At 58.2% G+C, this 48,494-nt stretch carries 41 protein-coding genes, 1 tRNA gene and 1 pseudogene; 28 read left to right on the top strand and 15 right to left on the bottom strand.

Annotated features, from left to right (window positions below; genetic code table 11):
• Positions 1-529: carcinine hydrolase/isopenicillin-N N-acyltransferase family protein (locus tag BQ5353_RS03640; RefSeq protein WP_233424495.1), on the top strand; the 529-nt coding region annotated here is incomplete at its 5' end.
• Between the two features lie 60 nt (positions 530-589).
• On the opposite strand, the gene BQ5353_RS03635 is transcribed toward BQ5353_RS03640, so the two are convergent.
• The 3 genes from BQ5353_RS03635 to BQ5353_RS03625 all read right to left on the bottom strand — a co-directional run bounded on the left by BQ5353_RS03635 (position 590) and on the right by BQ5353_RS03625 (position 3,547).
• Positions 590-1,135 carry a sugar O-acetyltransferase gene (locus tag BQ5353_RS03635; protein ID WP_054330721.1) on the bottom strand — a complete coding sequence of 182 codons (546 nt, stop codon included), beginning with the start codon at positions 1,133-1,135 and terminating at the stop codon, positions 590-592.
• 91 nt (positions 1,136-1,226) lie between these two features.
• Complete coding sequence (locus tag BQ5353_RS03630) at positions 1,227-2,528, bottom strand: nucleotide sugar dehydrogenase (RefSeq protein ID WP_071427330.1); 1,302 nt, start codon at positions 2,526-2,528, stop codon at positions 1,227-1,229.
• A gap of 104 nt (positions 2,529-2,632) precedes the next feature.
• Positions 2,633-3,547, bottom strand: coding sequence for an NAD(P)/FAD-dependent oxidoreductase (locus tag BQ5353_RS03625; RefSeq protein WP_054330722.1), 915 nt, complete (start codon positions 3,545-3,547; stop codon positions 2,633-2,635).
• Between the two features lie 419 nt (positions 3,548-3,966).
• Here BQ5353_RS03625 and aroA point away from each other — a divergent pair, with 419 nt between their 5' ends.
• From aroA to BQ5353_RS03600, 5 genes are all read left to right on the top strand, one after another.
• Positions 3,967-5,196 (top strand): 3-phosphoshikimate 1-carboxyvinyltransferase, encoded by a 1,230-nt coding sequence (gene aroA, locus BQ5353_RS03620; protein WP_054330723.1) that lies wholly within the window; start codon positions 3,967-3,969, stop codon positions 5,194-5,196.
• On the top strand, positions 5,177-6,250 hold the full coding sequence (gene aroC / locus BQ5353_RS03615; RefSeq protein ID WP_071427329.1) for a chorismate synthase: 1,074 nt from the start codon (positions 5,177-5,179) through the stop codon (positions 6,248-6,250). The genes aroA and aroC overlap by 20 nt, the downstream gene beginning before the upstream one ends.
• A gap of 38 nt (positions 6,251-6,288) precedes the next feature.
• Positions 6,289-6,573 carry a chorismate mutase gene (locus BQ5353_RS03610; RefSeq protein ID WP_054330724.1) on the top strand — a complete coding sequence of 95 codons (285 nt, stop codon included), beginning with the start codon at positions 6,289-6,291 and terminating at the stop codon, positions 6,571-6,573.
• A 52-nt stretch (positions 6,574-6,625) separates the two neighbouring features.
• Positions 6,626-7,189 carry a GrpB family protein gene (locus BQ5353_RS03605; RefSeq protein WP_071427328.1) on the top strand — a complete coding sequence of 188 codons (564 nt, stop codon included), beginning with the start codon at positions 6,626-6,628 and terminating at the stop codon, positions 7,187-7,189.
• Positions 7,190-7,325: 136 nt separating this feature from the next.
• Entirely contained in the window at positions 7,326-8,381 is a 1,056-nt protein-coding gene (locus BQ5353_RS03600; RefSeq protein WP_143117149.1) for a hypothetical protein, read from the top strand.
• Positions 8,382-8,451: 70 nt separating this feature from the next.
• Here the strand turns inward: BQ5353_RS03600 and BQ5353_RS03595 are convergent, their stop codons facing one another.
• The 3 genes from BQ5353_RS03595 to iadA form a co-directional block, all read right to left on the bottom strand.
• Positions 8,452-9,087 carry an immunity protein Imm33 domain-containing protein gene (locus BQ5353_RS03595; RefSeq protein ID WP_054330726.1) on the bottom strand — a complete coding sequence of 212 codons (636 nt, stop codon included), beginning with the start codon at positions 9,085-9,087 and terminating at the stop codon, positions 8,452-8,454.
• Positions 9,088-9,220: 133 nt separating this feature from the next.
• Entirely contained in the window at positions 9,221-9,985 is a 765-nt protein-coding gene (locus BQ5353_RS03590) for a creatininase family protein (protein ID WP_054330727.1), read from the bottom strand.
• A gap of 34 nt (positions 9,986-10,019) precedes the next feature.
• The gene (iadA, locus tag BQ5353_RS03585) at positions 10,020-11,153 is read right to left on the bottom strand and encodes a beta-aspartyl-peptidase (protein ID WP_071427327.1); all 1,134 of its coding nucleotides are present in this window, start codon (positions 11,151-11,153) and stop codon (positions 10,020-10,022) included.
• A 268-nt stretch (positions 11,154-11,421) separates the two neighbouring features.
• Between iadA and BQ5353_RS03580 the strand changes: the two genes are divergently transcribed.
• The 4 genes from BQ5353_RS03580 to BQ5353_RS03565 all read left to right on the top strand — a co-directional run bounded on the left by BQ5353_RS03580 (position 11,422) and on the right by BQ5353_RS03565 (position 15,662).
• A complete protein-coding gene (locus BQ5353_RS03580) occupies positions 11,422-12,363 on the top strand; it encodes a DUF1177 domain-containing protein (RefSeq protein ID WP_071427326.1) in 942 nt (313 codons plus the stop codon).
• 93 nt (positions 12,364-12,456) lie between these two features.
• Positions 12,457-13,134: an AroM family protein gene (locus tag BQ5353_RS03575; protein ID WP_071427325.1), complete on the top strand. Its 678-nt coding sequence runs from the start codon at positions 12,457-12,459 to the stop codon at positions 13,132-13,134.
• 18 nt (positions 13,135-13,152) lie between these two features.
• Positions 13,153-14,100 (top strand): aminopeptidase, encoded by a 948-nt coding sequence (locus BQ5353_RS03570; RefSeq protein WP_054330730.1) that lies wholly within the window; start codon positions 13,153-13,155, stop codon positions 14,098-14,100.
• Between the two features lie 182 nt (positions 14,101-14,282).
• Entirely contained in the window at positions 14,283-15,662 is a 1,380-nt protein-coding gene (locus tag BQ5353_RS03565; protein WP_071427324.1) for an amidohydrolase, read from the top strand.
• Positions 15,663-15,842: 180 nt separating this feature from the next.
• On the opposite strand, the gene BQ5353_RS03560 is transcribed toward BQ5353_RS03565, so the two are convergent.
• The 4 genes from BQ5353_RS03560 to BQ5353_RS03540 all read right to left on the bottom strand — a co-directional run bounded on the left by BQ5353_RS03560 (position 15,843) and on the right by BQ5353_RS03540 (position 19,562).
• A complete protein-coding gene (locus BQ5353_RS03560) occupies positions 15,843-16,400 on the bottom strand; it encodes a tetratricopeptide repeat protein (RefSeq protein WP_054330731.1) in 558 nt (185 codons plus the stop codon).
• Between the two features lie 75 nt (positions 16,401-16,475).
• A complete protein-coding gene (proC, locus tag BQ5353_RS03555) occupies positions 16,476-17,261 on the bottom strand; it encodes a pyrroline-5-carboxylate reductase (protein ID WP_054330732.1) in 786 nt (261 codons plus the stop codon).
• An 831-nt stretch (positions 17,262-18,092) separates the two neighbouring features.
• Positions 18,093-18,797, bottom strand: coding sequence for a DUF305 domain-containing protein (locus tag BQ5353_RS03545; protein WP_083386371.1), 705 nt, complete (start codon positions 18,795-18,797; stop codon positions 18,093-18,095).
• A gap of 678 nt (positions 18,798-19,475) precedes the next feature.
• Positions 19,476-19,562: transfer RNA gene (locus tag BQ5353_RS03540), tRNA-Leu, on the bottom strand.
• A gap of 606 nt (positions 19,563-20,168) precedes the next feature.
• On the opposite strand from BQ5353_RS03540, the gene BQ5353_RS03535 reads away from it, so the two are divergent.
• From BQ5353_RS03535 to BQ5353_RS13380, 4 genes are all read left to right on the top strand, one after another.
• Complete coding sequence (locus tag BQ5353_RS03535) at positions 20,169-21,044, top strand: GDSL-type esterase/lipase family protein (protein ID WP_082398542.1); 876 nt, start codon at positions 20,169-20,171, stop codon at positions 21,042-21,044.
• 5 nt (positions 21,045-21,049) lie between these two features.
• Complete coding sequence (locus BQ5353_RS03530) at positions 21,050-21,523, top strand: DUF4358 domain-containing protein (protein WP_054330736.1); 474 nt, start codon at positions 21,050-21,052, stop codon at positions 21,521-21,523.
• 114 nt (positions 21,524-21,637) lie between these two features.
• Entirely contained in the window at positions 21,638-21,988 is a 351-nt protein-coding gene (locus BQ5353_RS03525; RefSeq protein ID WP_071427322.1) for a hypothetical protein, read from the top strand.
• A 248-nt stretch (positions 21,989-22,236) separates the two neighbouring features.
• Positions 22,237-22,368, top strand: a complete 132-nt coding sequence (locus BQ5353_RS13380; protein ID WP_267888274.1) for a hypothetical protein — start codon at positions 22,237-22,239, stop codon at positions 22,366-22,368.
• 90 nt (positions 22,369-22,458) lie between these two features.
• Here the strand turns inward: BQ5353_RS13380 and nifU are convergent, their stop codons facing one another.
• The 3 genes from nifU to rnhA (BQ5353_RS03510) form a co-directional block, all read right to left on the bottom strand.
• Positions 22,459-22,884 carry a Fe-S cluster assembly scaffold protein NifU gene (gene nifU, locus BQ5353_RS03520; RefSeq protein WP_054330738.1) on the bottom strand — a complete coding sequence of 142 codons (426 nt, stop codon included), beginning with the start codon at positions 22,882-22,884 and terminating at the stop codon, positions 22,459-22,461.
• Between the two features lie 41 nt (positions 22,885-22,925).
• On the bottom strand, positions 22,926-24,119 hold the full coding sequence (gene nifS / locus BQ5353_RS03515; RefSeq protein WP_054330739.1) for a cysteine desulfurase NifS: 1,194 nt from the start codon (positions 24,117-24,119) through the stop codon (positions 22,926-22,928).
• 299 nt (positions 24,120-24,418) lie between these two features.
• Entirely contained in the window at positions 24,419-24,871 is a 453-nt protein-coding gene (rnhA, locus tag BQ5353_RS03510; RefSeq protein WP_071427320.1) for a ribonuclease HI, read from the bottom strand.
• A 301-nt stretch (positions 24,872-25,172) separates the two neighbouring features.
• On the opposite strand from rnhA (BQ5353_RS03510), the gene BQ5353_RS03505 reads away from it, so the two are divergent.
• Entirely contained in the window at positions 25,173-26,105 is a 933-nt protein-coding gene (locus tag BQ5353_RS03505) for a nucleotidyltransferase family protein (protein ID WP_071427321.1), read from the top strand.
• Here the strand turns inward: BQ5353_RS03505 and BQ5353_RS03500 are convergent.
• Together BQ5353_RS03500 and rnhA (BQ5353_RS03495) are read right to left on the bottom strand one after the other, a co-directional pair.
• Positions 26,092-26,862, bottom strand: a pseudogene (locus BQ5353_RS03500) (cysteine desulfurase family protein); the annotation flags it as partial. The gene BQ5353_RS03505 and the pseudogene BQ5353_RS03500 sit on opposite strands and share 14 nt — an antisense overlap.
• 299 nt (positions 26,863-27,161) lie before the next feature.
• A complete protein-coding gene (gene rnhA, locus BQ5353_RS03495) occupies positions 27,162-27,614 on the bottom strand; it encodes a ribonuclease HI (protein ID WP_071427320.1) in 453 nt (150 codons plus the stop codon).
• Positions 27,615-27,915: 301 nt separating this feature from the next.
• Between rnhA (BQ5353_RS03495) and BQ5353_RS03490 the strand changes: the two genes are divergently transcribed.
• The 13 genes from BQ5353_RS03490 to BQ5353_RS13015 form a co-directional block, all read left to right on the top strand.
• Positions 27,916-30,219, top strand: coding sequence for a sugar phosphate nucleotidyltransferase (locus BQ5353_RS03490; RefSeq protein ID WP_071427319.1), 2,304 nt, complete (start codon positions 27,916-27,918; stop codon positions 30,217-30,219).
• A gap of 358 nt (positions 30,220-30,577) precedes the next feature.
• Positions 30,578-32,455, top strand: coding sequence for a ribonuclease J (locus BQ5353_RS03485; RefSeq protein ID WP_082398464.1), 1,878 nt, complete (start codon positions 30,578-30,580; stop codon positions 32,453-32,455).
• Between the two features lie 157 nt (positions 32,456-32,612).
• Positions 32,613-34,577, top strand: a complete 1,965-nt coding sequence (locus BQ5353_RS03480) for a DHH family phosphoesterase (RefSeq protein WP_054330743.1) — start codon at positions 32,613-32,615, stop codon at positions 34,575-34,577.
• Positions 34,578-34,676: 99 nt separating this feature from the next.
• Complete coding sequence (gene rplI / locus BQ5353_RS03475; RefSeq protein WP_071427318.1) at positions 34,677-35,126, top strand: 50S ribosomal protein L9; 450 nt, start codon at positions 34,677-34,679, stop codon at positions 35,124-35,126.
• A 36-nt stretch (positions 35,127-35,162) separates the two neighbouring features.
• Positions 35,163-36,518 (top strand): replicative DNA helicase, encoded by a 1,356-nt coding sequence (dnaB, locus tag BQ5353_RS03470; protein ID WP_054330744.1) that lies wholly within the window; start codon positions 35,163-35,165, stop codon positions 36,516-36,518.
• Complete coding sequence (tilS, locus tag BQ5353_RS03465; protein ID WP_071427317.1) at positions 36,508-37,881, top strand: tRNA lysidine(34) synthetase TilS; 1,374 nt, start codon at positions 36,508-36,510, stop codon at positions 37,879-37,881. Before dnaB ends, tilS begins: the two co-directional genes overlap by 11 nt.
• An 8-nt stretch (positions 37,882-37,889) precedes the next feature.
• Positions 37,890-38,429: a hypoxanthine phosphoribosyltransferase gene (hpt, locus tag BQ5353_RS03460; RefSeq protein WP_054331228.1), complete on the top strand. Its 540-nt coding sequence runs from the start codon at positions 37,890-37,892 to the stop codon at positions 38,427-38,429.
• A gap of 96 nt (positions 38,430-38,525) precedes the next feature.
• Entirely contained in the window at positions 38,526-40,454 is a 1,929-nt protein-coding gene (gene ftsH, locus BQ5353_RS03455; RefSeq protein WP_143117256.1) for an ATP-dependent zinc metalloprotease FtsH, read from the top strand.
• 235 nt (positions 40,455-40,689) lie between these two features.
• Complete coding sequence (locus BQ5353_RS03450; RefSeq protein WP_071427315.1) at positions 40,690-42,678, top strand: DNA gyrase/topoisomerase IV subunit B; 1,989 nt, start codon at positions 40,690-40,692, stop codon at positions 42,676-42,678.
• 75 nt (positions 42,679-42,753) lie between these two features.
• Complete coding sequence (locus BQ5353_RS03445) at positions 42,754-44,997, top strand: DNA gyrase/topoisomerase IV subunit A (RefSeq protein WP_071427314.1); 2,244 nt, start codon at positions 42,754-42,756, stop codon at positions 44,995-44,997.
• A gap of 242 nt (positions 44,998-45,239) precedes the next feature.
• On the top strand, positions 45,240-45,494 hold the full coding sequence (gene secG / locus BQ5353_RS03440) for a preprotein translocase subunit SecG (protein WP_054330747.1): 255 nt from the start codon (positions 45,240-45,242) through the stop codon (positions 45,492-45,494).
• 98 nt (positions 45,495-45,592) lie between these two features.
• Positions 45,593-47,950 (top strand): ribonuclease R, encoded by a 2,358-nt coding sequence (gene rnr / locus BQ5353_RS03435; RefSeq protein ID WP_083386366.1) that lies wholly within the window; start codon positions 45,593-45,595, stop codon positions 47,948-47,950.
• A gap of 82 nt (positions 47,951-48,032) precedes the next feature.
• A partial coding sequence (locus BQ5353_RS13015; RefSeq protein WP_267888273.1) for an NAD(P)-dependent oxidoreductase occupies positions 48,033-48,494 on the top strand: 462 nt, incomplete at its 3' end.

Raw genomic sequence — 48,494 nt, 5'->3', positions numbered from 1 at the left:
CCCCACGGTGAAGCGGCCGGGGCTGGGGGCGGGCATCCTCACCCGCTATCTGCTGGAGAGGTGTTCCACCGTCCCCGAGGCGGTGGAGGAATTGGGCCGGCTGACCATTTCCTCCAATCAGACCCTCACCTTGGCGGACCGGGCCGGTCGGATGGCGGTGGTGGAGTGCAACTGCCAGGGGATGGAGGTTCTGGAACCGGAACCTGGAACGGATTTTGTAGTTGCCACCAACAGCTTCCACGGGGTGGGGATGAAGCGGTACAACCCCGCCTTGGAGGACACTGTCTTTTCCGGACTGCGGTACCAGGTTGCCAAGAAGGCCCTAGACGATCGGTGGGGGGAGCCGGTGGCCTTTGCCCAAGAGCTGCTGGCGGGGAAGTTCGGCTTTCTCTGCCAATACGACCGCTCCAAGGGGATGGACACCGTCTGGTCGTCCATTTATTGCCTGTCCTCCCCGGGGGAAATCTACCGGTGCGAGGGGAACCCCTCCCGCCAATCCTTTGAACGGGATTGCCGGCTGAAATTTTAAACGCGCAAGAGAGTCCCACGGCCCTGGCTCTCTACGCTTGAATTAGCCCCTCTGCCGGGGTTACAGCCGCCGGATCACCTTGGCGGGCACCCCGGCGACGATGCAGCCCGCCGGGACGTCTTTGGTAACCACCGCGCCGGAGGCGATCACCGCATTGCTGCCGACGGTGACCCCGGGGTTGAGGATGGCCCCGGCCCCCACCCAGACGTTGTCCCCGATAAAGACCGGCTTGCCAAACTCCAGCCCCGCCCTGCGCTGAGCCGGGTCCAGGGGGTGGGCGGCGGTCAGAACCATGGCCCCGGGGCCGAAGAGGCAATCGTCCCCGATTTCAATGGGGCAGACATCCAGAAACACACAGTTGTGGTTGGCGTAAAACCGGTGGCCCACCCGGATGTTGCAGCCGTAATCGCAATGGAAGTCCGGCTCCACCCAGGGGTCGTCTCCACAGCGGCCCAAAAGCTCCTGGAGGAGGGATTGGCGCTCCCCACCATCCAGGGTGTGGTTGAGCTGGTGGCACAGCTCTTTGGCCCGGCGGCGCAGTTCCGCCAGTTCCGGGTCTGCGGCATCATACATCTCCCCAGCCATCATCTTTTCCCATTGAGTCATAGAACAACCTTCCCTTCTGCCGGTTGCTCCCGGCACAGATCAAACAGTTTTATGCTTCATCCTACCAGGCGGGAGACATAAGTGCAAGGGGTTACAGCCGCAGGATGTTGCCCTCCTGCGCCCCTTGGGTCAGGTTGCGGGTATCCAGCACCAGCCGGGCTTTTCGGGCGATCTGCTCGGGGTCGAAGGCGCTGTGGGCGGTGAGGATGACCGCGGCGTCCGTCTCCTCCAGCAGCTGGTCGGTGAGGGGGACACAGGGCAGGCGACGGCCATCCAAGGGGATGGAATCGAAAAAGGGATCACAGACGGTGACGTCTGCCCCCAACTGGATTAGGCAGCGGATCACCGAGAGGGCAGGGGATTCCCGCAGATCCCCAATATCTGCTTTGTAAGCCGCCCCTAGCGCTAGGATTTTAGAGCCGTTGACCGGTTTTCGATAGAGGTTGAGGGCACAGGTCAACCGATCGACCACATAGGCGGGCATGGAGCGGTTGACCTCGCCGGCGGCCTCAATTAAGCTGGCGGAGCAGCCGTACTGTTTGGCCTTCCAAGAGAGATAAAAGGGGTCGATGGGGATGCAGTGCCCCCCCAGCCCTGGGCCGGGATAAAAGGGCATAAACCCGTAGGGTTTGGTGGCTGCGGCGTCGATGACCTCCCACACGGGGATGCCCATTTTGTGGCAGATAACCGCCATCTCATTGGCCAGAGCGATGTTGACGCAGCGGAAGGTGTTCTCCAAAATCTTCTCCATCTCTGCCACCTTGGGGGAGGAGACGGGGATTACCGGCGCATCCAGCGCTTTTTGGTAGAGGGCACAGGCCAAACGGGTGCAGTGGGGGGTGCAGCCCCCCACGATTTTCGGGGTGTTCCCAGTGCGGTAAACCTGGTTTCCTGGGTCCACCCGCTCGGGGGAGAAGGCGAGAAAGAAATCCGCCCCCACCACAAATCCCCGGTCGGTGAAGAGGGGCGCCACCACCTCCTGGGTGGTGCCAGGGTAGGTGGTGCTCTCCAAAATGACCAGCATGCCGGGGTGGGCGTACTGGGCGATGGTCCCGGCCGAGTTCTTGACATAGGAAATATCCGGCTGGCGGTAGGCGTCCAATGGGGTAGGGACGCAGATGATGGCGCAGTCGCAGCCCCCCAGCCTGGAAAAATCACAGGTGGCGGTCAGCTTGTCCCGCACCTCTCGCAGGGCACAGGAGGGCACGTCGCCGATATAACTGTCGCAGGCGTTGACCCGGTCAGCCCGCTCCTGCTGCAAGTCAAACCCCAGCACCTGGTACCCAGCCTTGGCCAGATTTACTGCCAGGGGAAGGCCCACGTACCCCAAGCCCACAACGGCGCAGACCGCTCTGCCCCCGGTGATTTTTTCCATCAGCTGTTCTGTCATCATAGGATAACCCCTCCACGCAAAAAAATGCCACGGGCGAAAAACCCATGGCATTAGTGTGAGCATTTTTTAGCCGCCTATTCCAGTTTTTGCCGGCAGATGGGGAATTATTCCGCCGCCAAACTGGAGAGATAGGTGGAGGCGTTGACCGCGGCCACCGCGCCGTCGCTGGCTGCGGTGACGATCTGACGGACCGCTTTGGTGCGGGTGTCCCCAGCCACAAAGACCCCGGGCAGGTTGGTGGCACAGTCCTCACCGGCCTTGACGTAGCCATTTTCCAGTTCCAGCTGGCCTTCCACCAGATGGTTGTCCGGGGCGAGGCCAACCGCCACAAACACCCCGCTGACGGGGATGGTCTCGGCGGCGCCGGTTTTCACGTTGGAGATGGAAAGCCCTTCCACTGTGCTCTCCCCGACGATCTCGGTGGGGATGGAATCGTAGTGGATGACGATGTTCTTGCGGGCGATGACCGCATCGGAGAGGATTTTGCTCCCCCGGAAGGAATCCCGCCGGTGGATCAGGTGGACCGTCTCGCAGTTGTTGGCTAAGAAGAGGGCGTCCTCCAAGGCCGTGTTGCCCCCGCCGACGATGGCGGTAACCTTGCCCCGGTAAAAAGCACCGTCGCAGGTGGCGCAGTAGGAGACGCCTTTTCCAGACAGGCGTTCCTCCCCAGGGACATCCAGCTTGCGGCGTTTGGCGCCGTTGGCTAAAATCACCGCTTTGGCCTCATAGAGGGTCTCTCCTGCCCAAACCTGTTTCACCGGCCCAGTCAGATCCACCTTGGTAGCCCCGGCAAACTCCACCTTGGCCCCTAGTTCCGTGGCCTGATTGTAAAGGTTCATCGAGAATTCCACCCCGTCGATCTTGCGGATTGCAGGGTAATTTTCCACTTCCGGGGTGGTGGCAACCTGGCCGCCGAAAACCAGTTCCTCCAGCACCGTGACAGTGTGCCCAGCCCGGGCGGCATAGATGGCGGCAGAAAGGCCGGCCGGCCCAGCGCCAATGACAATGAGATCCACCATAATGTCCATCCTCCTTTTTCTACTATTTTACTCCATATTAACCCCTTTGCATACGAATGTCAAGCAAATCCCCTAATGTGCCTAAAATCTCTTGTTAGTTTTCGGTGATAGCTCCAAAATATTCGGCCTTTAGGCAGTTTCGGTTTGACAGGAGCCCGGGATGGGAGTATAGTAAAAACAACTTAATTCAAAGGAAACGCGGTTTTCGCGCAGGGAGTTTACCACGATGATACAGCTTAGCTACACAACTGTACATTTTGTAGTATTTTTTGCTTGGGCCTACTTTTATGGCGCAGGCTATTTTTGCTGTCATCAAAAGCTCCCGGTTCCAGTGGCCCAATAGGGCAGTCGAAACGGAATCCAAGGGTCGGTGCTTGATGAACAGCACCGGCCCTTTTCTTTTTGCTTGGAGGATGTGTATGGAAGTCACCATTTCCCCCGGACGGTTGGCTGGCAAGGTCGCCGTACCCGGTTCCAAATCCATGGCCCACCGAGGGCTGATTGCCGCCGCATTGGCGGACGGTCCCAGCCGGATTCAAAACGCCACCCCTTCGGGGGATATCGAGGCCACTGTCCGCTGCCTAACCGCTTTGGGGGCAGAGATCCGGCGGGAGGGCGAGGACTTGGAAGTCACCCCGCTCCATAGGCGATGGCGGGAGCGGATCGTCCTCCCCTGTGGGGAGAGCGGCTCCACCCTCCGGTTCCTGCTGCCAGTGGCGGCGGCACTGGGCGCCCCGGCCCGGTTCACTGGGGAAGGGAGGCTCCCAGAGCGGCCCCTGGGCCCATTGGGGGAGACCCTCATCCGGGGCGGGGCGGAACTCTCCGGTTTCCAGCTGCCCCTGGAGCTTGCAGGGCGGCTTCGGCCGGGGGAATACCGGCTGCCGGGGGATGTCTCCTCCCAGTATGTCACCGGCCTGCTGCTGGCGCTCCCTCTATTGGAGGGGGATAGCTCCATCCGGTTGACCACGCCGCTGGAATCGGCCGGGTATGTCAGGATGACCCTACAGGTTCTCGCCCAATTTGGGATCCAGGTCTCCCCGGAGGAGGGGGGATGGCGCATCCTGGGAAACCAAATCTACCGCGCCGCTGATTTTGAGGTGGAGGGGGATTACTCGGCGGCGGCCCTCTTCCTCACAGCCAACGCCATCGGCTCCCAGGTGGAATGCCTGGGCCTCCGGGAGGATTCCACCCAGGGGGACCGTGCCATCCTCCGCCATTTGGAGACCATTCAATCCCTGGGAGGGGGTCGGGTGGAGATTGACCTCTCCCAGTGCCCGGATCTGGCCCCTGCCTTGGCGGTGGCTGCCGCCTACGCGGACGGGGAAACCGCCCTCACCCACGCCGGACGCCTCCGACTCAAGGAGAGCGACCGGCTGGCCGCCCTTTCGACCGTCCTCACCCAGATGGGGGCGGAAGTAGAGGAAGGCCCCGAAACGTTGACCATTCAAGGAAAGCCCGCCCTCGATGGCGGGGTCACCATAGAACCCTTCGGCGATCACCGCATCGCCATGGCGGCTTCCATTGCCGCTTTGGGGGCCAAAGCCCCCGTCACCATCCAGAACGCCCAATGCGTGGGCAAAAGCTACCCCCAATTCTTCCACCATATGAAGTTGTTAGGAGGCGTATGTCATGTCGTCAACCATCGGTAATTCCATCAAAGTCACCTTGTTCGGAGAATCCCACGGCGAGGCCGTCGGGGTTGTCATCGATTCCCTGCCAGCTGGTGAACCCATCGACCTGGGGGAACTGGAAGCCTTCCTCGCCCGCCGCGCCCCGGGGGGACGGTATGCCTCCCAGCGCAAGGAGAGGGACATCCCCCACATCCTGTCCGGCTTGGTAGATGGGATCACCTGCGGCTCCCCCCTCTGCGCTGTCTTTGAAAACGGCGACACCCAGTCGGAGGAGTATCTGAAAAACCGCTTCCTCCCCCGGCCCGGCCACGGGGACTACCCCAATTTCATCCGCCATGAGGGCTACAGCGACGTCCGGGGCGGCGGACATTCCTCCGCCCGGCTCACAGCCCCCCTAGCCTTGGCGGGAGGCATTGCCAAGCAGCTGCTGGAACGCCGGGGCATCCAGGTCCAGGCCCGGCTGCTGTCGGTGGGCGGGGTGAAGGACATCCCCCTAGACCCAGTGCGGCCCGACTGCCAAGCGCTCCAAGCCGCTTCGGAGAGGGAGATCCCCGCCCTGACCCAGGAGGCCGCCGGCCGGATGGCCGCCCTTATCGAAGAGGTCCGGGGGGAAGGGGATTCCATCGGCGGCGTGGTGGAGTGCTGTGTCACCGGCCTGCCCGCCGGCCTGGGTGCTCCCATCTTCGACGGGGTGGAAAATGAGATCAGCCGGATGGTGTTCGGCATCCCGGCGGTGCGGGGCATCCAGTTTGGGGCGGGGTTTGACGCCGCAGGGATGCGGGGCAGCCAGCACAACGACCCCTTCTGCATCGACGAGACCGGGGAAGTCCGCACCGAGACCAACCGCCACGGCGGAGTCCTGGGCGGCATGACCTCCGGCATGCCTCTCCTGTTCCAGGCGGCCTTTAAGCCCACCCCCTCCATCGCCATGGAACAGAAGACGGTGGACCTCCTCACCCGCACCGAGACCACCATCCAGATCAAAGGCCGCCACGACCCCTGCGTGGCCCTGCGGGCGGTCCCCTGCGTGGAAGCGGCCGCAGCCCTTGCAATTCTCTCCTTAATCGGGTAGGATAGAAGTATTCCCATATCAATAAGGAGAGACCTGCCATGGATTTGAATGAGCTACGCCTTCAGATTGACGACATTGATTCCCAGATCCTCGCCCTGTTCCTCCGCCGGATGGAAGTGGTGGAGCAGGTGGTGGATTACAAACAGAAAAACAACCTCCCGGTGTTCCACCCAGAGCGGGAGGCGGCGATTTTAGAAAAGATGGCCTCCCGGGCCCCCGCCCACCTGAAAGAGGGCACACGGGAGCTGTACGCCACCCTGATGAAGGTGAGCAAAGACCGGCAGTACCAGCTGCTGGGGATGGAGCCTCCGAAAGAAGGATAGCGGGAGGCTGTCCTTTGTGGAGAATGGCTTATCGGCAGAATAAGGAGCTTTTATGCTGGGCTTAAAAAGGGGAAAGGTGGAATTGCTCCCCCACCAAGAGGAGTGGGCAACAAAAGCCGGGGATACCGCGGCGGAGCTGTGGCAGATTCTAGGGGATGCGGCCGTTGATATTCAGCACGTTGGCAGCACGTCTATCCCCGCTATCTGTGCAAAGCCTATACTGGATCTTGTAGTGGGCGTCCGGGATTTAAAAGATGTGCTCCCCTACCGGGGCGCTTTGGAACAGTGCGGCGTGGTGTTCCGGGGGGAGGATGCCCCTGGGCAGCTGTTGTTTGTCATGGGGGATTTTGAGAAGGACCTGCGCACCCACCACATCCACGTTGTACAATGGGGCGGAGAGGCGTGGGAGAATTATGTCAATTTCCGGGATTATCTCACCTGCTTTCCTCAAAAAGCATGGCAATATGACCGCTGCAAGAAGGAATTGGCTGCGGAGTTTTCGGATAATCGAAACGGCTATACGGCGGGGAAGCAGGAGCTGATCCGCCTGTTGCTGCAAGAGGCCCACACTTGGCGAGCGGGGCAAAGGGATCAAGGGAAAAATGAACCCTGTTGAGGCCCATTTGGAAAAAGAAAAGGGGATACCCTTGCCAAATTCGCCAAAAAGCGTGTATACTATTTTGTATGAAATGGGATACGCGCTTTTTTGCGCCCAAAATTCGGGAAACCATGTAAAAAGGGAGAATTGCGCTTTGAATCGAAATTGGATGGCGGCGTTTTTGGCCGCGCTGCTGCTGACAACCTTTGTGGGCTGCAACAAACGGGAGGGCGGGGAAGCCTCGGGCAGCGTGCCTGGCTTCCAGGATGGAGAGTACACCGCAAGCTGGGAGGACCCTGCCGGGAATTCCGGCTCCATCAAACTGACGGTGGAGAAGGGCAACCCCACCGTGGCGGAATACGTCCCGCCCCAGGGGGCGCCTGCCTCTTTCCAGGAGACAATGAAGCAGGAACTGCTGGAGGCCCGGGCCCGTTCCGGCGACACCAGCCACTACCGCCTGCCGCTATACAGCCCCGGCACCTATACCGTCCGGGCTGAGAAGCCGGAGGAGGACTACGCTGAATACCTTATCCTCACCGCCACCGAGGACACCCTCACAGTGGTGGAGTTTGACGGCAAAAATAAGGCGGGAGAGCTGAAATCCGCCGACCAAGCCCTCAGTGAGGAGATGCGGACTGCTAAACTGTATGGGCCCAATGTCTTCCTGCCGGCTATTGTCAAAAATTTTGAGGAGGCCGGGAGCCTGGAGAAAATGGACGGGGTGACTGGGGCCACCAAGTCCCTGGAGAATTTTAAAACCCTGTATGCCACGGCGGAGAAAAATGCAAAATTCCGCTTGGCCCAGGAGGAGACCATCGGCCAGTATGTAGACGGCACCTACCGGGCGGAGATGCGGGACTTTGACCACGGCTGGAAGGATTATGTGATCCTCTCCATCCAGGACAACGTGGTCACCATCGAGGAGTTTGACGCAGTGGACGAAAAGGGCCAAAAGAAGAGCGAGGATAAAAACTTTCAGGATACGATGATCCGCGCCAACAAGCGGGCGGGCCTACCGGAGACCTATCCCCAAAAGTACAACCCGGAAATCCTCGCCTTGTTCGAAGACGCGGGGAAGAACGTGGTGGCTATGGACAATGTGGCTGGGGCAACGGTGAGCACCAACCATTTTAAGCTGCTGGCCGGGGGGATTTTATCCTATAGTGCCCGGGTGGGGGATACAGAGACCTTGGTGGTTGACCCCTTGTAAACAGGAAATACAACAGCAAAAAAGCCGCCGGACAGTTCCGGCGGCTTTTTGAGTCAGCTTATAAGGGGGGTTATTCCCCATCCTCCAGGTCAGCGAGGCCCAGGGCTTCATAGGTTTGGGCGTCGATGAAGTCGTTCACCTCCGGGTAGAAGGCAAAGGCAGGGGAAGGGGAAGCGAACACCTTGTCCAGCAGCGGTTCCATCCGCAGCATCTCCCGCAAGGGGAAGAGGGCGGCGTTGTTGGGGTCGTTAAGGTACTCCTCGTCCTCATCGCCGTAGAAGAGCTGCCAGCCGCTGTCCACCTCGTTGACCGGCTCGCCCCGTGTCACCCAGTTGATCTCCCCCTGTTCCAGGGCCTTGCGGGTGATGATGCACATCAGCTCCCGGTCATAGGAGGGGTTCCCCCGGAAGATGTCGGCCACATTTGCCACTTCAAAGGCGATGGGGTCGCCCAGCTTGATCTCCTCAATGAAGTGGGGTTCGTTGGCGAGAATGCCGCCCAGGCGGTCTTCCTCCCGCGCGGTGACCTTCACCCACATCCGCTCGGCGCGGCAGCCCTCAGCGGTCTCCTGAGGCAGGACAAATACCAGCTGCACCAGGCTCTCCGGGCCGATGGCATCCAGATCCGCCTGGCAGGGTACGGGGAAGTGGCGGGGGTCGGCTTGGTGGCGCTCTTGGGCGTTTTCTAAGATAAATGTTTCGTACATAGTGCGGCACCTCAATTTCTTATGTTGGCTATCCAGTAGTATAGCATTTTCGGAGATGGGCTGCAACCGGGGGCGGCCGGAACCCAGGGGGAAAGGGAAAAAGGAGCGGTTTTGCCCGCTCCTTTTTGGCTTTTTACAGCTTTGGAAGCTCCACCTTTTCAAACTCGGCGATGAACTCGCACAGGTATTTGCCGGTGGCATCCAGCATCTCATTTCCCCAGGCGGCGGTGGCATCCCGGGGATCATCGGGGCCATACCAGCCGCTTTCGGTGACGCTCTGGAAATGGCGGGGGATGATCACATCCACCCCTTTGAACCGGACGGTCTTGACGCTGGAAACCGGCAGGTTCTCGCTCAAGTCGTTGGGGACAAGGGGCATGTAGTCCTCCATATGGACATACTTTTCATCAATGGCCAGCATGGCTGCGGTCTCCTCGCCGCCGCCATGGCCGCCTTTCCAGGCAGGGTTCAGTTCCCCGGCGATCTGCCACCAATTGAAGAGGGCAGAAATGCCGCCGTTGTCCTCAATTTCCAGCCCCAGCTTGTTGAGCACCACATCGTTGCCGCCGTGGCCGTTTAAAAAGACAAATTTGCGGATGCCATACTCATATAGGGCCCAGACGATTTTGCTCATCACCAGGTAAAGCCCTTCCTCCCCCAGGCTGATGGTGCCGGGGAAACCCTGGTGGTGGTTGGCCACGCCGTAGGGCACGCCGGGCAGGATGAGGACATCCAATTCCCGCTCCACCCATTCGGTGAGCTTTTTGGGGATGAGGTAATCGGTGCCCAAAGCCAGTTGGGAGCCGTGGTTTTCAATGCTGCCCACAGGGATGACGGCGATGTCCTTCCGCTCAAAGTACCGCTCTGCCTGTTTCCAGCTGATTTCTTCCAAGCGCATGATGGAAAACCTCCTAACATTTCTCGTTGACGGCTTACAGCCCGAAATAGCTCTTTGCCTTGATCTCTTTGTCCAGCATCATCACCTTGCCCTGGGCGAAGAGAGAGTCGATGTCCAGCTTGTTGTCCAAGAGGAGGACATCGGCGTCGCTGCCCTCTAAAAGGGCACCCTTGCGGGGATAGATCTCCAAACCTTTGGCCACATTCTCGGTGACCAGCTTGAGGGCGGTGGTCATGTCCACCCCCTGCTCGGTGATCAGCGCCTTGATGGAGCCGTAGAGGGTGTCCATCTTGCCCACACCCATGCCGATCAGTTCGTTTTTCTCATTCCAGATGGGCATGCTGCCGTTGGAGTCGGAGCTGAGGGTGATTTTATCCAGGGGGGCCAGCTCCAGGGCCTTGGCCAGGGTTTTGGCCACTTCCGAAGTCTCCACCCCGGAGGTGAAGTCTATGTTGCCGCCCATCTTTGCAAAGGCGATGGCGTCGTCAAAACAGTTAGCCACGTGGGTGGGGCGGAAGTGCTTGATGGGCACGTTGCTCTCCTCCACTACGGCCATCACGTCCTGGAGGCCGCCTTTGCCCTTGCCGGTGTGCATGTGAAGCACGCCGGGTTTGCCGCCAATGAGGCTGCCCAAGCGGACCTGGGTGGCCAGGCGGAGCAGCTCCTGCCGGGTGACGTGGGAGGAGCGGTGGTCGCTGATGGCCAGTTTGCAGCCGATGACCTCGTTGATATAGGCGATGTCCTTATCCACCCGGCCGGTGAGGGTGGGGGAGGGGTACTCGTAGGCGCCGGTGAGGCAGTAGGTGGTGATGCCCTCCTCGTTGAGGCCCTTGGCCTTGGCAACCAGGTTCTCCACCGAGCGGGTGAAGGAATCAGTGCCCAAGAGGCCCACGATGGTGGTGACACCGCTTTGGATGATGTCGCCCAGGCACAGTTCGGTGACCCGGCTCTTCATGCCGCTTTCCCCGCCGCCGCCGGTGATGTGGACATGCTGGTCCATCAGGCCGGGGACCGCTTTTTTACCTGCGGCGTTGATGATCTCCATCCCTTCATAGGTGAAGTCGATGTGGGGGGCGATTTTTAAAATTTTGTCTCCGGCGATCAAAATATCGTTGATGCCGATGTGTTCCGGGGTGTAGACATCTGCGCCGCGAATGAGTTTAAACATGGTATTACTCCTTCTTTCCCTCTGTTTTTAATGCTCAGGACGCCAAATTCCTGTTGATTTCACAACACCATTTTAGTACAATTGATGAGGGATGTAAAGCACACTCAAGAATTTTTTCCTCCAAAAATGGGCCGAATTGCAAATTTATTCTGAAAAAACGCAGGAAATATTGCAAAAAAGTATGCGGTGTGCTACCATGAAGCTACCAACCAAAGATCTTGCGCCATCCAGCGCAAACTTGACAACAAAAAGAAAGGGAGTAACCATTATGCTGCTGAAACAATTGATGGAAGTCTACGACATTCTGGACGACAGCAAGGCCAGCGCCGAAGGAGTCGCCGCCTACCTGCGGGGTATCCGCGCCGACGCCAACATCGAGATCAAAGAGCTCTCCACCGAAAAGGGGAGCACCAAGATGATTAAAATCCGCATCCCCGGTACAAACGGCAAGTCGGTGGGCGGAACCGCCCCCACCATCGGCCTGTTGGGCCGCCTGGGCGGACTGGGCGCACGGCCTGAGATGACCGGCTTTGTCTCTGACGGCGACGGCGCCTTGGTGGCCCTCACCCTGGCAGCTAAAATTTTGGATATGCAGAACAAGGGCGACACCTTGGAAGGGGATGTCTTCATCTCCACCCACGTCTGCCCCGACGCCCCCACCCAGCCCCATATCCCCGTCCCCTTTATGGGCTCCCCGGTCAACATGGCCATGGTGAACAAAGAAGAAGTCACCGAGGAGCTGGACGCCATCTTGGTCGTGGACACCACCAAGGGCAACCGGATCATCAACAAGCGTGGCTTCGCCATTTCCCCCACCGTCAAGGAGGGCTACATCCTGCGCACCAGTGAGGCCCTGTTGGATATCATGCAGATCACCACCGGCGAGCTACCTGCCGTTTTTGCCATCACCACCCAGGACATCACCCCCTACGGAAATGACCTGTACCACCTGAACAGCATCCTGCAGCCCTCCACTGCCACTAAGGCGCCGGTTGTAGGTGTGGCCATCACCGCCGAGACCGCCGTCCCCGGCTGTGCTACCGGCGCTTGCCACTTCACCGACTGCGAGGAGGCCGCCCGCTTTATGCTGGAGGTCGCCAAATCCTTCGGCAAGGGCCAGTGCGCCTTCTATGACGAGAAGGAGTACGCCCTCATCCAGAAATTGTATGGCTCCATGAGCCACATCCAGACCCTGGGCAACCGGGACTAAACCATATTGCCCTCCCCGGGGTGCGCCCTGGGGAGGGCTTCTTCCGTTTCCCCTGGGGGGAAGCATTTACTGGAAAAAAGGAGGATACACCCCATGGAAAAGGTTAAAATCGGGGCCATCACGGTGGGCCAGTCCCCCCGGGTGGATGTGACCCCTGACCTGTGGCCAATTTTCGGCCCCAATGTGGAACTGATCGAAGCCGGAGGCCTGGACGGACTGAGCCGGGAGGAAATTGAAACCTTTGTCCCCGAGGAAGGGGACTATGTGCTGGTTTCCCGCCTTAAGGATGGAAGCAGCGTCACCTTTGCGGAGCGGTATGTGCTGCCCCGCTTGCAGCAGTGCATCGACAGGCTGGAGGAGGAAGGGGTCCGGCTCATCCTCTTCTTCTGCACCGGGGATTTCCCCGACAACTTCCGCCACAAGGTTCCGCTGATCTTCCCCAACCAGATCCTCTTCGGGCTGGTGCCGGTCCTCTGCGCCGGCAAGCTGGCTGCTGTGACCCCTTCCGAAAAGCAGCTGGAGCAGTCCCAGAAGAAGTGGGGCGGTTACGGCTTGGAGGTCAAGTCTTACGCCGCTTCCCCCTATGGGGAGATGGAGGCGGTGGAGGCAGCGGCCCGGGAGATTGCCAAAACTGATGCCGACCTGGTTCTTTTGGACTGCATTGGCTACACCGCTGAAATGAAGCGGATGGTGGCAAAAATCACCGGCAAAAACGTCATCCTCTCCCGGACCATCCTGGCCCGGGCGGTGATGGAGCTTTTGGATTATTAACAACGGAGGGACAACCCCATGAATTTGATTGAAAACGCAAAATCCATCCTTCTCTCCTCCATGGCGGCCAAGCCAGGGGAGAATGTACTGGTCGTCACCGACGACAGCAAGTTGGAAATCGGCAACGCCATCTACCTGGCGGCCAAGGAACTGGGCTGCGAGGCCATGCTCATGGTGATGGGGGAGCGATCGGTCTCCGGTGAGGAGCCCCCGGCGGCGGTAGCTGCCGCCATGGCCGCGGCGGACATCGTCCTCTGTCCCACCGCCAAATCCCTGACCCACACCAACGCCCGCATCAATGCGGTGAAACAGGGCGCCCGCATCGCCACCATGCCAAACATCACCAAGGAGATGTTTGAGAAAGGGGCTATGACCGCCGACTACACCCGGGTGGAGGCGCTGACTGCCGCTGTCACAGAGCTGCTGACCAAGGCATCCACCGCCCGCATCGTCAAAGAGGGGTGCGAACTGACCCTGGACCTGCGGGGCCGCGACGGCGTGCCCAGCCCCGGCGTCTACAAAGAGCCGGGCAAGAGCGGCAACCTCCCCTCCGGCGAAGGGTATATCGCCCCGGTGGAGAACGGCTCCAACGGCGAGATGATTATCGACGGCTCCATGGTGGGTATGGGCACCCTGAAAAAGCCCCTCAAGGTCACCGTCAAAGACGGCAAGCTGACCAAGATCGAAGGGGATGAGGAGGGCAAGCTGGATATCCTCCTGAAGAATGAACGCAACGCCACTTTGGGGGAGCTGGGCATCGGCACCAACGAGAAAGCCATCCTCTGCGGCATCATCCTGGAGGATGAAAAGGTCTACGGCACCGTCCACATCGCCTTTGGCACCAACACCTCTTTTGGGGGCACCAACAAGGCGGACTGCCACATGGACGGCATTATCCTCAAGCCGGACCTCTACCTGGACGACCAGCAGATCATCAAAAACGGGGAGTTTTTGCTTCAATATTAAAAAGGAATACCCCAGCCCCGGAGAAGCTACTCCGGGGCTTTTTCCATAATAGAGAAAATAGATCTATAATTGTGGAATAGTTCTATGGAATGTGTCTATATATTCTGTTATACTGATGTTACCAGAAAACAGAATATGCCGAGGGAAGCACCTTCGGCGACATAGAAAGGAGAGCATCTCAAATGAACGGGACAATTGCGTACCAGGCCATTGAAAAGAACCGGGCCATGCTGGAGGGCATCGCCAAAAAGATGTGGGAAAAACCGGAGGGGCCATACCGGGAGTTCAATGCCTGCCAATGGATTTCCACCGCCCTCAAAGAGGCGGGCTTTGACGTGGAGATCGGCGCAGGCGGCGTCCCCACTGCCATCAAGGCCACCTGGGGCAGCGGCCATCCAGTCATCGGCATCTTGGGTGAATTGGACGCCCTGCCCGGCATGAGCCAGAAGCTGGTCACCCACAAGGAAGCGGCGGTCCCCGGCGACTATGGCCAGGGCTGCGGCCACAACCTGCTGGGTGTGGGCGCATTGGGCGGCGCTCTGGGCCTGAAAGCGGAGATGGAGGAGCGCAAACTTCCTGGTACAGTGGTTTATTACGGCTGCCCAGCTGAGGAAGTTCTAACCGGAAAATCCTTTATGGCCCGGGGCCATGCCTTTGACGGTCTGGACCTGTGCGTGGACTTCCACCCCGGCACCACCAACGCGGTGCGCACCGGTAAAAACACCGCCCTCAATTCGGCGATCTTCCACTTTAAAGGCAGAACCGCCCACGCCGGCGGCGACCCCCACAACGGTCGCTCCGCTTTGGACGCGGTGGAACTGATGAACGTGGGAGCCAACTACTTGCGGGAACACGTCACCAGTGATGTTCGGATTCACTACATCATCCTGGAGGGAGGCACTGCCCCCAACATCGTCCCCGACAAGGCCAGTTCCAAATACTTTGTACGCGCCCTGACCCGGGATGCGGTGGTGGATGTGTACGACCGGTTGGTCAAGGTGGCCAAAGGCGCTGCCATGATGACCGAGACTGAACTGGAAATCGAGTTCCTGGGCGGCTGCTACAACCGGCTGTGCAACATGGAGCTCTCCAAAGTCCTGTACGACTGCCTGGCTGAGGCCCCCAAAGAGGCGTTTACCCAAGAGGAAAAGGATTTTGCCCACGCCCTCAACCAGACGATGCCCGAGCTGTATGAGCAGCTGCGCACCAAGGCTTACGCCCCCGAGGGGACCGACCTTCATGAGGGGCTGCTCCCCATCGAGCCTGTCGACGGCTACGGCTCCAGCGATGTGGGCGATGTGCAGCACATTGTGCCTGGAGGCTCCTTCTCCACCGCCTGCTTTGCCATCGGCGCCCCCGGCCACAGCTGGCAGAATTCTGCCTGCTCCGGCCACTCCTTGGGCCTCCGCGGCATGATCTATGCCTCCCGGGTCATTGCCCTGTTCGGCCTCAAGGTCATAGAGAACCCCGACATCGTTGAGAAGGCCAAAGCGGAATTTGTCAAGGAGACCGGCGGCAAGCCGTATATCTGCCCCATCCCCGAAGAACTGCCGATCCCGTAAACCGGTTACAGATCACATAGCGAAGACCCCGCCTGAGCATCTCAGGCGGGGTCTTTTTCATGGGACAAGGCTGTAGATATAGCAACCACGGCCCTTTCCCTGGATGGCCGTGGATAAAGATACACGACGGGGACCCACCCCAAAGAAAAACCGCCCGGGGAATCCCCTCGGGCGGTGGGTTTACCAATCTTCCAGGTGGTCTTCTGGCCCCAGGCCGGGGCGGGGGAGGGGCTCGTAGCGGCTGTTCTCCGGCCCATTGGGATATTGCCTGTGGGTTTTGTTCCCACCAGGGGCGGAAATGGGCTTCATGTTGTCAAAGCTGCGGTAGAACTCCCGGGGATCTACCCGTTTGAGCTGTTCCAGAGCAGCGGCCAGGGCCTCCGGCTTGTGGATGGAATCCCGATAGATCCGGCAGAGGAAATACCAGCAGTCCCCCTCCTCTGGGTTGAGGGCGACTGCCCTTTGAAAGGCTTCCTCCGCCTCTGCAAACCGGGAGAGGCGGAAATAGGAGTACCCCATCCGGTACCACCAGACCCAGTCCTCCCGTCCCTCATCTGCAATGCTCTCTAACAGGGCAAGGCCCTCTTCATAGCGGGCCAGGTTGTTGTAAGCCCGGGCCAGGTACCCGGTGATCTGGTAGGTGCGCTCCTCCTGGGGGAGCTGCAGGATGGCGTCTACAATCTTCTGGTGCTGGTCGGCCTCGTGCCACTGGGAAATTTGTTCCAGCAAGGGTTCCATGGCGGGTCGTCTCCTCCTTTCCAAAATGGGAAAACTGCCTGGGGGAATCATCCCCCGAACGGGATGGAGCAAAGGCTATTTCATCATGACGGCGCGGTCGATGGCGTCGATGAGAGTGGCGCGGATATTGCCATCCTCCAGGGCGCGGACGCCGCGGATGGTGCTGCCGGCCGGCGAGCAGACATTGTCCTTCAGCTTGCCGGGGTGTAGGCCGCTCTCCGCCAGCATCTTGCCGGAGCCCAGCACCATCTGGCTGACCAGGGTGTAAGCCATATCCCGGGGCAGGCCGTGGAAGACGGCGCCGTCGGCCAGAGCTTCCATAATCACATAGAGGAAGGCGGGGCCGCAGCCGCTCAAGGTGCCGCCCACATTCATCAGGCTGGTTTTCACTGGAAGAAGTTTACCAATGCTTTCAAAAAGGCCCTTGGTGAATTCCAGTTCTTCGGGGGCGAGGTTGTTGGTTTCCTCCAAAAGGGCCATCCCCTCGCCCACCATGCAGGGGGTATTGGGCATGACAAAGGCCACCCGGGTCTCTTGGGGGAGGATTTCCCGGTATTTTTCATAGGTCCAGCCCAGGGCGATGGAGATGATGGCTTTGCCTTTGAAAGCGTCGTAATGCTCCTTGACAACTTCTTCGATGTTGTAGGGCTTGACTGCCATCAGCACAATATCCGATTGGGCCACCAGCTCTTCCGCAGTGGAAGCGGGGTGGATGCCGGTCTCTCGACCCATGGCCTCCACTTTTTTCTGATCAATGTCGTAGGCGTAGACCTGCTCCGCATGCAGGTAGCCCGCTTTGAGGGCGCCCAGCAGGATAGCGGAAGCCATGTTGCCCATGCCGATAAATCCAAGTCTTTTCATAGGGTGTTCTCCTCCCAATTTTGTGTTGCCGCAGGGCCGTCCGTAGGGGGCAGAACGCCCCAGGAATCTGCATTCCTCAAAAGGCCGGCCCAATGGATTGTACCTGCAATTATAGCATGGGGAAGAGGAAAGTACAATCCAAGCCCCACAGAAATCCCCTAAGCGGTTTGTTGAGAGGCGAACAATAGTTTCTGAAAATAATGACGAATCTTTGTTCACATCGTCCATTGAAAACCGAACGCACGTTCTGATATACTGAGAACACAGGGAACGAACATATGATCGAACGCGCGGTGGCCCGCTGGCGGGAGGAGGAATTGGAATGAGAAAAACCTGGATACACTTTTGGAAAGATACCCTTTTTTTGGTGTGCCTCCTGCTGGCGCTGGGATCCGCAGGCGGGTTTGAGACCGGCGCTTTCTCCCTGGGGAGATGGATTGCCTACACGGTGGGATTTGTCCTCCTTGCAGGCTGCTGCCTCCTCAGTAATCCGGGACAAAAACAGCCCCGCAGGGCCCGGAATGTGGTCCCTCTTTCTGGAAAGCACACCCCTCACCGGCCTACTGCCGCGTAGGAGGGCACCTATCTTTCCTACAGCAGTCCACCGGAATTCCGGTTGCTATATTTGAGGATGAAAGTGGGAACCCTCTTTTGGCGCAGTGTTTTGAGCAGACCCAGTTCACACTTGGTGAGCTGTTGGAGAGGCGGGGAGGAGTTTCTTCCTGTGAATGATCCAAATCCGCTGGATGCTAAAGCCGCCAATGGGAAAGGGAAACAGCAGGAGGACAGCAAAATGGCCGCCCTTGTTGGGCGGCCACAGGATATTGGGAATTATGGTTTGGGAAGATCATCGAGGATGGACTGCATCTGGGTGATCTCTTCTTGTTGGGCGTCTACAATGTTTTGGGCCAGCTTTTTGACTGCTTCATCTTCGGTGTGAACCAGGATGGCATTGGACATGTCCACCGCCATCTGGTGGTGGAGCATCATCCCCCGGGCAAAAGCTTCGTCTAAGCTGTCGCCGTCTGTGTGCACCGCATGAGAGGACAGCATCAGTTTGTTGTATGCATCCAGATAAGCGGATTCCTGCTCTTCATCTTTGACCGCGGTGGTCTCACGCTCCTGAATCATGGCCTTCATCTCATCGATCTCCGCTTTTTGAGCGGTGATGATCGACTCGGCTAGAGGTTTTAATTCCGGATGGGAACCGCCGTTGTTCAGATAGCTTTCGGCCATGGAAATGGCAGATGCGTGGTGAGGGATCATACCCGCGAGGAAGTCGACAGCAGCACTCCCCGAATGTTGAATGTTCCCCATGTCATCCATCATGGTGGACATGATAGTGTTTTGCTCGTCCAAGTAGGCTTGGAGGCTGGGGTCCGAATGGGAGCTCCCATGATCCATCTGGCTGTGATCCATCTGCCCGGCGCTGCCGCTGGCGTTAGGGGAGGCTGGGGAACACGCCCTCCAAATCAAAACCACAAGGATAAGGGCCGCCAAACCGGCAATGGCCCAATACCAATTTTTTTGCTTCATAATATCTCTCCTGTTCCAGCATTTCAGCTAGTTGTATCCCCATTAGAATCTGTATATCTCAACTTTTTATACCTAAAAAAGCAGACAGCTTTATGAAAGGAAGATAGAGGGATCCACTAGCTTTTACCAGAGCCCATGCCGCGGCGGTGCTGGAATACCCAGGAATTTTCTTCCAGAAACGAAAGTCCAACTCCGACACCAAGACCATCTCTCTCCAAGAGCTTGGGGAGATGCTGCGGCAGTACGGGGTTTATCACATCATCCTGAAATAAAAAAAGCCCCTGGTTCTCCTAAGAAGGAGGATCAGGGGCTGTACTTTTTAGCCTGTGATTAAGCCATACGGGCTACTGCCCAGTAGCCAATTGCTGGGTCGGCCAGTAACATCAACATTTTTTCAAATACAGGTTAGGTAAAAGACGACTTTTAGAGACGAAAAACCCGCTTAAACAAACTGTTTAAGCGGGTTTTCTTTGGCGGAACGGTTAAAATCGATATTTTCGGCTTTGAGACTATTCGAAGAAATGCAACCCAACGGCCCTTCTGGGCCAGCGGCGCGTTTGCGCCGTGGAAGCGTTTTGCCGTAGGCAAAACCTTGGCGCAGGGGCAATTCATTTGCCCCGAGTATTTAAATCACCGGAACCCAAAAAGAAAGACACGCTTTTAGCGTGTCTTTCTTTTTGGTGCGAGAGAAGGGACTTGAACCCTCACGGTAGTTACTCCGCCAGCACCTCAAGCTGGTGCGTCTGCCGATTCCGCCACCCTCGCATATTCACAGATACTACCTGCAAATGCAAGGATTATTATAGCATCGCAGAGAATACTTGTCAAGGGATAGCGCATAAAATTTTAAGGCATCACCAGTCATTTCCCAAGCGCCTTCTTCGGCCCCCGCCCCATAATATAAAGTGGTGGGGAAACGCTGGGCGTTCCCACAAAATTCCGCTGGGAGAGGATAACTGAGCAATCACTATTGGTATAATAAAAGAGAACATATCTTCTGTGGAAAACGATTTTCCTTATAAAAATCGGGGAAATTGGATTTTATGTGGAAAACTCTGTGGAAAGTGTTTATAACTTTTTGTATAATGGAGGGATTCACTCCAGATTTCCAAAGAATTGTAAAATATTTGTGTTTATAGTTTGGCCCCTTTGAAAAATTCCGGAAATATGGTAAAATAGCCAAAGAGCCACCCCCTTCATCGGGAAGGGAGATCGTGCCCTTTTTTCATTGGCACGCCGGGCCTGGTTTCAGGCGGCAGTCCAGTGGAACATCCAAATACAGGAATCCCTGGGGAATCTTTTTTAAACGGCGCCGATTTGGCGGGCGGGTCTGGAATAGAAACCACAGGGGGACGGATAAAAGGAGCAGGTATGACAAAACGAGATACGGATAAAATTTATCGGAGGCGCAGGGGAAGCCCGGCGCTTCTCGCATTGATTGTGCTGTTGGTTTTGACTGCGGCTTCGGCGCTCATCGCCTTGGCTTGGCAGGGGATTCAGGGGACCGACCCGCCCCAAAATTTAGTGGTCCGCTTGGAGGACCGCTCTTCTTCTCAGGAGGAAAGTTCCTCCTCTGAGCAGCCGCCCTCCTCTCAGGAATCTCCGTCTGAGCCAGAGGAACCCCAGGGCCTTATGGGAGCGGTGCCGGAGAGCCCCCGGGTGCGCAGCGATTACTTTGACGATGCCATGTTTGTGGGGGATTCCATCACCACCGGCATCGAGCTATACGAGGTGATGTCCAATGCCACTGTAGTGGCAGCCACTGGTATCAATCTGGACAATATCATGACTAAAAAGGTCATTGAGCTAGAGGGGCAGGAGCTGACAATCCCCGAGGCCATGACCCATTACCATCCTAAGAAGATCTACATTATGCTGGGGGCCAACGGCGTGGGAGGTTTGACGGCGGAGCAGACAGCGTCCTACTATGCCAACTTTGTCGACTTGGTTAAGAGCCAGCACCCGGGCGCCATCATCTATGTCCAGTCGATCCTGCCCATCAACGAGGCAAAGTTCGCCCAGAAGTACAATGGGGCGATGACCAACGCCAAAATCGACGAGACCAATGCAGCTATTTTACAGATGGCCCAGGAAAAACAGGTGTATTACCTCAACGTGGCCGAAGCCTTTAAGGATGAAACCGGCGGCTTGCCCGCCAGCGCCACCCCCGATGGGCTTCATTTTGGGACAGAGAGCTATACCAAATGGTTCGATTATCTGAAAACACATACAGTAACGGAGGAATAACGGCTATGAAAAAACTGTTGACCATCACCATGGCGGCCCTGCTGGCGGCGGCATTGTTGCTTACCGGCTGCGGCAAGAGCGAAAAGACCGATATTGACATGGAGGCCACCATGAAAGCCATGATGGATGCCACCGAAGTGGAGGACGAGATGAAGAAGATGGAGGGGGAAGTAGTCGGCAACTTCTACAACATCGACGACAGCGCTGTGGACAGCTATCTCATCTACTCCAGCGCATCCGGCGCCACCGCAGAGGAATTCGCCATCTTTAAGGCAAAGGATGCCAAAGGGGTGGAGACCATTAAAACCATGCTGGATAAACGGGTGGAAGACCTAGGCAAGCGGTTTGAACAGTATATCCCCGCGGAGATGGCCAAAGTTCAGAACGCGGTGATCACTGAAAACGGCAACTATGTGCTCTTTGTCTGTGCGGGAGATCCCTCCCAAGCGGAGGCGGCCTTCGACAAAGCCTTCCAGTAAAATAGAGTGGAGAGGCTCCTTCCCTTGCGGCAATGGGAAGGAGTTTGCCCAGCGGATACATATTCCAATGGGGGTGGCAGCCCCCAGGCGGAGACCGTAGAGGAGGGATCGGTTGTGATAGCAGAGTGCTGGACGGTGATTTTGGTGATCTTGCTGGTGGTGGGGGTGTACCTTCACCGGGGCAAAAACCGGCTTGCCATGGCGGTCCTCCCCCTGGTACTGGTGCCTTTGGCCCATGTGATCGGGGCGCCGGTGTCGGTGTGGGTAGAGGATGTCTTCCCCGGCGATTCCGCTTTTTTGCAGATTGCCATTGATGTGGCGGCACTGGTGGTGGCCAACATGATTTTCGGCGCATTCTCCCGGGGATACCAAGGCAAGGGGAGCCGGCGGGCCTACATGGTTCTGTGCGCCGGGTTCACCGTCTTGTTCTCCTGGGTGCTGATCTTCAACACCTGGCCGCGCTGATGGAGAAATGATAGGAACCGGGATGGCAAGTCTGCCGTCCCGGTTTTGTTTTTCCTTCAGTTCTGATAAATCTGATAAACAGGATGCCCGCACTTCATGGATTGGTGAAACCTATGAAGAGAGGGATATGGATTTGGGGAAATTGCCAAAATCTGTCGAAGTATAAGAAAAAATTTAAGGTTTATCCATAAAAAGCCCTTGCAGAATCTACTTTTTTTTCATATGATAAAGAAAAAGGAGGAGTCAACATGTTAAAATCAATCCTGTCCGTATTGGGGAAAACGCTCTTTGCCATTGCTGCTCCTGTCCTGGTGGTTTGGATGCTGGTGGCGCGGCAAAAAGAAAAAACCATGGGGGCCCAGCGGCCCATTTATCGGTAAAAGGATAGCCAACCTGACAAAAACCAAAAGCCCAGCCGGGACTTCCCGGCTGGGCTTTTTTGCGGGTCCCCTCCAGGGGGGAAACACCTTTTAGTGGGTGTGGCAGGCTTCGCACTCCCCGATTTCCCCAACAATGGGGGTGGGGTCGATGCCCTGGCGCTGGTAGTAGTCGGCAATGGCTGCTTTAATGGCCTGTTCCGCCAAAACGGAACAGTGGATCTTTGCCGGCGGCAGACCATCCAAAGCTTCTACTACCGCCTTATTGCTCAGTTTAAGGGCGTCGTCAATGGACTGGCCCTTGACCATCTCGGTGGCCATAGAGCTGGTGGCAATAGCCGCGCCGCAGCCAAAGGTTTTAAACTTCACATCCTCGATGACGCCGCCGTTTACCTTAATGTACATTTTCATAATATCGCCGCATTTGGCGTTGCCCACCTGGCCGATGCCGTTGGCGTCGGCCAGCTCCCCCACGTTGCGGGGGTTGGAAAAATGGTCCAAAACTTTCTCGGAATACATATGGTCACAATCCTTTCTGAAACAAAGGTGGCACTTTCAGTTTATGCGCGGGCATCAGCCGCGGCAATTTCCTCCCAAACTGGAGACATGGCCCGCAGTTTTTCCACGATGGGGGGCAACGTGGCGAGGATGTAGTCCACATCCTCCTGGGTGCTGGTATCCCCCAAGGTGAGCCGCAGGGAGCCATGAGCGATCTCATGGGGCAGGCCGATGGAGAGGAGCACATGGCTGGGGTCCAAAGAGCCGGAGGTACAGGCCGAACCGGAGGAAGCGCAGATGCCGGACATGTCCAGCCACAGGAGGAGGGCTTCCCCCTCCACCCCTTCGAAGGAGAGGTTGGCGTTGCCGGGCAGCCGCTGGGTGGGATGGCCGTTGAGACGGCTGTGGGGGATGGCGGAGAGGATGCCGTGAATCAGCTGGTCCCGCAAATCCCGTTCCCGGGCGGTGCGCTCTTCCAGATTGCCCACCGCGTCGGTGATGGCAACCCCCAGCCCGACGATGCCGGCCACATTTTCGGTGCCGGCCCGATGGCCCCGCTCCTGGGCGCCGCCGTCCATAAAGTTGGGCAGCACCACCCCTTTGCGGACGTACAAGGCTCCCACCCCTTTGGGGCCATGGAGCTTGTGGGCAGAGAGGGAAAGCATATCGATGTTCTGGGCCTTGACGTCAATCTTCACATTGCCCACTGCCTGCACCGCGTCGGTGTGGAAGAGGATCCCCTTCTTCCGGCACAGGGCGCCGATCTCCGGGATGGGTAAGATAGTGCCGATCTCGTTGTTGGCGTACATGATAGAGACCAGGCCGGTGTCCTCCCGCAGGGCGTTCTCCACGTCCTTAGCGGTGAGCAGGCCATATTCATCCACCGGGAGATAAGTCACCTCGAACCCCTGTTTCTCCAGAGCCTGGGCGGTGTGGAGGATGGCGTGGTGCTCAAACACCGTGGTGATGATGTGGTTTTTGCCCTTTTTCTTCATCTGAGCGGCGGCACCTTTCAGCGCCCAGTTGTCCGATTCGGAACCGCAGCCGGTAAAGTAGATTTCGCCCGGCTGGGCGCCCAGGGCATCGGCTACCTGCTTGCGGGCCTTGTCCAGGGCTTCTTTCGCTTGGCGTCCAATGGAATAGACGCTGGAGGGGTTTCCATACTCCTCTTTATAGAAAGGAAGCATTGCCTCCAGTACACGCGGGGAAACTTGAGTGGTTGCGGCGTTGTCCGCATAAACAAACCGTTTTTCCATAGGGGGAACACTCCTTGTAGGCGCGGGAGATTGATTCCGGGGGAAGCCGCGCCGCCGCCCGCCGGGAAATGGGCATATGCCCTTTTCAACTACGCTCTTATTGTATACCTAAAAAGTATAATTTTCAAGAGGGAAATGAAAAAAATCACAACTTTTTTCCGGTTTTGTAGGGAATTGGGGGAGAATGGCAAAAAACGGCTTTGCAGATCTGGAAGTCCCCGCATCTCCATTTCTAACGCGGCCTATCCCCAGGAGGGCCCCCGGCTGGGGGCTGCCCAATTTGCCAAGGTGCTGCGGCATCATCCCTTGTGTTTTTCCGACTGGGCCACCGCCATCTGGTCGCAGCGCTCGTTCTCCGGATGCCCGGCGTGGCCTTTGACCCAGACAAACTCCACCTGGTGGTAGGCCAGGAGCGGGAGCAGCTGTTCCCACAAGTCCACATTGAGGGCTGGCTTTTTGTCGCTTTTGACCCAGCCTTTTTTCTTCCAGCCGTAGACCCATCCCTTCTGGATGGCGTCGATGACATACTTGGAATCGCTGGTCAAGGTGACGTCACAGGGCTCCTTCAGGGCGGACAGGGCCTCTATGACCGCGGTCAGCTCCATGCGGTTGTTGGTGGTCTCCCGCTCCCCGCCAGAGAGCTCCCGGGTGTTTCCTTTGTAACGCAGCACCGCACCCCACCCGCCAGGGCCAGGGTTGCCGGAACAAGCCCCGTCGGTGAAAATCTCCACATGTTTTCGTTGTTGTGTCATCTTGTCACTCCTATAGCATTCCCAACCTCCGGCTATTTTTCCGGGCGGGAAGCAAATATTGGGCCGGATGAGGGGAAGCAGCGATTGCAGGCCATATGGAGGCAAAATCCCCCGCCCGCTGGGACCAAGCAGATTACTTTCTTATTATATCGGCTGCCCGGCCAGGTGACAAGGGCAAAAATTCTCCCCTGAAGGACTGAACCTCCAGTTTTGCAGCCATACTAATGGAAAAAGAGCCCCGTCTGCGGGGCTGCTGGGATTGGCCTTCTGCGGCCAAACCATACAAAGGAGATGCAAAACCATGTTTCAAACCGTAATACTAGCGGGTGGGGAGGGGACCCGTCTGCGCCCCTTGACCTGCGATCTGCCAAAACCCATGGCCCCGTTGTGCGGCCGCCCAGCCATGGATTATATTTTGGATCTGCTGGAGCGCCACGGCGCAAAAGAGGTCTTTGTCACTTTGGGGTACCGTCCCCAAGCCATCACCGGGTATTACACCGACCGGCCCCGAACCGGGATGGACCTTCGCTTTGTGGAGGAGGATCACCCCTTGGGTACGGCGGGGAGCGTGAAAAACGCCTGCCCCAACATAGAGGATCCGCTGCTTGTGATCAGTGGCGACGCCCTCTGTGATTTTGATCTGACTGCCGCCCTCGCCTTTCACCGGTCTCGGAACGCCGACGCCACCCTGCTGGTCAAACGGGTGGAGGATCCCCGGGAATATGGCCTTGTCCTCGCTGGGGAGGACGGGCGGATCGGCGGCTTTGTGGAAAAGCCATCCTTTGGGCAGGCGGTCACCGACCTAGCCAACACGGGCATTTATATTGTGTCCCCTAGAGCGCTCTCGATGATCCCCACAGGGGAGAACACCGATTTTGCCAAGGACCTGTTCCCTGTTATGCTGCGGACGGGGATGGCCCTATACGCCTATGAGGACCTGGGCTACTGGTGCGACATTGGGGACTTAGACAGTTATCGGCTCTGCCAGAAGGAGCTGATGGCCGGCTTGTGCGCCTGCCGCCCCTTGGGCATGGAGCTGGAGCGGGGCATCTACCTAAAAGAGACCATGCCTGCCGGGGCGTTCACCCTGCTGCCCCCGGTATATCTGGGGGAGAATGTGACCATTGGCCCCGGCGCGGTGATCGGCCCCGGCACCGTGGTGGGGGACAGCTGCCGCATCGGCGCAGGCGCCCGGGTGGAGGACTCTATTTTGCATGACNCACCGCGTCGGTGATGGCAACCCCCAGCCCGACGATGCCGGCCACATTTTCGGTGCCGGCCCGATGGCCCCGCTCCTGGGCGCCGCCGTCCATAAAGTTGGGCAGCACCACCCCTTTGCGGACGTACAAGGCTCCCACCCCTTTGGGGCCATGGAGCTTGTGGGCAGAGAGGGAAAGCATATCGATGTTCTGGGCCTTGACGTCAATCTTCACATTGCCCACTGCCTGCACCGCGTCGGTGTGGAAGAGGATCCCCTTCTTCCGGCACAGGGCGCCGATCTCCGGGATGGGTAAGATAGTGCCGATCTCGTTGTTGGCGTACATGATAGAGACCAGGCCGGTGTCCTCCCGCAGGGCGTTCTCCACGTCCTTAGCGGTGAGCAGGCCATATTCATCCACCGGGAGATAAGTCACCTCGAACCCCTGTTTCTCCAGAGCCTGGGCGGTGTGGAGGATGGCGTGGTGCTCAAACACCGTGGTGATGATGTGGTTTTTGCCCTTTTTCTTCATCTGAGCGGCGGCACCTTTCAGCGCCCAGTTGTCCGATTCGGAACCGCAGCCGGTAAAGTAGATTTCGCCCGGCTGGGCGCCCAGGGCATCGGCTACCTGCTTGCGGGCCTTGTCCAGGGCTTCTTTCGCTTGGCGTCCAATGGAATAGACGCTGGAGGGGTTTCCATACTCCTCTTTATAGAAAGGAAGCATTGCCTCCAGTACACGCGGGGAAACTTGAGTGGTTGCGGCGTTGTCCGCATAAACAAACCGTTTTTCCATAGGGGGAACACTCCTTGTAGGCGCGGGAGATTGATTCCGGGGGAAGCCGCGCCGCCGCCCGCCGGGAAATGGGCATATGCCCTTTTCAACTACGCTCTTATTGTATACCTAAAAAGTATAATTTTCAAGAGGGAAATGAAAAAAATCACAACTTTTTTCCGGTTTTGTAGGGAATTGGGGGAGAATGGCAAAAAACGGCTTTGCAGATCTGGAAGTCCCCGCATCTCCATTTCTAACGCGGCCTATCCCCAGGAGGGCCCCCGGCTGGGGGCTGCCCAATTTGCCAAGGTGCTGCGGCATCATCCCTTGTGTTTTTCCGACTGGGCCACCGCCATCTGGTCGCAGCGCTCGTTCTCCGGATGCCCGGCGTGGCCTTTGACCCAGACAAACTCCACCTGGTGGTAGGCCAGGAGCGGGAGCAGCTGTTCCCACAAGTCCACATTGAGGGCTGGCTTTTTGTCGCTTTTGACCCAGCCTTTTTTCTTCCAGCCGTAGACCCATCCCTTCTGGATGGCGTCGATGACATACTTGGAATCGCTGGTCAAGGTGACGTCACAGGGCTCCTTCAGGGCGGACAGGGCCTCTATGACCGCGGTCAGCTCCATGCGGTTGTTGGTGGTCTCCCGCTCCCCGCCAGAGAGCTCCCGGGTGTTTCCTTTGTAACGCAGCACCGCACCCCACCCGCCAGGGCCAGGGTTGCCGGAACAAGCCCCGTCGGTGAAAATCTCCACATGTTTTCGTTGTTGTGTCATCTTGTCACTCCTATAGCATTCCCAACCTCCGGCTATTTTTCCGGGCGGGAAGCAAATATTGGGCCGGATGAGGGGAAGCAGCGATTGCAGGCCATATGGAGGCAAAATCCCCCGCCCGCTGGGACCAAGCAGATTACTTTCTTATTATATCGGCTGCCCGGCCAGGTGACAAGGGCAAAAATTCTCCCCTGAAGGACTGAACCTCCAGTTTTGCAGCCATACTAATGGAAAAAGAGCCCCGTCTGCGGGGCTGCTGGGATTGGCCTTCTGCGGCCAAACCATACAAAGGAGATGCAAAACCATGTTTCAAACCGTAATACTAGCGGGTGGGGAGGGGACCCGTCTGCGCCCCTTGACCTGCGATCTGCCAAAACCCATGGCCCCGTTGTGCGGCCGCCCAGCCATGGATTATATTTTGGATCTGCTGGAGCGCCACGGCGCAAAAGAGGTCTTTGTCACTTTGGGGTACCGTCCCCAAGCCATCACCGGGTATTACACCGACCGGCCCCGAACCGGGATGGACCTTCGCTTTGTGGAGGAGGATCACCCCTTGGGTACGGCGGGGAGCGTGAAAAACGCCTGCCCCAACATAGAGGATCCGCTGCTTGTGATCAGTGGCGACGCCCTCTGTGATTTTGATCTGACTGCCGCCCTCGCCTTTCACCGGTCTCGGAACGCCGACGCCACCCTGCTGGTCAAACGGGTGGAGGATCCCCGGGAATATGGCCTTGTCCTCGCTGGGGAGGACGGGCGGATCGGCGGCTTTGTGGAAAAGCCATCCTTTGGGCAGGCGGTCACCGACCTAGCCAACACGGGCATTTATATTGTGTCCCCTAGAGCGCTCTCGATGATCCCCACAGGGGAGAACACCGATTTTGCCAAGGACCTGTTCCCTGTTATGCTGCGGACGGGGATGGCCCTATACGCCTATGAGGACCTGGGCTACTGGTGCGACATTGGGGACTTAGACAGTTATCGGCTCTGCCAGAAGGAGCTGATGGCCGGCTTGTGCGCCTGCCGCCCCTTGGGCATGGAGCTGGAGCGGGGCATCTACCTAAAAGAGACCATGCCTGCCGGGGCGTTCACCCTGCTGCCCCCGGTATATCTGGGGGAGAATGTGACCATTGGCCCCGGCGCGGTGATCGGCCCCGGCACCGTGGTGGGGGACAGCTGCCGCATCGGCGCAGGCGCCCGGGTGGAGGACTCTATTTTGCATGACGGGGCCTTTGTGGGGGAGGGGGCCCACCTCTCCGGGGCGATCCTCTGCCAAGGGGCATCCGCTGAGGCCAAGGCAGTGTTGGAAGAAGGGGCTGTTTTAGGCGCCCACGCAACGGTGGGGCGGGGGGCCAGCCTGCGGGCCAAGGTCTGGCCGGGCCGCCGGGTGGAGGCGGGGGAGACCCTGTCCGCCGACCGAAAAAAGGGGCATCCCGGTTGGGCCAGCTTTGGGGAGCAGGGCCTCTGCGGTGAAATCGGGGTGGAGATCACCCCGGAATTCTGCGCCCGGTTTGGGGCAGCGGTGGCCACAGCGGCCAAAGGGGAACCGGTGGCCCTCTGCGGCGGGGATTTTCCAGGTGGGGAGCCGCTGTTGGACGCCTTGGCATCCGGCCTGCGCAGCGCTGGCAGCGACGTGGCCGACTTTGGCAAAGGGGTGCTGGGGTTCCTCTCCTACGGGATGCAGTTCTGCGCCCTCTCCTGGGGTGTCTACCTGGGGGGAGGCAAAGGGGTATCCCTGCGGCTGGTCACTTCCGGGGGCCTGCCTGCGACCCGGCCCATGGAGCGGTCGGTGGAAAAGGCGCTCACCGGCGAACTGGCCCGGCGGTCAGGGGATTCCTTTGGCCGGCGGGAGACCCTTGCCGGGCTCCAGGGCTTTTATCAAGGGGAACTGAAAAAGTTGGCGCCCCAGGGCCTGGGAGGATTGTCCGCCCGGGTACAGGCCCAAAGCCCCGGCGCCCAGCGGCTGTTGGAGGACACCCTCTGCCAGTTGGGCTGCGGCCTTTCAGGAGGGCCGATCCTCCTCCTCGACTCCAGCGGGGAACACCTGACCATTCTGGAAGAGGAATGGGGGGCCATCCCCGCTTACCGGGCCCTGGCCCTCTGCTGTGAGGAGGCCTTTGCCTGTGGGGAGACCGTCTCCCTGCCCTTTGAAGCCCCCCGCGCCCTGGATGATTTGGCCAAGGAGCGGGATGGCCATCTGCTGCGGTACCTCTGCTGCCCGGCAGACGACAGCGACCGCAAAGCCCGCCAGTCGGCCCGGGATTGCCTCTGGCCCCGGGATGGGATGATGCAGGCGCTCCTTCTCTTGGCGCGGCAGAAGCGCACCGGGGAGGATTTCTTCCAGATGGTGCTGGGACTGCCCTCCTTTGAATTGGTTTCCCGGCAGGTTGCCACCAAAGGCAGCCCTGCCCGGCTGATGCAGCGTTTGGGCCCCGTGGAAGGCATGGTGGAGGGGGTCACCCTCTCCCTAAAGGGGGGGCGCGTTTTGGCTCAGCCAGACCGGCGGGGCAGGGGAATCCGCCTGTATGCTGAAGCGGTAAACGCCGAGGCTGCGGCCGAACTGTGTGAAGATGTTGCCCGCCGGATAGCAGCCCTCAGTGAAGAAGACTAGCGGCAAGGATTTTTAGATAGGGCTTGACAGTTTATTACCGAGAGTATACAATTTAAACAATGATGTGTTCGTGTTAAAGGCGGCCGGCCAGCCCTTTCCACTGCTAGGTGAGCGGAAATCTTGTGCAGATGGGTTTGGCCGCCGCCAATCCTACAGGAGCGTTTTGCGACGAAAGGCGAAAACGATCCGGCTGTCTTTTTGCTAGAAAAAGAGAGCCCTTATTTTGTTGTTGCCTTTTTCCGATGGGGTCCCCATCGGCAGGGTGCTGCCTGTTGTCCCTTTAAAACTGTCCCGCGGTTTTAGAACGGAAACGCGGATTTCATACCACTATTACATATTTGGATAAGGAGGTACTATAGTGCCAGAAGAATTGAAACAGACAGATATTTCGGAGAAAGCCCCAGCCAAGCCCCGGTCTAACAGCCGCCGCCGCAAGCCCAAAGCAGAGGCCGGAAAAGAAAAAAAAGCGGCAATTCCAAAAGAGGGGACTTCTGAAGCCCCGCTAGAACTCAGTGCAGAGCCGGCGCGGAAAAAATCTTCCCGCGGGGGGAAGAAGTCCGCTGGCCGGGAAAACCGCAAGCCCCCAGTTCGGATCATCCCCCTGGGTGGCCTCAATGAGATCGGCAAGAACATGACCCTTTACGAGTGCGGCAACGACATCCTCATTGTGGACTGCGGCATCTCCTTCCCCGACGATGAGATGCTGGGGGTGGATTTGGTCATCCCCGATTTCTCCTATGTGGAAAAGAACCGGGACCGCATCCGCGGCCTGGTGGTCACCCACGGCCATGAGGACCACATCGGAGCCATCCCCTACCTGCTTAAGATGGTGGACATCCCGGTGTATGCCACCAAGCTGACCGCCTGCCTCATCGAGGGCAAGCTGAAGGAACACGGCCTTTTGGGCCGGGCCAAGCTCAACATTGTGGAGGCGGGGGACACCGTCAAGCTGGGCTGCATGTCGGTGGAGTTTATCCACGTCAACCACTCCATCCCCGACGCCTGCGGCATGGCCATCACCACACCGGCCGGCGTCATCGTCTACACCGGCGATTTCAAGGTGGACTACACCCCCATCGACGGCGGGATGATCAACCTGAGCCGGTTCGGCGAACTGGGCAGCAAGGGTGTTCTCGCCATGCTCAGCGACTCCACCAATGCCGAGCGCCCCGGAACCACCGCCAGCGAGCGGACGGTGGGCGCCAGCTTTGACACGCTGTTTAAAAAATCCGGCAACCGCCGGGTGATCATCGCCACCTTTGCATCCAATGTACACCGGGTGCAGCAGGTGGTGGACGCGGCGGTGAAGTACGGCCGCAAGGTGGCCGTCTCCGGCCGCAGCATGGTCAATGTGGTGGCCAAGGCCACCGAGATCGGCTATCTGAAAATCCCAGAGGGGGTGCTGATCGACATTGAGCTGATCAACCGCTACCCCGACAACCAGCTGGTCATCATCACCACCGGTTCCCAGGGTGAGCCTATGAGCGCCTTGACCCGCATGGCCTTGGGGGATCACCGGAAGGTCAGCGTCACCCCAAACGACTACATCATTATTTCCGCCAGCCCCATTCCCGGCAACGAGAAGGGCATCTTCCGGGTGATCAACGAGCTGATGAAGCTGGGGGCTGAAGTAGTTTACGAGAAGATGTACAACATCCACGTCTCCGGCCACGCCTGCCAGGATGAGCTGAAACTGATGCTGGGCCTGGTCAAGCCCAAGTACTTCATCCCGTTCCACGGTGAATTCCGCCATCTGAAAAAGCACGCCGACATGGCCATCTCCATGGGCGTCCCCGCCGAGAATGTGTTTATCACCGACATCGGCCGGGTGCTGGAAACCGATGGGGTGGATATGAAATTCACCGGCATTGTCCCCGCGGGCCGGGTGCTGGTGGACGGCCTGGGGGTCGGCGACGTGGGCAGCATTGTGCTGCGGGACCGCAAACACCTGGCTCAGGACGGCCTGATGGTGGTGGTCACCACCATCGATTCCGCCACCGGCGAAGTCATCGCCGGGCCGGACATCGTCTCCCGCGGGTTTGTCTATGTCCGGGAGGCGGAGGAAATGATGGCCGAGGCCAAACGGGTCTGCCAAAAAGCCCTGGAGGAATGCCGCTACGGCAACGTCCGGGAGTGGGGCGCCATGAAGCAGGCCATCAAGGATCAATTGGGCCAATACCTGTTCAGCAAAACCAAGCGCAACCCCATGATCTTGCCGGTGATTCAAGAGGTATAACTTGCCCTTTGGCAGGCCCACAGCCCGATAAAGTTTTTGAGGCACACCCTATCGCAATCTGCGGTGGGGTGTGTTATAATATGGGGTAAGATTGGCCCGGGTCCCTTTGGCGGCCTGGAATTCCCATCGCCCCTATGTGGGGCCCCGGAGGTTTTGGATGAAAAACAAGGTACAGCTGTTTAAACCGATTTTTTATATCCTCATCGGCACAGCGGCGGCCATGGCTTGTTTGGCACTTGCCCGGGACGTGCGGCTGTTTTATGCAAGCGCCTCGGTTTTGTTGCTGGGCATCTCCTTCGCCCTGCTCAAAATGCTTTCTATCAATAAGGAATTGCAATATTTCCTCAACCAATTGGGGGATCAGATCAACTCCCTCCAGCGGGATTCGATGATTGAATTCCCCCTGCCGGTGCTGGTTTCAAGCCCAGAGGGGGAGATCCTCTGGTTCAACGACCGCTGCCGGGCGATGTTGGAAGATCCAGACACGGCTTTCGGCCAGGATGTATCCCAGGTGGTGGGGGAAATCGATTACCACGCTGCCTGCCCAGAAAAAGGGTTTAACATCCGCTACCGGGACCGGATGTATTCGGTCTACACCTCCGTCGCCGAGGAAAAGCGGGGCGGTATGGTCTCCTTTTATTTTGTGGACGACAACGACCTGAAAAAATACACCGCGGAGTTTTTCCAGACCCGGCCGGCGGTGCTCTCCATCCTCATCGATAACTATGAGGAACTGGTTCAGAGCGCCAAGGACGATGAGCGTTCCCAGGCCGTCAGCGAGGTGGAATATGAAGTCAGCCGGTTTGTCCGGCAGAACGACGGCATGTTCATCCGGGTGGAGCGGGATCGCTTCCTGGCGGTGATAGAAGAGCGGAACATGAAGCAGATTGTGGATGGCCGCTTTGAGATCTTGGATCGGGTGCGGGGGATCGTGGCCGGCGACCGGATGCCCGCCACCCTGTCCATCGGCGTAGCCCGGGATGGGGGCAGCTTCCTGGAGTCGGAGAAGATGGCCCGCCAGGCCCTGGATATGGCCCTGGGCCGGGGCGGTGACCAGGCTGCCATCAAGACCCAAAACGGCTACGACTTCTTCGGCGGGGTGGCCAAAGGGGTGGAAAAACGCACCAAGGTCAAAACCCGCATTGTGGCCACGGCCCTTTGCGAGCTCATTGAAAACAGCGAGCGGGTGATCGTCATGGGCCACCGGTTCGCCGACATGGACTCCTTCGGCGCGGCGGTGGGGATGCTCAAGCTGGCCCGCAACATGGGAAAGCCGGCGGTGGTGGCCATCAGCCACGACAAAAACCTGGTGCAGCCCCTTTACCGCAAGATGGAGGAAAACGGCTACACCGACGCCTTTTACGAGCCCAAGGACCTGATCGAAGGGGTTACCGATAAAACGCTGCTCATCGTGGTGGACACCCACATTGAATACATGCTGGAATCGCCGGAGCTGTACCGCCAATGCAAAAACGTGGTGGTCATCGACCACCACCGCAAGATGGTGGGCCACATCGACAACGCGGTGATCTTTTACCACGAGCCCTATGCCAGCTCCGCTTCGGAGATGGTGACCGAGCTGGCCCAATACTTCAACACCAAGCAGCAGCTGGGCCGGGTAGAGGCAGAGGCGGTGCTGGCCGGCATTATGCTGGACACCAAGAATTTCATCATCGGCACTGGGGCCCGCACCTTTGAGGCGGCCGCCTACCTGCGCAAGCTAGGGGCGGATATGGTGGAGGTCCGCAAGCTGTTCTCCACCTCCATGGACGATTACCAGAACCGCTCCAAACTGGTCTCCTCTGCGGAGATTTACCGGGGCTGTGCCATCGCCAGTTCCAGTGCCGGGGTGGGGGATATCAAGATCGTTGCCCCCCAGGCGGCGGATGAGCTGCTCAGCATCAGCGATGTGGATGCCTCCTTTGTGCTGTATGAATACGACGGCGGCGTCTCCATGTCTGCCCGTTCCTTGGGCGCCATGAACGTCCAGCTGATTATGGAAGCTTTGGGCGGCGGCGGCCACCAGACTATGGCTGGGGCTCAGCTGGCAGGGGTCAGTATGGAAAACGCCCGCCAGCAGCTGCTGGAAGCCATCGACAACTTCTACGACAAGCGAAGTTAAGCCACTTAAATTCACGCTTTCCCCCCTGCCCCATCCCTCTGCGGGGGCGTCGGGTTTCAAAATTCTCTAGCCGGGCAGAGCGGCGGAATGGAGTACAATATGAAAGTAATTCTCACACAGGATGTAAAAGGCAGCGGCAAAAAAGGCGAGCTGGTCAACGTCAGCGACGGCTACGCCCGTAATTTCCTTTTGGCTAAGGGCCTGGCCATCGAAGCCACCGCCCAGGCTATGAACGACCTGAAGAACAAACAGGCTGCCAACGAGCACCGCATCGCGGTGGAGAAACAGGCGGCTATGGACACTGCTGCCAAGCTGAAGGACAAGGTGGTCAAGGTCACCGCCAAAGCCGGCACCGGCGGCCGCCTGTTTGGCTCGGTCACCGCCAAGGAGATCGGCGAGGAGATCGAGAAGCAGTTCGGTGTCAAGGTGGACCGGCGCAAAATTGAGCTGGATGCCGACATCAAGGCCTTCGGCGGCTACAAGGTGGAGGTCAAGCTCTACCCCGGCATCACCACCAGCGTCCAAGTGCTGGTGGCAGAAAAGGAATAGGCAGATTTGCTATGATTTGTAAGGAGGGAATGCAGGATGGAAGCCGTGGGCATCACCGAACAGCTCTACACCCAGCAGCTCCCTTATAGCCTGGAGGCGGAGCAGTCAGTGCTGGGCGCCATTTTAATCGACCCAGCTTGCATCACCCGGGTGATGGAATACATCAAGCCGGAGAGTTTCTACCGGCCCCAGCACCAGGAGCTGTTCTCGGCGCTGACCCGGATGTTTGTCTCCTCCCAGACCATCGACTTTATCACCGTGTTGGAGATGGCCAAGCGGGAGGGGATATTTGACACCGATGAGGACGCCAAGATTTATCTGACCCAGCTGGCCCAGATCGTCCCCTCTACCGCCAATGTGGAGTCCTATGCTAAAATCGTGCAGGAGAAGTCCTACATCCGCAGCTTGATCCTGGCCTCCCAGAAGGTCATCGACCTCTCCCGGGACGGTTCCACCGACGCCCGCACCCTCCTGGACATGGCGGAGCAGAGCATCTTTGACATCCGCCAGGGGAGGGATGCCTCCGGCCTCACCCGCATCGACGAGATCATTTTGCAGACCTATGACCGGCTGCAAAAATTAAGCGGTGAGGACAAAGAGCAGTACATGGGCCTGCCCACTGGCTTTGCGGCGCTGGATTCCATCATCACCGGCCTGAACCGGACTGACCTGATTTTGGTGGCGGCCCGCCCCGGTATGGGAAAAACCGCCTTTGGCCTCAACATCGCCGCCAATGTGGCCACCAAGACGGGCAAGCAGGTGGCGGTCTTCTCCCTGGAGATGGGCAAGGAACAGCTGGTGACCCGCCTTCTTTCCAGCGAGGCGCTGATCCAGTCGGGGAGCCTTCGCACCGGCAACCTGAAGCCGGATGACTGGGTCAAATTGGCCATGAGCGCCCAGGTGCTCTCCCAGGCGCCCATCTACATCGACGACACCCCCGGCATCACTGTGGCGGAGATGAAAGCCAAGCTCCGGCGCTTTCGGGACCTGGGGCTGGTGGTCATCGACTACCTGCAGCTGATGAGCACCGGCAAGCGGAGCGAAAACCGGGTCCAGGAGGTCTCGGAGATCACCCGCTCTTTAAAGATCATGGCCAAGGAGCTCAACGTGCCGGTCATCACCCTTTCCCAGCTGTCCCGCGGCCCTGAGTCCCGGACCGACCACCGGCCCATGCTCTCCGACCTGCGGGAATCCGGCTCCATTGAGCAGGATGCCGATATCGTCATGTTCCTCTACCGGGAAGCATATTATAACCGGGAGTGTGAGGAGCAGAACACCGCCGAGTGCATTGTGGCCAAAAACCGCCACGGCGAGACCGACTCGGTGAAGATGGGATGGGACGGCCAGTTTACCCGATTTAAAAGTTTGGAGTATTTCCGCAATGAACCATAAGGCGTTTGACGCAATTGTGAAGCTTGATTTGATCCACCAGGGCGACAGGGTGTGCGCTGCTCTTTCGGGCGGCGCCGATTCGGTCGCCCTGACCCATTTTCTCTGGAAAAACCGGGAGCAGCTGGGCATCACCCTCACCGCCTGCCACCTAAACCACTGCCTACGGGAGGAGGAGAGCTTCCGGGACCAGCGGTTTGTGGAGGATTTCTGCCGGGAGCGGTCCATCCCTTTGACCCTGCGCACGGTGGACATCGCCGCCCTGGCCCGGAAAAACGGCCTCTCGGTGGAAGAATGCGGCCGGGAGGAACGGTACCGGCTGTTTGAAGAGCTCTGCGCCGGGGAACACTCTTTGGTAGCTACTGCCCACACCCAGTCGGACAACGTGGAGACGGTGGTGTTCCACCTCTGCCGGGGAACCGGCCTTAAGGGGCTTACGGGGATTCCCCCCAAACGGGGGAAAATCATCCGCCCGCTGATCCTGGCAACACGGGAAGAGGTGGAGGGCTACTGCCAAAGGGAGGGCCTGCCCTATGTGACCGACAGCAGCAACTTGCAGGATGTCTACAGCCGCAACCGGGTGCGTCACCGGGTGCTCCCGGAATTGGAGGCCGTCCACCCCGGCGCAAAGGAAGCCATCGCCCGCCTTTCCCGCACCCTTGCCCTAGAGGAGGACTTTCTGGAAGAGGAGGGCCGCAGATGCCTTGACAGCATCCGCTTGGGGGAAGACTGTTCCCGGCCGGGGTTTCTCGCCCTCCATCCGGCGATGCAGGGCCGGGTGCTGGCCCTGCTCCTGAAGGAGCGGGGGCTGGAGGTCACCGCCCAGCGCCTCACCCAGCTGATGGGGCGGGCAGAGGCAGGGGAAGGCCAGGTGAGCCTCCCCGGCGGATGGATTTTTGCCGCCAGCCCCACCACCCTGGCCTTTTTAGAGGAATCAGCCCAACAAAGCGGGGAATCCATCCCCCTTCCGCGGGAGGGCCTGCCCGATTTTTCTATTCAGTCTGCATCGGGGAAACAACTGTCTTTTTGGGAGCTTCAGGATTGTGAACAAATTAAAAATTTTATACAAAAAAAGGATTCCCGCTTAAAAAACATCCTGGACTATGATAAAATATATAATACTGTTTTGATCCGCCACCGCCTTCCGGGGGATGCCATCCAGCTGGTGGGCAGGGGGTGCCAAAAATCGTTGAAAAAACTCTTCAACGAAGAAAAAATCCCTCCGTGGAAGCGGCCGGGCCTGTGGGTCTTAGCCGATCCAGAAGGCCCGATTTGGGTGGAGGGGTTCGGCGCAGCCCAGCGGGTTGCCGCAACGGGGGAAACCCGGCAGGGACTGGAGATCAAAGAGGGGGAGGACAACGAATGATGGCTGATATGAACAATGATATTTTAAAGGTGCTGATCACCGAAGAAGAGCTGAAAAACAAAGTCCAGGAGCTGGGCGCCGCCATCAGCAGGGACTACGAGGGGAAAAACCTTCTGATGGTCAGCGTGCTGAAGGGCTCGGTTATTTTTATGGCCGATTTGATGCGGGCTATCACAATTCCGGCCCAGATTGATTTTATGTCTGTCTCCAGCTATGGGGCAGGGGTGAAATCCTCTGGCGTGGTTAAAATACTTAAAGACCTGGATGCCCTCTTGGAGGGAAAAGACCTGCTGCTGGTGGAGGATATCCTGGACAGCGGCCTCACTCTTTATTACCTGCGGGAGATTTTGACCAAGCGCAATCCCGCCAGTATAAAAATTGCCACCCTGCTGGATAAGCCGGAGGGGCGCAAGGCGGATATCCACCCCGATTATGTGGGATTTACCGTCCCCGATGCATTTGTGGTGGGTTACGGCCTGGATTATAACGAGATATACCGCAACCTGCCCTATGTGGGCGTATTGAAACCCGAGGTTTACAGCAAATAAGCCTCCCGTATTCCGAATCCAAAAGGGGAGTGAATGCATTTGAAATCCAACAAGAACAAAGGGCTGGGCATCTATCTTGCGGTGCTTTTGGCGCTGATGCTGACCCTGACCGCCGTGTTTTCCCAGGATACGACGCCAAACCTGGTAAAATACTCCACCATCCTCGGGTATTTTGAAGATCAAAAAGTCCGGGATTTTGAGCTGGATTATGGTACTGGCGACTTGAGCCTGGTTATCGAAGAAGATGGCAAGCGGCGCACTGTGGTGTCCAGCGTCCCCAATTCCCTCTATTTTATGGATCAAATCCAGGATGACATCGACAAGTACAACGAGGCCAACCCCGGCGATAAACTGACCTATCAGATCCTGCCGCCAGTGGAGGCCCCCTGGTGGGTACAGATGCTGCCCACATTGCTGCTCATCGGCGCCATGGTGGTTTTCTGGTTTATGATGATGCGCCAATCCCGCGGCAGCGGCGGAGGCAATGTCATGGGCTTCGGCAAGGCCAAGGCCCGCACCCCCGACGAGGGGCGCAAGGTCACCTTTGCCGATGTGGCCGGCGCAGATGAAGAAAAGGCCGAACTGGTTGAGATTGTGGAATTCCTCAAAAACCCGGCTAAATTCAACAGTTTAGGCGCCCGGATTCCCAAAGGCGTGCTGTTGATGGGCCCTCCTGGCACCGGTAAAACCCTGCTTGCCCGGGCGGTGGCAGGGGAGGCTGGCGTGCCTTTCTTCTCCATCTCCGGTTCCGATTTTGTGGAGATGTTTGTGGGCGTGGGTGCGTCCCGTGTCCGCGACCTGTTTGAACAGGCCAAGAAGAACGCCCCCAGCATCGTCTTCATCGATGAGATCGACGCTGTGGGCCGCCAGAGAGGCGCTGGTTTGGGCGGCGGCCACGACGAGCGGGAGCAGACCCTCAACCAGCTGTTGGTGGAGATGGACGGCTTTGGGGCCAACTCCGGGGTGATCATCATCGCCGCCACCAACCGGCGGGATATTCTGGACCCTGCCCTCCTGCGGCCCGGCCGGTTTGACCGCCAGATCCTGGTGGGCTACCCGGATATCAAGGGCCGGGAGGAGATTTTGAAGGTCCACACCCGCAACAAGCCCTTGGCCCCCGATGTCAACCTGAAGACCATCGCCTCCACCACCGCTGGATTCACCGGCGCGGATCTGGAGAACCTGGTCAACGAAGCGGCGCTGCTGGCTGCCCGCAAGGATAAAAAAGCCATCACTATGCAGGAGATCGAGGACGCCACCATCAAGGTGGTGGCCGGCCCAGAGAAGAAATCCCACGTGGTCACCGAGAAGGATAAGCGGCTCACTGCCTTCCACGAGGCGGGCCATGCGGTTTGTACCTACTACATGCCCACCCAGGACCCTGTCCATCAGGTGTCCATCATCCCCCGGGGCATGGCGGGGGGATTTACCCTCTCCCTGCCCAGCCAGGACCGCAGCTATATGACCAAAACCGAGATGGTGGAGGAAATTGTGGTGCTGCTTGGTGGCCGGGTTGCGGAAAAGCTGGTGCTCAACGAGATTTCCACCGGTGCCTCCAACGACATTGAACGGGCCACTAAAATTGCCCGCAATATGATCACCCGGTATGGGTTCAGCGAGAAGCTGGGCCCCATTGTCTACGGCCAGAACGAGGAAGAGGTCTTCCTGGGGCGGGATATTTCCCACTCCCGCAACTATTCCGAGACGGTGGCCGCTGAGATTGACGGCGAGATCCGCGAGGTGATTGACACCTGTTATGAAAGCACCCGCCAGGTGCTGGAGGATCATATGGATCAGCTGCACCGGGTGGCGGAATACCTGATGACCTATGAGAAGGTGGATGGCGAGAAGTTTAAAGCCCTGATGGAGAACCGGGAGGTTCCCCCTTCGGCGGAGGATACTTTCGTCCCCCTCTCCAAGTTGGCGGAACAGGCCAAAGGCAGCGATGAGCCAGAACAGGTCATCGGTGAAGAACCTCCGGTGGAGGAATACCCGGCAGATCCCTCCGCCCCAGATGCTGAGTAATTGAAAACAAATAGTATAAATCAGTACCATCTATCTGGATGGTACTGATTTTTTGCTTCTCCCTCCCAAAGCTTTGGGGGAAATCTACTGGGGAAATGTGGGCTTTTTCAATGAATTGACAGATTTTCCCTGCTGCCGCACTTGTGTTCGCGGGCTTGTCCCGGTATAATAGATTGGTAAGCTATTCCAACATTACACCTGCCTTTGGGCAAAACGATAGATTCGGAGGTCCTTCATGGCAAAACGCACCCAAACCCAATACGACAACGAAAGCATCTCCGCCCTCAAAGGGGCAGACCGGGTCCGCAAACGGCCGGCGGTCATCTTCGGCTCCGACGGGCTGGAAGGCTGCCAGCATTCGGTGTTTGAAATTCTCTCCAACTCCATCGACGAGGCCAGGGAAGGATTCGGCAGCAAAATTATCATCACCAAATACCAGGACGGTTCCATTGAGGTGGAGGATTTCGGCCGGGGCATCCCGGTGGATTTTAACAGCCGGGAGGGCCGGTTCAACTGGGAACTGGTTTTCTGCGAACTGTACGCCGGCGGAAAATACAACACCAACGACGGCGAGAGCTATGAGTTCTCCTTAGGCCTCAATGGCCTGGGTCTTTGTGCCACCCAATATTCCTCACAGTATATGGATGTAGAGATATTCCGAGATGGATTCCGATATGCCCTTCGTTTTGAGCAGGGGGAGAATGTGGGCGGCCTCCAGAAAGAGGAGACCCGCCGCAAACAGACCGGAACCCGCATCCGCTGGAAGCCGGATCTTGCGGTATTCACCGAGGTCGATGTGCCGGTGGCTTATTTCCAGGACGTGCTCAAGCGCCAGGCAGTGGTCAATGCCGGGCTCACCTTCCTCCTGCGGGTGGAGGGAGAGAAGGGCTTTACCGAAGAGGAGTTTTGCTACGCCGACGGCATCACCGACTATGTCAAGGAGCTGACCGGCGGGGAAGAGACCCTCTGCCCGGTGATCTACTGGCAAACCGAGCGTCGGGGCCGGGACCGGGAGGACAAGCCGGAATACAAGGCCAAACTCTCGGTGGCGCTGACCTTCTCCAACCGGCTCCACCTGACCGAGTATTACCACAACTCCAGTTTTTTGGAGCATGGAGGCTCCCCGGAGAAGGCGGTGAAGCTGGCCTTTGTCTATCAGATTGATAGCTTTCTGAAGCAGAGCGGCAAATACCTGAAAAATGAGAGCAAGATCACCTACCAGGATGTGGAGGACTGCCTGGTTTTGGTATCCTCCTCCTTCTCCACCCAGACCAGCTACGAAAACCAGACCAAAAAGGCCATCACCAACCGGTTTATCTACGAGGCGATGAACGACTTCCTCCGCCATCAGCTGGAGATTTACTTTATCGAAAACCCGGATGACGCCGCCCGCATCGCTGAACAGGTGCTCATCAACAAGCGCAGCCGGGAAAATGCGGAGAAAACCCGCCTCAATTTGAAAAAGAAGCTGGCGGGCACCATCGACCTTTCCAACCGGGTGCAGAAGTTTGTGGACTGCCGCTCCAAGGACGTCTCCCGCCGGGAGATCTACATCGTGGAGGGGGATTCGGCGCTGGGCTCCTGCAAAATGAGCCGGGATGCCGAGTTCCAGGCCATCATCCCGGTGCGGGGCAAAATCCTCAACTGCCTCAAAGCGGATTACGACAAAATCTTTAAAAATGAGATTATCACCGACATCATCAAGGTGCTGGGCTGCGGGGTGGAGGTCAAGACCAAGGCCAACAAGGATTTATCCAGCTTTGACCTGGACAGCCTGCGGTGGAACAAAGTGGTCATCTGCACCGATGCGGACGTGGATGGGTTCCAGATCCGCACCCTGATTTTGACCATGCTCTACCGGCTGACCCCCACCCTGATCGAAAAAGGGTATGTCTATATCGCAGAGACCCCCCTTTATGAGATCACCACCAAAAACAAAACCTACTTTGCCTATTCCGACGGGGAAAAGGCCACCGTTCTGGCCCAAATCGGCAAGGAAAAATATGACATCCAGCGGTCCAAAGGGCTAGGTGAAAACGACGCCGATATGATGCGGCTGACCACCATGAACCCCCAGACCCGCCGGCTCATCCGGGTCAGCCCCAGCGATGCCGCCGCCACAGCCCGGATGTTCGACCTGCTGTTGGGGGACAACCTATCCGGCCGGAAGGAGCACATCGCCCTCAACGGCCATCTGTATCTGGACGAGGTAGATGTGTCCTAACCGCCAGCGCGCTCCATTCCGGCGCAACAAATACAAGGGACCCGAACAGGGGGTTCCCAACCGAGGTGAACCGCTATGCCGCCAAGAAAGAAAAAAGAACGCGCCTCTGCCCCCGCCAAAATGGGGCCGGACGTTTACATTGAAAACTCTGGGGTAGTGATGGATCAAGCCATTGTGGACACCCTGGAAAAAAACTATATGCCCTATGCCATGAGCGTCATCGTCTCCCGGGCCATCCCGGAGATCGACGGGTTCAAGCCCAGCCATCGGAAAATATTATATACGATGTATACAATGGGGCTGTTAAACGGAAATAGAACCAAATCCGCCAACATTGTGGGCCAAACCATGAAGCTGAACCCCCACGGCGACGCCGCCATCTATGAGACGATGGTCCGCCTCTCCCGGGGATATGAAGCCCTGCTGTACCCCTTTGTGGACTCCAAAGGCAACTTCGGCAAGGCGTATTCCCGGGACATGGCCTACGCCGCCCCCCGGTACACCGAGGCCAAATTGGAGCCCATCTGCAGCGAGCTGTTCGGGGACATCGCCAAGGACACGGTGGATTTTGTCCCCAACTACGACAACACCATGATGGAGCCCACCTTGCTGCCGGTGTCCTTCCCCACCATCCTGACCAATTCCAATGTGGGCATCGCGGTGGGCATGGCCAGCTCCATCTGCTCCTTCAACCTGGCTGAGGTCTGCGAAACCACCATCGCCTTGATGAAAAATCCGGCCCACGATGTGGCCACCACCCTGCAGGCCCCGGATTTCCCTGGGGGAGGGTTTATCCTCTACGACCCAGAGGAGATGCGCCGCATCTACGAGACCGGCAGGGGTGGCGTCAAGGTGCGTGCCCGCTATTCCTATGACAAGGCGGAAAACTGCATTGAAATCACCCAAATTCCCCCCACCACTACGGTGGAGGCGATTATGGACAAGATTGTGGAATTGGTCAAATCCGGCCGGGTGCGGGAGATCTCCGACCTGCGGGATGAAACCGATATCAACGGCCTTAAACTGACCATCGACCTAAAGCGGGGCGTGGACCCGGATAAATTGATGGCCCGCCTCTACAAAACCACCCCGTTGGAGGATGCCTTTGGCTGCAACTTCAACGTCCTCATCGGGGGGATGCCCAAGGTCCTGGGGGTGGCCCCCCTCCTGCTGGAATGGATCGCCTTCCGGGAGGAGTGCGTCAAGCGGCGCATCTTTTTTGACCTGACCAAGAAAAAGGAGAAGCTCCACCTGCTCAAAGGATTGGCCCGCATCCTTCTGGACATCGACAAAGCGGTGAAAATTGTCCGGGAGACCGAGGAGGAATCGGAGGTTGTCCCCAACCTGATGATCGGTTTCGGAATCGATGAGATCCAGGCGGAGTATGTAGCGGAAATCCGCCTGCGCCACCTGAACCGGGAATACATCCTCAAGCGCACCCAGGAGACCGAGCAGCTGGAGTCGGACATCGCCCAGATGGAGGATATCCTGAAAAGCCCCAAAAAGATCCAGGGCATTATGGAAAAGGAACTGCGGGAGGTGGCGAAAAAATTCTCCCAGCCCCGCCGGTCCATGCTGATCTTCAAATCCGAGGTGTCGGAGGAAGGCGGGGAGGAGGAGATCCCCGATTACCCGGTGCGCCTCTTCCTCTCCAAAGAGGGATATTTTAAGAAAATTACCCCCCAGTCCCTGCGGATGAGCGGGGAGCAGAAGCTGAAAGAGGGGGATGCTATCCTGGAGGAGCTGGAGGCCACCAACAACACCCATCTGCTGGTGTTCACCAACCAATGCCAGGTCTATAAATGCCGCGCCAGTGATTTTGATGACGGCAAGGCCAGCCAGTTAGGGGATTACCTGCCCGCCAAGCTGGGGATGGACGAAGGGGAATCGGTGGTCTATCTGGCAGCTACTGCTGATTACCAGGGCGCCATGGTTTTTGTCTTTCAAAACGGCAAGGTGGCCAAGGTGGAGATGAGCGCTTACGAGACCAAAACCCGGCGCAAAAAGCTGATCAGCGCTTACTGCGACAAATTCCCCTTGTGCCAGGCCCTCTACCTTCAGGAGGATCGGGAGCTGATGCTCACCTCCTCCGGCGGGAGGGTGCTTCTGGTGCATACAGCAGCGCTGGAATCGAAGTCCACCAAGAACACCCAGGGCATCCAGGTGATGCAGCTGAAGAAAAACGCTGTGGTGGATTCGGCGAAAGTGTTCTGCGAAGGGATGCTGTCTAACCCTCACCGGTTCCGGCCCAAGAGCCTTCCCAGCCAGGGGCAGTTCCCCCGCGGGGAAGAGGAAGGGGAGCAGCTGACCCTCTCGTAGCCGAAAACCCTCCAAAAAGGGGAAAAAGAGAGCCGGCGATGGGAAAGCCCCAAAGTCGGCTCTTGGTTTTTCGTTTTGTACGAGCAAACGCAAAAGGGTAAAACGAAAAACCAATGATAGTATCGGTCAAATCCTGTATTTTATACTGGTTTTCCGCAAAAAATAAGGTTGCAAATGCACCTTGAATATGCTATGATATTTTAAGCTGGATATAGAATGCACAAAAATATCGGAGGTATACAATGAATACATTTCAGATAGCAGGCGGAGTGTTGCTCCTTGTCATCAGTGTCATCATCATCGTCAGCGTGCTGATGCAGGATCAGCCCAGGGCTGGCTTGGGTTCCCTGGCTGGCGATTCCACCGGTGATACTTTTATGGATCGCAACAAGAACCGCACCAACGCAGCCGCCCTTTCCCGCATTACCAAGTACTGCGGCTTTGCTTTCTTCGCGGTGGCCTTGGCAATCATGGCCGTTAGCGTCTATGCCAAATAAGTAAGCACGATGACTGCCCTGCTTCCTTAGCAGGGCAGTTTTTCACATTTTGAATCGAGACCGCCGGGCAAACCCGGCCAATATAGATTGGAGTAACTATGCAACAAAACAAACCCAAAAAGAAACTGGGACAGGTTCTGACCCAGAAAAAGCCGGAAATCCAAAAGCAGGTCCCTCAAAAGGCGGTGCAGAAGGGCCCGGCGAAGCAGAAAAGAACTGCATCCAAACCGGTGCCCCAGAAGGCCGGGCCGCAACGGCCAGCCTCCCCCAGACCGGGGGCGCAGGGATTGAATAGCCGCCGCAGGACGTCCCCGGTAAAAGTCACCTTAGAGGTGCCGCTGATGGAGGGGGAGACCTTAAAAAGCAATCTGGTGCAGGTGCTGCGCCGGCAGAAGAAGGCCCCGCTGAAGCTGAAAGAACTGGCTCAGAAGGCCAAGGAAAAACAGGGCCCGGAGCTGGTCGCCGCTGTGGAAGAGCTGGTGAAGGCAGGGGAAGTCCTTCTGCAAAAGGGGGGATACGTCCTCAGCCGGAGCTTGGGGCTGCGCCCCGCCACAGTGGTGAAGGTGCTGCCCGCCTTTGGCTTTGCCCGCCCCGACGGGGAAGAGGAGGATGTCTTTCTCCCCGGCCGGGCGATGAAAGGGGCTATGCCTGGGGACCGGGTGCTGATTTCCAGCCGCCGCTCCAACGGGGAGCTGACCGAAGCGGAGGTGGTCCGCATTCTCCAGGAGGGGGATTACCGGTTCACCGGCGTGGTGGTCAAGGAGGAGGGGAAGCTCTCCATCCTGCCCGACCGCCAGGTGCGGTTCGCAATTGAGATCGGCCGTTCCAGCAAGATCAAGGTCAAAGAAGGGGACAAGGTGCTGGCAAACCTCTGTTACCGGGGGGACCGGCATTTCTCCCACAAAGCGGCGGTGCTGGAGAACTTCGGCGACGCCCAAAAGGCCAGCGGCTGCTGTGAGGCTATCCTGGCCGCCAACGGCATCGAGCGCCAGTTCCCGGCCGAGGCCATCGCCCAGGCCCGGCAGATCGAGGCCGACGGCAGCCACCCCAAAGAGCTGGCCGCCCGGCTGGACCTGCGGGGGGAGGACATCTTCACCATTGACGGGGCCGACACCAAGGACATCGACGACGCCATCTCCCTGAAAAAGTTGGAAGACGGCTGGCTGCTGGGGGTGCACATCGCCGATGTCAGCTATTACGTCACTGCTGGCAGCCCCCTGGACCAGGAGGCGTTTGAGCGGGGAAATTCGGTGTATTTCCCGGGTTCGGTGGTGCCCATGTTGCCCCCGGAGCTCTCCAACGGCATCTGCTCCCTCAACCCCGGGGAGGACCGCCTTGCCTTCTCCGCCCTGGTGGAGCTGGGGGAGGACACCTCCATCCGCTCCTACCGGTTTGTCAAATCGGTGATCCGATCCCAGGTCAAAGGGGTGTACAGTGAGATCAACACCCTTTACGATGGCACCGCCTCCCCGGAGATCCAGGAAAAATACGGGGAACTGAAGGACACTTTGTTCCTCATGAAGGATCTGGCCTCCCGCCTTGCCCAGGACCGCACCCGCCGGGGCGCACTGGACCTGGAATCGGTGGAGTCCAAAATCAAGCTGGATGAAAACGGGGTCGCGGTGGATATCCAGCCCCGGATACAGGGCATCAGCGAGGGGATGATTGAGGAATTCATGCTGGTGGCCAACCAAGCGGCTGCCCGCTTTGCCGGGGAGAGGGGCCTGCCCTTTGTCTACCGGGTTCATGAGTCCCCCAACCCAGAGAAGCTTCAGAACCTCAAAGAGACGCTGGACGCCCTGGGCATCCCCTCCAAATCCATCAAAGCAGGGGTGGCCCAGGGGGAGCTGTCCCGGATTTTGCGGGAATCCCGCCAAACCCCCTTTGGCAAGATTGTCAACAACACTCTGCTGCGGTCGATGGCCAAAGCAAAATATTCCGAGAAGAACATCGGCCACTACGGCCTTGTCATGGCGGATTACGCCCATTTCACCTCCCCCATCCGCCGGTATTCCGACCTGATGATCCACCGGATTATGACTGCCAGCCTGACCGGCATGCGCAAAGAGAACATCGAGCGCCGGTTCCGGGAGCAGGTGGGCACAGTGGCCCTGCGCACCAGTGAACGGGAGGTGCGGGCTATGCAGGTAGAGCGCAGCTGCGACGACTGCTACAAGGCGGAGTATATGAAATCCCACCTGGAGGAGGAGTTTGACGGGGTGATCTCCTCTGCGGTGAACCATGGGGTCTATGTGGAGCTGCCCAACACGGTGGAGGGCCTGATCCGGGTGGCGGATCTGGGCGATTACCAGTACGACGGCAAAATGGAGTTTGTGGACCAGCACAGCGGCCGGAAACTGCGGGTGGGCGACCCCATCCGGGTGACGGTGGCTGGGGTGGATGTCTCCGCCGGGCAGATTGACTTTGTCCCTGCGGATGAGGGGGAAGGCCAGTAGGCCTGTCCCCTTGTAACCGGGGGAAAAGTGTGATACTATGGACGTAGCAATCTGATTAAACAGTGATATAGGAGGCTTCGTTATGAAAATTGTATTGCTGGAATCTCTGGGCGTTCCCCAAGAGGTGTTGGAAGAATGTGCCAAACCCCTGATCGATGCCGGCCACAGCTTTACCGCCTACCCCAAGGACACCGACCCCAAGGTGCAGATTGAGCGGGCTAAAGACGCCGATGTGATCATGCTGGCCAACATGCCGCTGAAAGGGGAGGTCATCTCCGCCTGCGATAACCTGAAATACATCGATATCGCCTTCACCGGCGTGGACCATGTGGATCTGGAAGCCGCCAAGGCCAAAGGGGTCAAGGTGAGCAATGCTGCCGGATATTCCACCCAGGCGGTGGCCGAGCTGAGCATCGCTATGATGATCTCCCTGCTGCGCAACGTTCCCCAGGTGGAAGCCCGCTGCCGTGCAGGCCAGACCAAAGACGGCCTGGTGGGCAGCGAGCTGGGCAGCAAGACAGTGGGCATCATCGGCACGGGTGCC

It is taken from the genome of Merdimmobilis hominis, from assembly GCF_900104615.1.
Lineage (GTDB): Bacteria > Bacillota > Clostridia > Oscillospirales > Ruminococcaceae > Merdimmobilis > Merdimmobilis hominis.
This window is presented reverse-complemented; position numbering and strand designations above follow the sequence as displayed.

Coding starts and splice junctions, on each gene's coding strand:
- BQ5353_RS03635 (WP_054330721.1), bottom strand. CDS start 1,135: ATGACTCAATGGGAAAAGATGATGGCTGGGGAGATGTATGATGCCGCA.
- BQ5353_RS03630 (WP_071427330.1), bottom strand. CDS start 2,528: ATGATGACAGAACAGCTGATGGAAAAAATCACCGGGGGCAGAGCGGTC.
- BQ5353_RS03625 (WP_054330722.1), bottom strand. CDS start 3,547: ATGGTGGATCTCATTGTCATTGGCGCTGGGCCGGCCGGCCTTTCTGCC.
- aroA (WP_054330723.1), top strand. CDS start 3,967: ATGGAAGTCACCATTTCCCCCGGACGGTTGGCTGGCAAGGTCGCCGTA.
- aroC (WP_071427329.1), top strand. CDS start 5,177: ATGTCGTCAACCATCGGTAATTCCATCAAAGTCACCTTGTTCGGAGAA.
- BQ5353_RS03610 (WP_054330724.1), top strand. CDS start 6,289: ATGGATTTGAATGAGCTACGCCTTCAGATTGACGACATTGATTCCCAG.
- BQ5353_RS03605 (WP_071427328.1), top strand. CDS start 6,626: ATGCTGGGCTTAAAAAGGGGAAAGGTGGAATTGCTCCCCCACCAAGAG.
- BQ5353_RS03595 (WP_054330726.1), bottom strand. CDS start 9,087: ATGTACGAAACATTTATCTTAGAAAACGCCCAAGAGCGCCACCAAGCC.
- BQ5353_RS03590 (WP_054330727.1), bottom strand. CDS start 9,985: ATGCGCTTGGAAGAAATCAGCTGGAAACAGGCAGAGCGGTACTTTGAG.
- iadA (WP_071427327.1), bottom strand. CDS start 11,153: ATGTTTAAACTCATTCGCGGCGCAGATGTCTACACCCCGGAACACATC.
- BQ5353_RS03580 (WP_071427326.1), top strand. CDS start 11,422: ATGCTGCTGAAACAATTGATGGAAGTCTACGACATTCTGGACGACAGC.
- BQ5353_RS03575 (WP_071427325.1), top strand. CDS start 12,457: ATGGAAAAGGTTAAAATCGGGGCCATCACGGTGGGCCAGTCCCCCCGG.
- BQ5353_RS03570 (WP_054330730.1), top strand. CDS start 13,153: ATGAATTTGATTGAAAACGCAAAATCCATCCTTCTCTCCTCCATGGCG.
- BQ5353_RS03565 (WP_071427324.1), top strand. CDS start 14,283: ATGAACGGGACAATTGCGTACCAGGCCATTGAAAAGAACCGGGCCATG.
- BQ5353_RS03560 (WP_054330731.1), bottom strand. CDS start 16,400: ATGGAACCCTTGCTGGAACAAATTTCCCAGTGGCACGAGGCCGACCAG.
- proC (WP_054330732.1), bottom strand. CDS start 17,261: ATGAAAAGACTTGGATTTATCGGCATGGGCAACATGGCTTCCGCTATC.
- BQ5353_RS03545 (WP_083386371.1), bottom strand. CDS start 18,797: ATGAAGCAAAAAAATTGGTATTGGGCCATTGCCGGTTTGGCGGCCCTT.
- BQ5353_RS03535 (WP_082398542.1), top strand. CDS start 20,169: ATGACAAAACGAGATACGGATAAAATTTATCGGAGGCGCAGGGGAAGC.
- BQ5353_RS03530 (WP_054330736.1), top strand. CDS start 21,050: ATGAAAAAACTGTTGACCATCACCATGGCGGCCCTGCTGGCGGCGGCA.
- BQ5353_RS13380 (WP_267888274.1), top strand. CDS start 22,237: ATGTTAAAATCAATCCTGTCCGTATTGGGGAAAACGCTCTTTGCCATT.
- nifU (WP_054330738.1), bottom strand. CDS start 22,884: ATGTATTCCGAGAAAGTTTTGGACCATTTTTCCAACCCCCGCAACGTG.
- nifS (WP_054330739.1), bottom strand. CDS start 24,119: ATGGAAAAACGGTTTGTTTATGCGGACAACGCCGCAACCACTCAAGTT.
- rnhA (WP_071427320.1), bottom strand. CDS start 24,871: ATGACACAACAACGAAAACATGTGGAGATTTTCACCGACGGGGCTTGT.
- rnhA (WP_071427320.1), bottom strand. CDS start 27,614: ATGACACAACAACGAAAACATGTGGAGATTTTCACCGACGGGGCTTGT.
- BQ5353_RS03490 (WP_071427319.1), top strand. CDS start 27,916: ATGTTTCAAACCGTAATACTAGCGGGTGGGGAGGGGACCCGTCTGCGC.
- BQ5353_RS03480 (WP_054330743.1), top strand. CDS start 32,613: ATGAAAAACAAGGTACAGCTGTTTAAACCGATTTTTTATATCCTCATC.
- rplI (WP_071427318.1), top strand. CDS start 34,677: ATGAAAGTAATTCTCACACAGGATGTAAAAGGCAGCGGCAAAAAAGGC.
- dnaB (WP_054330744.1), top strand. CDS start 35,163: ATGGAAGCCGTGGGCATCACCGAACAGCTCTACACCCAGCAGCTCCCT.
- tilS (WP_071427317.1), top strand. CDS start 36,508: ATGAACCATAAGGCGTTTGACGCAATTGTGAAGCTTGATTTGATCCAC.
- hpt (WP_054331228.1), top strand. CDS start 37,890: ATGAACAATGATATTTTAAAGGTGCTGATCACCGAAGAAGAGCTGAAA.
- ftsH (WP_143117256.1), top strand. CDS start 38,526: ATGCTGACCCTGACCGCCGTGTTTTCCCAGGATACGACGCCAAACCTG.
- BQ5353_RS03450 (WP_071427315.1), top strand. CDS start 40,690: ATGGCAAAACGCACCCAAACCCAATACGACAACGAAAGCATCTCCGCC.
- BQ5353_RS03445 (WP_071427314.1), top strand. CDS start 42,754: ATGCCGCCAAGAAAGAAAAAAGAACGCGCCTCTGCCCCCGCCAAAATG.
- secG (WP_054330747.1), top strand. CDS start 45,240: ATGAATACATTTCAGATAGCAGGCGGAGTGTTGCTCCTTGTCATCAGT.
- rnr (WP_083386366.1), top strand. CDS start 45,593: ATGCAACAAAACAAACCCAAAAAGAAACTGGGACAGGTTCTGACCCAG.